Origin of the sequence: Allobosea spartocytisi (assembly GCF_014764685.1) — a bacterium.
GTDB classification, from domain to species: Bacteria; Pseudomonadota; Alphaproteobacteria; order Rhizobiales; family Beijerinckiaceae; genus Allobosea; species Allobosea spartocytisi.
In genome coordinates this window covers 1-53,789 of the sequence record NZ_JACXWY010000009.1, presented here as the reverse complement: position 1 = coordinate 53,789, position 53,789 = coordinate 1, and the positions used below count along the sequence as shown (strand labels likewise).

The window sequence follows — 53,789 nt, the reverse complement described above, 5'->3', positions numbered from 1 at the left end:
TGATACAAGAAGTCGTTGGCATCGGCATCGAACGGCGCCTTGAGCCGCCCGTCGAGGAGCTTGTCGGCTGCCTCGCGGGTCGGCGCCATCTGCTGGTAGGCGAGCGTGCCGCCGCTGGTGGCGATGCCGAAGAAGACGTTGGCGACGCGGAAGGCCGTGGGCTGCGTGCTATAGTCGCCGCCTTTCCACTCCGGGTCGTTGCGAACGGCATCGATGATCATCCGCCGCATCATCCAGTTGCGGCTGGACATCTCGGTAGGCTGCGAGGCCATCGGCACGATCGCGTCCATGAAGCCGGGATATTTGACGCCCCAGAGCCAGCCATGCATGCCGCCCATCGAATTGCCGAGCACGAGCCGCAGATGGCGCAGGCCGAGCCCTTCCGTGACGAGCCGATACTGCGCCTCGACCAGATCCTCGTAGTTATAGCGCGGGAACTTGGCCCTGAGGCCGTCCGATGGTTTCGACGATTGCCCCACGCCGAGCGAATCCGGCAGGATGATGAAATATTTGCTCGCGTCGAGCGCCTGGCCGGGGCCGAACAGCTCGCCCGCAAACGCCGGGCTCAGCATGCTGGCGGCAGAACCATAGGTGCCATGCAGGATCAGCACGGGCTCGCCGGACGGGTCGCCCACCGTGACATAGCCGAGCTTGATCTCCGGCAAACTCTCGCCCGTGCTGAAGCGGAAATCCTTCGCGACGAAAACCCCCTGTTTCGGCGCCGGGTAGTCGGCAGCGGCCGTGGCGATGGGCAGGCAGACGGCAAGAAGCAAGAAGGCCGCGCGCAGCGACCGGCTGACCATGTCCATGATGGCATTTCCTCAGATGCGACCGGCATGGTCTCGAGGCCGTGCCGTGATCGATACGACCGAGGATCGCGCGCCATCGGCCGGGATGCAAGCCGCTCCAGGCGGCCGCTCACTCGCGAAACGGCTCGATCACCATCTCCATGCGCTCGCCGGCGAAGACACTCGCGACGAGATGGATCGGCGTCAGGTCCGGCAGCGCGTCGACCGCCGTCGAGATCATCACCGCCGCTTCCGGCGCGATCTGAAGCAGCTCCGCCTCCGCCTCATCCGCCAGCCTTGCGGTGAGCCGCGTCGACAGGCGCACATAATCCTCGATGCCATAGGCCTTGAAGGCAGCCGTGATCGAGCCGGCGGCCTCGCGATAGACCCGGTCGAAATCCGGAAAGCGCGCGACCGAGAGCCAGTGCGTGCCGGTCCCCATCGGCACGCCGTCACCGAGGCTGACGCCCCGGACCCGCCAGAGCCGCGTCCCGGCCGCAAGCCCCAGCGCCGCACAGGGCTCCGCCTCCCCCTCCACCATCTCGGCCGAGAGCATGCGGCTCGTGCCGACGATGCCGAGCTTGCCGAAATTGGTCCGCATGCTGACGCGCCGGCCGATCGGATAGGGCACGCGCCGCGCGCTGACCTGCGTGCCGCGCCCGCGCGACACCGTCACCAGCCCGAGATCCGCAAGGTGGCGGAACGCCTGCCGCACGGTGTGGCGATGCACGCCATAGCGCTCCGCCAGCGCGACCGAGGCCGGCAGCGTGTCGCCCGGCCGGTACTCCTCGCGCTCGATCGCGGCCGCCAGCTCGTCGGCGATGCGCCGCCAGACCGTGCCGCCCTCGCCCTCCGGCAGCGCACCTTGCGCCGTCTCTTGCACCACGTCCTGCGTCATCAAAAATTCATCCAAAAAGTATAGACATTCACCATCGTCAGAGGCATTATAGTCTAGACCTTTGAAGCTGACCAGCGAGCCGGCGGATGAATGCAAGAACCCCTCGACAACATTGGATGGCGACCCTGTCGCGCGCTTCCCGCGACGAGATCGCGGGCCTGCTCGGCGCCTTGCCGGAGCATGAGGTGCTGAAGGCGCCGGAGACCGGGACCGTGATGGTCGAAGGCCGGGCCGGCGGCGCCGGACGGCGCTTCAACCTCGGCGAGGCCACCGTGACCCGCTGCGTCGTGCGCCTCGCCAATGGCCGGATGGGCTTTTCCTATGCGCTGGGCCGCGACCACCGGAAGGCGCGGCTCGCAGCCCTGCTCGATGCCCGCCTTCAGGACGAGACCCAAGACGGTCGGTATGAAGGCGGCCTGCATGACGGCATCGCCGCGCTGGCTGCGCAGCAGGACGCGGCCCGCGAGCTCGCCTCGCGCAAGGCGGCGGCGACCAAGGTCGATTTCTTCACGCTGGTCAGGGGCGAGTGATGGCGATCCAGGACATCATCTCGCCGGGCTTCTCCGATCCGGTCTTCCAGTCGCAGGCGGCCTTCCGCGCCCTGCTCACCGCGCTCTCCGAGCCCGGCACGCTGCAAAGCGTCGCGGCCGACATCACGCCGCCGGAAGGCCTCGCCGCCGCGACGGCGACCGCCTTGCTGGCGCTGGCCGACTACGAGACGCCGGTCTGGCTGCCCGAGACACTGCGTGACGGCCCGGCCGCCGCCTGGCTGCGTTTCCACTGCGGCGTGGCGCTGGTCGACGATCCCGCCAAAGCCGCCTTCGCCGTGATCGACGGCGCTGCGAGCGAACCCAAGCTTGCCGCCTTCAACCCCGGCAACGACCAGTTCCCGGATCGCTCGACCACCGTGATCGTGCAGGTCTCAGGCCTGGATGGCGGCGCAGGCCTCACCCTCTCCGGCCCCGGCATTGCCGATACCCGGACGATCGCGCCGCAGGGCCTGCGCCCCGGCTTCGCCGACGAGCTACGCCAGAACGGCGCGCTCTACCCGCTCGGCGTCGATGTCGTGCTCGCCTCCGGCGAAGGCATGATCGGCCTGCCGCGCTCGACGCAAGTTGAGGAGGCCGTCTGATGTACGTTGCCGTCAAAGGCGGCGAGGCCGCCATCCTCGCCACGCATGATCTCGTCGCGCAGGCCCGCCGCGGCGACCCGGCCGTGCCGGAGATCACCGTCGCCCAGATCCGCGAGCAGCAGGCGCTGGCCTGCGCCCGCGTGATGAACGAGGGCTCGCTCTACGACAAGGATCTCGCGGCGCTCGCGCTGAAGCAGTCGCAGGGCGACGTGATCGAGGCCGCCTTCCTGATGCGCGCCTATCGCACGACGCTGCCGCGCTTCGGCTCCTCCGAGCCCCTCGACACCGCCGCCATGGCGATCCGCCGCCGGGTGTCGGCGACCTACAAGGATCTGCCCGGCGGGCAGGTGCTCGGCCCGACCTACGACTACACCCACCGGCTGTTCGATTTCGCGCTGATGGAAGAAGGCGGGGAGGCCGAGCCTCGCAAGGCCTCCGCCCCGCTCGACGCGACCATGCCGCGCGTGCCCGACATCCTCGGCGCCGAAGGGCTGATGGAGGCGGAGGAACCGCCGGTGGGCGATCCGCGCCCCTTCGACCTGACGCGCGATCCGGTTTCCTTCCCGGCCGATCGGGACGTGCGCCTGCAATCGATGGCGCGCGGCGACGAGGGCTTCCTGCTCGGCCTCGGCTATTCCGTGCAGCGCGGCTTCGGCGGCTCGCATCCCTTCGTCGGCGAGGTCCGCGTCGGCGAGGTCGCGGTGGAGTTCGTGCCGGAGGAGCTCGGCTTCGCGGTCGATCTCGGCGAGGTCACCCTGACCGAATGCCAGATGGTCAACCAGTTCCAGGGCTCGAAGGACGTGCCGCCGCAATTCACCCGCGGCTATGGCCTCGTCTTCGGCCATAGCGAGCGCAAGGCGATGTCGATGTCGCTGGTCGACCGTGCCCTGAAATCCCGCGATTTCGGCGAGGCCACGAACTACCCGGCGCAGCAGGACGAGTTCGTCCTCTACCACGCCGACAATGTCGAGGCGGCCGGCTTCGTCGAGCACCTCAAGCTGCCGCATTATGTCGATTTCCAGGGCGAGCTCGAACTGATCCGCCGCATCCGCCGGGAGCGCGAGGAGCGGCTGGCTCGCGAACAGGATACCATGCCGGAGGCTGCGGAATGACGGTTCATCAGATGCCGGCGGACAATACAAAGCCGGCTTACAACTACGCCTATCTCGACGAGCAGACCAAGCGGATGATCCGCCGCGCTTTGCTCAAGGCCGTCGCGGTTCCCGGCTATCAGGTGCCCTTCGGATCGCGCGAGATGCCCTTGGCACGCGGCTGGGGCACCGGCGGCATCCAGATCACCGCCGCGCTCATCGGCCCGGCCGACACGCTCAAGGTGATCGACCAGGGCGCCGACGACACCACCAACGCCGTCTCGATCCGCAAGTTCTTCGAGCGCACGGCCGATGCCCGCACCAGCGAGGCGACGGAGGAGGCGACGATCATCCAGACCCGCCACCGTATCCCGGAGGCGCCGCTGAAGAGCGGGCAGGTCATGGTCTATCAGGTGCCGATGCCGGAGCCGCTACGCAAGCTCGAGCCGCGCGAGGCCGAGACCCGCAAGATGCACGCCTGGGCCGAATACGGGCTGATGCAGGTCAAGCTCTACGAGAGCATTGCCCGCTTCGGCGAGGTGACGACGACCTATGACTATCCGGTCATGGTCAACGGTCGCTATGTGATGTCCCCCTCGCCCATCCCGAAATTCGACAACCCGAAGATGCACATGTCGCCCGCGCTCCAGTTGTTCGGCGCCGGCCGCGAGAAGCGCATCTACGCGCTGCCGCCCTATACCAGCGTGAAGAGCCTCGATTTCGAGGACCACCCCTTCCGCATCCAGAGCTGGTCGCAGCCCTGCGGCCTCTGCGGCGCCGCCGACAGCTATCTCGACGAGGTCGTCATCGACGATCGCGGCGGGCGCATGTTCGTCTGCTCCGACAGCCATTATTGCGAGACGCGCCGGGCCGAAGGGCACCGCGGCGCCATGCTGGGCGACGCTACCGCGAGCGGCCTGGTCGAGGAGACCAACCCATGACCCTCCACGTCGCACCGGCCGCGCTCGACCTCGAACCCGCCCCCCTGCTCTCGGTCGCCAATGTCAGCCGCTTCTATGGCGAGCGCATCGGCTGCGCCGATGTCTCCTTCGATCTCTGGCCGGGCGAGGTGCTCGGCATCGTCGGCGAATCCGGCTCGGGCAAATCGACCCTGCTGCGCTGCCTCGCCGGCATCGACAAGCCCGATGCGGGCGAGGTGCTGTTCCGGGGCGGCCCCGCACCGCTCGATATCTACTCGGTCTCCGAGCAGGAGCGCCGCCGCCTGATGCGCACGGCCTGGGGCATCGTTCACCAGAACCCGCGCGACGGCCTGCGCATGGACGTTACCGCCGGCGGCAATGTCGGCGAACGCCTGATGGATCGCGGCGACCGGCATTACGGCGAGATCCGCGAGCGAGCGCTGGACTGGCTCCAGCGCGTCGAGATCGCGGGCTCGCGCATCGACGATCGGCCGCGTCAGTTCTCCGGCGGCATGCAGCAGCGCCTGCAGATCGCCCGCGTGCTGGTCTCCGAACCGCGCCTCGTCTTCATGGACGAGCCGACCGGCGGCCTCGACGTTTCCGTGCAGGCCCGCCTGCTCGACCTGCTGCGCGTCCTGGTCCGCGATCTCGGGCTGGCCGCGATCATCGTCACCCACGACCTCGCCGTCGCCCGCCTCCTCACCGACCGATTGATGGTGATGAAGGACGGGAAGGTCGTCGAGCAGGGCCTCACCGACCAGGTCCTCGACGACCCCCATCACGCCTACACGCAACTCCTGACCTCGGCGGTGCTGAGTGTGTGAGGGACGGAACGTCATGCTCGGGCTTGCCCCGAGCATCTCAGGAGGGAAGAGCGCCTCTTCCGGCGAGAGATTCTCGGGTCTGCGCTTCGCTCCGCTCGAGAATGACGTTCTGCGCCCGTCACATCCTCGTCACCGCGAATCGGCAAGGCACTGACACCATGACCACGATGATTCAGGTCGAGAACGTCGCCAAGACCTTCACCCTGCACAACCAGGGCGGAGCGCGTCTGCCCGTCTTCGACAACGTCAATTTCCATGTCGAGGCCGGCGAGGCGCTGGTGCTGGCGGGCGCGTCCGGCGCCGGCAAGTCGAGCCTGCTGCGCATCCTCTATGGCAACTACAGGCCGACCTCCGGGACGATCCACGTCACCCATGCCGGCCGCCCGGTCGACATCGTCGCCGCCGTGCCGCGCACCGTGCTCGACATCCGCCGCCGCACGCTCGGCTTCGTCTCGCAGTTCCTGCGCGTGATCCCGCGCGTCTCGACGCTCGATATCGTGCGCGACCCGCTGCTGGCGCGCGGCGCCTCACCGGAAACCGCGACCGAGCGCGCCAAGGCCATGCTCGCCCGGCTGAACCTGCCCGAGCGGCTCTGGAACCTCGCGCCCGCCACCTTCTCCGGCGGCGAGCAGCAGCGCGTCAACATCGCCCGCTCCTTCGTCGACCCCTCGGCGATCATGCTGATCGACGAGCCGACCGCCTCGCTCGATGCCGCCAATCGCGACGTCGTCGTCGAGCTCATCGCCGAGGCTCGCGCCGCCGGCTCCGCGATCGTCGGCATTTTCCATGACGAGGCGGTTCGCGAACGCGTCGCGACGCGCTATCTCGACATCACCGCTTTCCGGAAGGCCTGACGATGCAAACCGTTCTCACCAACGCCAAACTCATTCTCGAGAACGAGGTCGTCACCGGCACCATCGCCTTCGATGCGAACGGCATCACGGCGGTCGACCAGGGCAAATCGTCCTTGCCGGGTGCCATCGATGTCGGCGGCGACTATGTAGCGCCCGGCCTCGTCGAGATGCACACCGACAACATGGAAAAGCATTTCATGCCGCGCCCGAAGGTCTTCTGGCCGAACGGGCTCGCGGCAGCGCTCGTCCATGACGCGCAGATGGCCGCGGCCGGCGTCACCACCGTCTACGACGCCGTCTGCGCCGGCACTCCCTTCTCGGCCAAGGACTACCGCAAGGACATCTTCGCCGACGTGATGAAGTCGCTCGCCTATGGCAAGCGCGAGAACGTCTTCCGCATCGACCACCGCATCCATATGCGCTGCGAACTGACGAGCCCGGACCTTCTCAAGGACATCGAGCCTTATCAGGACGACGAGCTCGTCCAGCTGGTGTCGCTGATGGACCACACGCCGGGCCAGCGCCAGTGGCGCAACCTCGAGCATCTCAAGACCTATGCCGTCGGCAACGGCAAGACGGTCGCGGAGTTCGAGGAAGACGTCGAGGTCCGGCAGCGCGAGGGCGCCGCCAACGTCGCCAAGAACTGGCAGGCGGTCGTCGACATCTTCCGCGCGCGCGGCATCCCGCTCGCCACCCATGACGACACCATTCCGGAGCATGTCGAGGAAGGCATCGCGTCGGGCGCCGTGATCTCGGAATTCCCGACCACGATCGAGGCAGCGGCCGCCGCCAAGCAGGCCGGCCTCGCCACGGTGGCGGGCGCGCCGAACGTCGTGCGCGGCGGCTCGCATTCGGGCGGCGTCTCGGTTTCGGAATTGGCCGAGAAGGGGCTGCTCGACGGCCTCTCCTCAGATTACGTGCCGGCGAGCCTGCTGCAGGCGGTCGTCAAGCTCAATGCCGGCCACGGCATCGCGCTGCCGGAAGCGATGGGCATGGTGACCTGGAAGGTCGCCGACATCCTCGGCCTCAGGGATCGCGGCCACCTCAAGACCGGCCTGCGCGCCGATCTCGTGCGCTTCAAGGTGCTCGGCGACACGCCGGTCCTCGCCGCCGTCTGGTCGCAGGGCGAGCGCGCATTTTGAGCAAGCCTCGCTACGCCGTCTACTATGCTCCGGCCGCCGACAGCGCCCTCTGGCGCTTCGGCTCGTCGGTGCTGGGCTATGACGCGCTGACGGGCGAGGATATCCCTTTCGCCGTTCCCCCGGGTTGCGACCCCGGGGAATGGCCGGCCTTGACCGAGGAGCCGCGCCGCTACGGCTTCCACGCCACGCTGAAGGCGCCCTTCGAACTGGCCGGCGGCCGGACCGAGGAACATCTGCGCGCCTTCGCCCGCAACTATGCCGCGGGCCTCGACGGCGTGCCGCTCGCGGGCTTGAACGTCAATGCGCTCGGCTCCTTCATCGCGCTGACGCCCGAGCCGAACGAGGCCTTGCAGCGTTTCGCCTTCGCGCTGGTGCAAGCTTTCGAGCCCTTTCGCGCGCCGCTGAGCGAGGCCGACCGTGCCCGGCGCCTTAAGAGCCCGATGACGCCGGCCCAGAGCGCCTATCTCGAAGCCTATGGCTATCCTTATGTCGGCGACGCCTTCCGCTTCCACATGACGCTGACCGGCTCGCTGCCGCCGGAGAAGACGGCGCCGGTGAAATCCGCGCTGAAGGACGCCTATGCCGCCGCTGTCGCCGGCCCGGTCGCGCTCGACCGCTTCGCCCTGTTCAGGCAGGACCATCGCGACGCCCGCTTCCGCCTGCTCGATTCCTACCGGTTGGGGTAGCGGTCCTTGCGTCGAAACCGCCTCGTCATTCTCGGGCGAAGCGAAGCGCAGACCCGAGAATCTCCCGCCAGAGATGTTCGGGTCGAGCCTGAGCATGGCGGCGGCGGGAGACGCGGTATTTCGAGCTCAGCCCCGCCGCGGCCCGAGCGCGCGCAGGACCGCCAGCAGTTCGGCGCTCGCCTCGGCGATGCTGCGGTCGTTCATGATGGTGACGGTCTGGGCACGCTGCGTCTTGAGCGGCGCCTCGCGCGCGAGCCGCGCCGCGATATCCGCCTCGCTCTCGCGCCCGCGCGCCGCCAGGCGCTTCGCCAGCACCGCGACCGGCGCGGTGATGTTGATCGCCAGCACCCGCTCGGCCAGCCTCTCCGCCGCGGGAATGGCCCCGCGCGAGATGTTCGCGATGACGACGTCGCCCTTTGCGAGCCCCGCAAGCTCGGCTGCCGGAATGCCGTAGCTCAAGCCATGGGCGCGCCAGCTCAAGGCGAGGTCGCCCTTCGCCTCGGCCGCCGCGAAGGCGGCCTCGTCGCAGGAATCATGGTCCTCGGCACCGGCCATGGCGGGGCGGGTGATCAATCGCCGCGCGAAATGGAAGGCCTCGTCCCCGGCGAGCTCGGCCCGCGCCGCATCCATCAGCGTGTCCTTGCCGGCCCCCGAAGGCCCGACGACCAGAACCAGCGCTCCGGCAAGCGGAGCGGAAACAGCGACATCAGGAAAGGATAAGGACATGGCCGGAAAGAAGCTCGGACTGGAACCTGTGATCGACCCGACCGCCCAGGTCAGGCAGGCGACGCTCGGACGCTACACCGAAATCGGCGCCCGCACCGTCTTCGCCGAGTCGACGATGGGTGATTACTCCTATGTCGTGAACGACGCGAATGTCATTTACACGACGATCGGAAAATTCTGCTCGATCGCCGCAATGACGCGGATCAATCCCGGCAACCATCCGATGCACCGGGCGAGCCAGTCGCACTTCACCTATCGCGCTTCCGCCTATTTCGAGGATGCGCAGGACGATGCCGCCTTCTTCGACTGGCGCCGGGCGCATGCCGTCACCATCGGCCACGATGTCTGGATCGGCCATGGCGCGATCGTGCTCGCCGGCCGCAGCATCGGCACCGGCGCGGTCGTCGCCGGCGGCGCCGTCGTCACCAAGGATGTGCCGGCCTACACCATCGTCGCCGGCAATCCGGCCCGCCCGATCCGGCGGCGCTTTTCCGAGGATGTCGCCGAGCGGCTGCAGGAGCTGGCCTGGTGGGACTGGGAGCATGCCCGCCTGCGCGTGGCGCTGGACGACTTCCGCCATCTGCCCGTCGAGGCGTTCCTGGAGAAGCATGGCGGCTGATCCCGGCCGTCATTGCGAGCGCAGCGAAGCCATGCAGGGGACGGTAGCGCACGACGATACCGGATCGCTTCGCAGCGTGGCTCCGAGGGCCTGCCTTCGGCAAGACCCGTTCAGCTCTTCAACCGCCAGACCGAGCTGCGCTTGATCTCGGCATCTTCCAGCGCGCGCGTCACCGGCACCTCGTAGCTGGCGATGGACTCGAGCCGGTCTTTCGGCAGATAGGAGCGGCCGGGATCGCCGATCAGCACCGTCGCCCCCCGCTGCACCAGCGCGCCGAGCCAGCCGATCACGGCTTCCGCCATGGCGCGCTCATAGCAGACGTCGCCGGCGCAGATCACCTCCCAGCCCTCGTCATGGGCGATCAGATCTTCGAGCCGTGCCGTCACCGCGACGCCGTTCGCCTGCGCATTGAGACCAATCGCAGTCGCCGCGAAGGCGTCGATGTCGCAGGCTTCGACGCTGGCCGCGCCCGCCTTCATCGCCGCGATGGCGACGAGCCCCGAGCCCGAGGCGAAATCGAGCATGCGCCGGCCGGCGACGATCTCCCGATGGTCGAGCAGATAGCGCGCCAGCGCCTGCCCGCCGGCCCAGGCGAAGGCCCAGAACGGCGGCGGCAGGCCGATCACGGCGAGCTCATCCTCGGTCTTCTGCCAGAGTTCGGTCGCTTCCTCGGCGACATGCAGCGCGATCTCCGGCGCATAGGGCACCGGCAGGAGCCGCGTATGGGCACGGATGAAGGCGGTGCGATCCGGCTCGCTCGCCAGCGCGTTCATGCCGCCACATCCGTCGTGGGCTGCACCAGCAGGCCGCGATAGAGCGCCTTCACCGCATTCATCACGTCGCGCTCGGTATGGCCGTCGAGCAGGCGCGCGCGCGCATTGGCGCCCATCCGCTCCGCCACCCCCGGCGCCCGGGCGAAGACGAGAAGCGCCTTGGCCAGCGCTGCGGCATCGTCCGGCGGCACGACCATGCCGTCCCGCCCCTCGCGCACGAAGCTGCGGCAGCCCGGCACGTCGGTCGTCAGGATCGGGCGGCCGCAGGCGGCGGCCTCCAGGATGGTGCGCGGCAGGCCCTCGCCGCCGCGCGACGGCATGATGCAGAGATGATGCGCCTTCCAGACGCCTTCGATGTCGCGCGTCGGCCCGGCCCAGACGATGCCCGGCCGCGCCGTCCATTCCTTCAGCGTCGCCTCGGGGATCGCCTTCGGGTTCGAGGGGTCGGGCGCGCCATGGATGGTAAGCGTGACCTTCACCCCCTCCGCCCGCGCCAGCCTGATCGCCTCGACCGCGAGATCGACGCCCTTCGACCACAGCATCCGGGCCACGATCGCGACCTTGAAGGGCGGCGTCGCCGGCATCGGCGACGGCATCAGGATCAGCGGATCGACGCCGGCCCCGCCGACGATCGCGACCTTGGCGGCATCCTGCGGATCAAGCCCGAGCGTGACGGGGTCGTCCGGATTCTCGAACAGGAAGCGCACCTGCCTGCCGTCGATCGCGCCGCGCAGCCAGCTCACCGCGGCAAACCGCGCCAGCGCCGCGAGCAGGCCCTGCTTCGCGCCGAGGAAGCCGAGCCCGGTCAGCGCATAGACGCGTCGCTCGATGCCGGCGAGCTTGCCGGCAAGGCCGGCCAGCGCGATCGGCTTCAATGCAATGCAGTGCAGGATGTCCGGCTTCTCGGCCGCGATGATCCGCTTCAGCGCCGTGACCTGCCTGAACAGCGCGCGCGGATCGAGGCTGCGCCGCTCCGCTTCCAGCGCGATCAATCGCGCCCCTGCCGCCTCGATCACGCGCCGGTGGTTGCGCTCGCGGGCGATGACCGCGACGTCGAGGCCCATCTCGCGCGCCGCTCGCGCCATCGGCAGGAAATGCGAGGCGAAGAACCAGTCCTCGGTGGCAACGAAAAGAAGTTTCGGGCGCGGCATCGCGCCATCAGGCCGATGCGGCGGCCAAGGTCAAGAGCGCGGGCCGCTCAGGGCCTCGCGGTCGCGACCGGCAGAACCCGCGCCACGGCCGCCTCGGCATCGATCCGGCCGGCGCCGAAGAGGGGGTCGCGCCCCTTCGCGCCGAGGTCGACGGCGCTGTCGGCAAGGATCTTGCGGGCGCTGGCGAGGTCGAGATCGGGCTGCTTCTCGACCAGCAGAGCGACGAGCCCGGAGACATGCGCCGTCGCGATCGAGGTGCCCGAGGAGAAGACGTAGCGCCCGCCGGGCTCCGCCGTCAGCACGTCGACGCCGGGCGCGGCCACGGCGATGTAGCCTCCGCGATTGGCATCGGGAAACAGCTTGTCGTCGGCATCGGTCGCCGTCACCGCGATGACGTTCGGGTCGGCGCCGGGATAGAGCGGGCCGGATTTCGGCCCGCCATTGCCGGCTGCGGCCACCACGATCAGCCCGCGCTCCTTCGCGCCGACCAGCGCCTGGGACAGCAGCCGGTCCTGCGGGCCGGCGAAGGAGAGATTGATGATCTTGGCCCGCTGCTGCGCCACCCAGTCGAGCGCGGTCAGGATCTGGAACGACTTGCCATTGGCCGAATTCGTCTGCGGGCCGCCGAAGGCCCGCCCGACGAGCAGCCGCGCCGCCGGCGCCATGCCTTCCAGCTCGCCATGCGCGACCATGGCCGTCGCCATCGAGGTGCCATGGGCATGCGGCGTCGCCAGCCCGTCGACCGCGTCGAGATAGCCGGCGACCGAGCCGCGCAGTTCCGGATGGTCCATGTCGACGCCGGAATCGATCAGCGCGACGCGCACGCCACGGCCCAGCGCCAGCTTATGCGCCTCGGAGAGATGCAGCTTGCCGATGACATATTGCGGCGGCAGCACCCGGCGCATCGTCCCCGGCGCACGGGCCGCGGGCGTGGGATCGGAAAGCCGCAGCGTCGGCAGGGTCGACTGGCCGCGCGCATCGCTGGAGGCGGTGCTCGCCCCGGTCGGAAGGCCGGAGAGCGGCTTGGGCGCATCCTCCTGCAGCTCGAACAGGAAGTTCGGCTGCGCTCCGGCGATGGCGTCGTCATCGCCCATCTGCGTCAGCACGGCGCGCAGGTCGCGCCCCGCCTCGAGCCTGGCGCGGATGATCGTCACGCCCGCCAGCTCGAAGCGCTGCCGGGCGATCACCGTCGCGCCGTAGCGATGCAGCACCGTATCGGCATCGGCATTGGGCGCGAGCTCGAACAGCACCTCGTCGGGCACGAAGCGGTTCTCGTCCTGCGCCGGAACCAGGCTGCGCGCCTGGCGCGGCTGAGCCCACAGGCCGGGCGGCACCTGCATCGAGCGGCTGGGCGAGGTCGCGGACGAAGGCGGCTGGCCGCCCGGCGCCACGGCGCGCCGTGTCGTCTCGCCCTGCGGCCGGGACGGGCCGGACGACGGCGACTGGGCCAGGGCAAGCGCCGGCAAGAGGGCGAACGCGAAAAGCCCCGCGCCCGCGAGGCGTCGCAGGCGCCGGAAACGTCGCGTGGGAAGGGTCGGGAGCATGGCCTGATCCTCCTGCCTCACCCGAGGGAACCGCGGCATGCCGCCGCCGCGCCGGAAGCCTTCGTCACGGTGTCGCCGCCACGAAGCTGACGATACCACTCTCCGCCTTCATCCGCGCGGCAATCGCATCGACCTGGGCGGGCGAAAGCGAGGCGTCGCCGACCCGCACCTTGAAGAAGCCGTTGGCGCGCGGCCCATCGACCACCGAGGCATCGAAGCGCTTGAAGAAGGAGGCGATGTCGCCGGCTTTCGCATCGGGCGCGAAGCTCAGCAGCACATAGCGCTCCGAAGCCCGCGTGCCGGGGGCGGAGGCGGTCTGGAACCCGGCGCCGGCGTCGCGCAGCGCCAGCCCGCCGATGGCGACGGCCTGGATCGCGATCAGCGCGATGGCCGCAGCGCTGGCATAGGCCAGCCGGCGCGGCGGCTGGGACGCCAGCAGGCTGCCGAGCCAGCCGAGGAAGCCGCCCTTGGCACGGGTCAGAAGCGGCATCTGCCGGGGCTCGGCCTCGATGCCGGCCATCAGCGTCTCCAGGACCCGCGGCGACGGCGCGCCGAGATGCTCGTTGAGCAGCACGGTCTCGGCCATGTCGTCGCGGATGATCTCGAGCCGGGCGGCGAGCTCGGCGTCGGTCGCGAGCGCCGCCTCGATGCGGGCCTTGTCCGCCGCGGCAATGCGGCCATTGGCGTAGAAGGGCAGCAGCTCTTCGAGCTCGCGGCGCTTCGGATCGCTTGCGATGCTGTCGGTCATAACGCCACTCCTGCAGCGGCCTTGCCGCACTTCACCAATCGCTTCGTGTCACGGCCAGCCACGGTCGATGCCGGCGGCCTTGAGCATTTCGCCCAGCTTCTTGCGGGCATGGAACAGCCGGGTCTTGACCGTGTTCTCGGGGATCCCGACGATCCGCGCGACCTCCTCGACGGAAGTCTCGTGATAATAGACGAGGTCGACGACCTCGCGATGCTCGGCCGAGAGCCGTTGGAGGCAGGCGCGGATGGCGAGACCCTTGTCCTGCTTCTGCAGGACGACCTCGGGGCCGTCGGATTCGTCCTCGATCGTGTTGGCGTAATCCTCGTCGAGCTCGGCGTCGCGGCGCTTGCGCAGGAGCGACCAGGCCTTGTTGCGGGCAATGGCGAGCAGCCAGGTCGCGACCGAGGCGCGAGCCTCGAAGCGATCCGCCTGTCGCCAGAGATCCATGAACACGTCACTGATCACATCCTCGGCAAGCGTCTCGTCGCGGACGAGCCGCAGCACGAAACGGTAGACCCGCACCTGATGCCGCGAAAACAGCACCTTCATTGCGAGCCGGTCGCCGGAAGCGATCCGCTTGACGAGATCCTCGTCCGATTCCGTATGCATTGCCCCTCGAAGGCCAGGCATCCCGGCTCGCATCCATTCGTCGCGGCGAGCGGGAGGAAGGTTCAAAACGCCAGCAGATTAATCCGCACGGCCGGTTTTGCCGATAGCACGCCGAACGGCTTCGGTCACCTTTTGGCCATGATCGCAGAGGGAATGCGGGGCGGCCTTCGGACGAGGTAACGCAGACATGAAAAGGGGCGCCCGCGGCGCCCCAGATCCTCTCGCTCGCTCCATGTCCCGTCGGGACATGTGCGGCGACCTGCTCGATGTCTCAGCGGCGCTTGCCGGCCGAGCGCATCTGCATGTACTGCACGGCTTCGAGCAGCACCTTGCGGGGACGCTCTGCATCGCGCTTGGCCTGCTCCGCCTTGCGGGCGGCCTCGCGGGCGATTTCCTGCTGGCGCTTCTCTTCCGCGATGCGCTCGCGCTCGATCGCCTCCAGCCGCTCCTTCTCGGCGCGAAGCCTGGCCTTCTCCGCCTCGCGCTCGGCGCGGGCCTGCGCGATGGCTTCCCGCTCTTCGCGTCGCTGCATCATGACCGGGTCATCGGCCTTTGGCCGCGCCTTGAAACGCTCGAGGAGCGCCTGCTTGGCTTTGGCGGAGTTGGCCTGACGGTCAGTGAAGCTGCGGTCGTTCGGGTTCTTCAAGGGTGGTCTTCTCTCGGGTTGTCACGGGCTATCTGCAGCCTGCGCGGGCGCAATAATCCAGATTGCGGTGAATTGGTATCGAAATCAGCGCGGAGCGGGTGCGCTTCCAGCGCGGACCGGACGCGGTTTGGGCTTCGGCGCGGCGATCAGACCCTCGCGCTGGGCCTGCTTGCGGGCGAGCTTGCGGGCGCGGCGGATGGCGTCGGCCTTCTCGCGCACGCGCCGCTCGGAGGGCTTCTCGTAAGCGGAACGGCGCTTCATCTCGCGGAAAACGCCCTCGCGCTGCATCTTCTTCTTCAGTACGCGCAGGGCCTGATCGACATTGTTGTCCCGGACGAGAACTTGCATTGCGGCCTCCTGTTGGGAATGGACGCGATGTGCCGTCGCGAAAGGCGGCGGCCAGAAGCAGTCCGGAGTGACGGAAAAGTCGCAGAGGCGCTGAAAACGCGGCGAGTGCAACCGAAGCGAGCCCCGATATGGGTGCGCTGGCCCTCATTGTCAACTTCGGCGGCCGCCGATGCGTCCCTCGCCTGCCCGTCCTCACGGCGCCAACGCTTTACATCCGCGCGGTTTTCCCCAAACAGGCATGAACGTCGCCGCAATCGGTTCCGCACCCGTGAACACGCCCACTCTCGCCCAATTTCGCCGCATCGTCGTGAAGGTCGGCTCCAGCCTGCTGGTCGACCGGAGCCGCGGCCGGCTGCGCCATGCCTGGCTGGCCGCGCTCGCCGAGGACCTCGCCGATCTCCACCAGCGCGGCGCCGACATCCTCGTCGTCTCCTCCGGCGCGATCGCGCTCGGCCGCACCGTGCTCGGCCTGCCCTCCGGCCCCTTGCGGCTGGAGGAGAGCCAGGCGGCGGCGGCAGTCGGGCAGATCGCCCTCGCCCGCAATTGGGCCGAGGCGCTCGGCGCCCATGGCCTGACCGCCGGTCAGATCCTGCTGACGCTGGCCGACACCGAGCAGCGCCGCCGCTATCTCAACGCGCGCGCGACGCTCGGGCGCCTGCTCGACCTGCGCGCCATTCCCGTCATCAACGAGAACGACACCGTCGCCACCACCGAGATCCGCTACGGCGACAATGACCGGCTCGCGGCGCGGGTCGCGACCATGGCCGGCGCCGACCTGCTCGTGCTGTTCTCCGACATCGACGGGCTCTACACCGCCCCGCCCGCCAAGGACCCCGAGGCGCGGCACATCCCAGTGGTCGAGCGCATCACGCCCGAGATCGACGCCATGGCCGGCGGCGCGGCATCCGAGCTCTCGCGCGGCGGCATGCGCACCAAGATCGAGGCCGGCAAGATCGCAGCCGCTGGCGGCACGCATATGCTGATCGCCGACGGGCGGGCCAAGAATCCGCTCGCCGCCATCGCCGCCGGGGGGCGCTGCACCTGGTTCCTGACCGCCTCCACGCCCGCGACCGCGCGCAAGACCTGGATCGCCGGCTCGCTCGAGCCGCGCGGCACGCTGCATGTCGATGCCGGCGCAGCCCGGGCTCTGCGCGGCGGGGCGAGCCTGCTGCCGGTCGGCGTCAGCCGCATCGAGGGCGAATTCTCGCGCGGCGACGCCGTGCTGATCCGCGACCCTGCCGGCCAGGTGCTCGGCCGCGGCCTCGTCGCCTATGATGCGTCGGAAGCCGCGCTCGTGCTCGGCAAGGCCTCGCGCGACATCGAGACGGTGCTGGGCTATCCCGGTCGGGCCGAGATGATCCACCGGGACGACATGGCGCTCGGTCTGAGCTAAATACAAAGCCGGATGCGTATTTTGGGCGGGACAGGATGACGAGCGACAGCGCGCTGCGCATCATCGCGACGAGCGAGGCCGACAGGCAAGTCGGCCAAGTCGTACAGCAAGTCATGCAGGAGGTCGGGCGGCGCGCCCGCGCCGCCGCGCGCAAGGTCGCGCTCAGCTCCGCCGACCGGCGCAACGCCGCCCTCCTCGGCATGGCCGAGGCGCTGCGCGCCCGCAGCGCCCGCATCCTGGCCGCCAATGCGCAGGACCTGGCCGACGGCAAGGCGGCCGGCCTGAGCGCCAGCTTCATGGATCGCCTCGCCCTCGACGAGAAGCGGCTCGCAGCCATCGCCGACGCCGTCGCCGAGGTCGCCGGGCTGGCCGATCCGCTCGGCCGCGTGCTGGCGGAATGGACGCAGCCGAACGGCCTGCGCTTCGAGCGCGTCGCGACCCCGCTCGGCGTCATCGCCGTGATCTTCGAGAGCCGCCCCAACGTCACCGCCGATGCGGGCGCGCTCTGCCTGAAGAGCGGCAATGCCGCGATCCTGCGCGCCGGCTCCGATTCCTTCCGCTCCTCCACCGAGATCGCCGCCGCCATGCGCGAAGGGCTGGAGGCGACCGGCCTGCCCGCCGACGCCATCCAGCTCGTGCCGACGCGCGACCGCGCCGCCGTCGGCGAAATCCTCTCGGGGCTCAGCGGCACTGTCGATGTCGTCGTCCCGCGCGGGGGGAAAAGCCTCGTCGCCCGCGTGCAGAGCGAGGCGCGCGTGCCGGTCTTCGCCCATCTCGACGGCAACTGCCATGTCTATGTCCATGCCGCCGCAGACCTCGCCATGGCGCGCGACATCCTGCTCAACGCCAAATTGCGCCGCACCGGCGTCTGCGGCGCGGCCGAGACCTTGCTGGTCGACGAAGCCTGCGCCGCGACCCATCTCGCGCCGCTTGTCGCCGCCCTGCTCGATGCCGGCTGCGCGGTGCGCGGCGACGCGGCGACGCAAGGCCTCGATGCCCGCGTCACCGCCGCGACGGAGGAGGATTGGGCGACCGAGTATCTCGACCGCATCATCGCGGTGAAACGTGTCCCCGGCCTCGACGCGGCGATCGACCATATCGAGCGCTACGGCTCGCACCACACCGACGCCATCGTCACGGCCGATGCGGAGGCGGCCGCCCGCTTCCTCGCCGAGGTCGATTCCGCCATCGTAATCCACAACGCCTCGACCCAATTCGCCGATGGCGGCGAATTCGGCTTCGGCGCCGAGATCGGCATCGCGACGGGGCGGATGCATGCGCGCGGACCGGTTGGCGTCGAGCAGCTCTGCTCCTTCAAATACCGCGTCCATGGCTGCGGCCAGACCCGGCCTTGACGCAAGCGCTCTCGTGACATCCCAGCCGATCGCCACAATGGAACATCTGCGGCTGCCGCCCTTCGCGCCGGGCCTGCGCATCGGCCTGTTCGGCGGCACCTTCAACCCCGCCCATGACGGCCATCGCATGGCCAGCGTGACAGCGCTGCAGCGGCTCCAGCTCGACCGGATCTGGTGGCTCGTCACCCCCGGCAACCCGCTGAAGAACAACAGCAACCTCCCCTCGCTGGCCGAGCGCATCCGCTTCGGCCGCAAGCTCGCCGACCATGCCCGCATCCATGTCACCGGCATCGAGGCACGGCTGCGCACCCGCTACACCGCCGACACGCTGCGCGCCCTGAAGCGGCGCTGCCCCGGCGTCCGCTTCGTCTGGATCATGGGCTCCGACAATCTCGCCAGCTTCCACCGCTGGAACGAGTGGCGCGCCATCGCCCGGATGATGCCGATCGCCGTGGTCGACCGGCCGGGCTCGACCCACAGCGCCATCGCCTCGCCGGCCGCCAACTGGATGTCGCGCTGGCGCATTCCCGAAAGCGAGGGCGCGGCGCTGGCACGGATACACCCGCCCGCTTGGGTGTTCCTGCATGGCCGCCGTTCGGACCTGTCCTCGACCAAGCTGCGCCGACAGGCCGGACGCGATTGAACTCCGGACCTATCCGGCTTATTTTACCTGCGTCGCGCCGAGAGCGCGTCGAGATCGAGAGGATACGTCACTGAACCGTCAAACCCTTGGTGAAGCCGAGCCGAAGCCGCTTCCCCAGGCTGCTGTTGCGGACAACCCCTCCGCCGATAGCATCGCCCTTGCGCAACGTGTCCTCGAAGACATGAAGGCCGAGGACATCACGGTGATCGACCTCGTTGGTAAGACGTCGCTGGCCGACGCGATGATTATCGCCTCGGGCAACGTCAATCGCCATGTCGCCGCCATCAGCGAGGCCCTGATCGAAGCCCTCAAGGGCTCCGGACTGCCCACGCCGAAGGTCGAGGGCATGCCGGCTTGCGACTGGGTGCTGATCGATACCGGCGATATCATCGTCCATGTCTTCCGGCCGGAAGTGCGCCAGTTCTACAATCTCGAGAAGATGTGGGGCACCGATCGCCCGAACGAACGTCTCGTGAGCTGATCGCAGCATAGGGTCGAAACCCTCATGCGGCTCGCGCTTATTGCGGTCGGCCGGCTCAAGGACGGGCCGGAACGCGAGCTCTGCGAGCGCTACCGCGAGCGCGCGGTGGCGCTCGGCCGGACCATCGGCTTCAGCGGTCCCGAGATCGTCGAATTGCCGGAAAGCCGGGGCCGCCGGCCGGAAGAGCGCAAGCGCGACGAGGGCGAGGCGATCCTCGCCAGGCTCCCGTCGCCCGGGCTGATCGTCGCGCTCGACGAGCGCGGGAAGAATCTCGGCAGCGAAGCCTTCGCCAGCCGCCTCGCTGCCGCGCGCGATGGCGGCATCGCCCATGCCAGCTTCGTCATCGGCGGCGCCGACGGCTTGAACGAGGCGATCCGCGACCGCGCCGACATCACGCTCGCCTTCGGAGCGCTCACCCTGCCGCACCAGATCGTGCGCGCGCTCGTGCTGGAGCAGGTCTACCGGGCGATGACGATCCTCGCCGGGCACCCCTATCATCGCGTATGACTCGCGCTTAGCCGATGATTCGCACCGCGCTCCCCCGTCTGGGCCTAGCTGCCGCCCTGCTCCTCGGCACGGCATCGCCGTTGCGCGCCCAGAGCGCCCCGCCCGATCCGGACGCCTTTCAGCGCGAGGCGATGCAGAAGCTCGTCGAGAAGCAGGCGCGCGAGGCCGAGCTGAAGGCCATCGAGCAGCGCCTCGACGGCAACATCGAAGTCCGCCGCAAGCTCGAAGGCGAGATCGCCGCGATCCGCGCCGACCGCGCCGCGCTCAACAAGGCCCTGCTCGACACGACGGCCCGCACCCAGGCCGGCGAAGAGAAGCTCGGCGACCTCGAGAAGCGGCTCGCTCTGTCGCAATCCAGCGAGGCGGCGATCCGCCGCTCGCTCGAGAGCCGGCGCGGGCTGATCGCCGAGGTATTGGCGGCGCTCCAGCGCATCGGCCGGCGCCCGCCGCCGGCCGTGCTGGTCAGGCCCGAGGATATTCTCGAGGCGGTCAGGGCCTCGATGCTGCTCGGCGCCGTGGTGCCGGACCTGCGGCAGGAGGTCGAGATTCTCGGCACCGACCTCGCCGAGCTGGTGCGGCTGCGCGACAACATCGCCGCGGAGAAGACCCGGATCGGCGCGGAGATGGAGCAGCTCGCGGCCGAGCGCCAGCGCCTGGCATCGCTGATCGAGGCAAGGCGCGAGCGCGAGGCCAGCGCGGCCAAGGATGTCGATGCGCAGAAGGCGCTGGGCGACCAGCTCGCCGGCCAGGCGCGTTCGATGCGCGACTTCGTCGAGAAGATCGAGAAGGAGATCTCCGTCGCGAGCAAGGCGGCGGAAGCGGCCCGCCAGGCGATCGAGCAGGAAACCCGCGAGCAGCGCGAACGCATGACCGCGCTCGCCTTCAAGGACCCGGCCCGGCTCGCCCCCAAGATCGCCTTCGCCGACGCCCGCGGCCTGCTCTCGCTGCCCGCCGCGGGTTCACGATTGCGTGGTTTTGGCGATGCGGACGGCGCCGGCGGCACCACGCGCGGGATTTCACTGGAAACCCGTTCCGGCGCCCTAGTTTCGGCGCCTTCTGACGCTTGGGTGGTTTATGCGGGTCCGTTCCGTTCCTTCGGGCAGCTCTTGATCCTGAATGCCGGCGGCGGATACTACATATTGCTGGCAGGAATGCAGCGCATCGATGTCGCCCTCAACCAGTTCGTGCTCGCCGGCGAGCCGGTTGCGGTGATGGGCGAAACATCGGAAGCTGCGGCGACGACAGTAGGAGTGGGAACCGGCCAGCCGGTCCTGTATATAGAATTCAGAAAAGACGGTGTTTCGGTCGATCCGACGCCGTGGTGGACGAAATCGCAAGGCGAAAAGGTTCGCGGATGATGCGCAAGGTTTCTCTCGTTCTCGCCGGCGCCATCATGGGCGCGGGCCTGACCGGACTGGCTACCCAGACGCGGTTGTTGAGTTCGACCAGCGCCGTCGCCGCCTCGGCCGAGGTCTATCGCAGCCTCAACCTATTCGGCGACATCTTCGAGAAGATCCGCACCGATTATGTCGACAAGCCCGACGAGCAGAAGCTGATCGAGGCCGCCATCAACGGCATGGTCTCCTCGCTCGACCCGCATTCCTCCTATCTCGACGCCAAGTCCTTCCGCGAGATGGACACCGACATGCGCGGCCAGTTCGGCGGCCTCGGCATCGAGGTGACCATGGAGGACGGCGTCCTCAAGGTCGCCAAGCCGATCAAGGACACGCCTGCCTCCAAAGCCGGCATCCTCGCCAACGACATCATCCGCCAGATCGACGGCACCGAGGTGAAGGGGCTCTCCCTCACCCAGGCGGTCGACAAGATGCGCGGCCTGATCAACACCCAGGTGACGCTGAAGGTCGAGCGCCCCGGCAAGACGGAGCCGCTGGACTTCACCCTGACCCGCCAGACCATCGTCGTTCCGGCGGTTGAGGAGCGCGTCGAGGGCGACATCGCCTATATCCGCATCGGCACCTTCTCCGAGCAGACCTATGACGGCCTGCGCAAGGCGATCGACAAGACCACCAGCGAGATCGGCGCCGACAAGCTCAAGGGCTACATCATCGACCTGCGCAACAACCGCGGCGGGCGCCTCGACCAGTCCGTGCTGGTCTCCGACGCCTTCCTCGAGCGCGGCCGCATCGTCTCGACCCGCGGCCGCAACGCCGAGGAGACGCAGGTCTTCAACGCCAAGTCGGGCGACCTCACCAAGGGCAAGCCGGTCGTCGTGCTGATCAACGGCTCGTCCGCCTCGGCGGCCGAGATCGTCGCCGGCGCCTTGCAGGACCACAAGCGCGCCACGCTGATCGGCACGCGTTCCTTCGGCAAGGGCTCGGTGCAGACCGTGATCCCGCTCGGCTCGAATGGCGGCCTGCGCCTGACCACGGCGCGCTACTACACCCCGTCGGGCAATTCGATCCAGGCCAAGGGCATCACGCCGGACATCGAGGTGCTGCAGGACATCCCGGCCGAGCTCAAGGACAAGCTCGTCGACAACAAGGGCGAAGCCGCACTCAAGGGCCATCTCAAGGCCGGCGAGGGCGAGGAACAGTCCGGCTCGAGCTCCTATGTCCCGAACGATCCCAAGAAGGACACGCAGCTCATCGCGGCGATCGACCTGCTTCACGGCGTGAAGAAGGATGCCGCCGCGCTCGCCCAGAAGCCGGCCGAGACCCCGGCCGCAACGCCCGCTCCCGCTCCGGCCGCCCCCGCGGCGCCGGCCACGCCGGAAGCGCCCAAGCCCTGACGAGCGGCCCCGAGCGCGCCTCGGGGCTCGACTGCGGGCGGCTAAGACGACAAGACTAGCGCGCGGACCACTGATTCGGGTCCGCGTCGCAATCTGTTAGGACGGCTGACCTTTGGCCGGAATGCCGCTCACGGACCTCAACCGGCCGCTCGGCCACGACAAGCCTGCGCGCGCGAACAGGCCGTGGGGGCGCTGGCTTGCGACCGCCGCGGCCGGCTTCGTCGGCACCGTGCTTCTCGGCCTCCTCCTCGTCGTCGCCCTGCGTCGCGACCCCGATGGCGGCGAACCCATGGCCGTCGCGAGCATCGAGAAGCGCGCCGCACCGCCGGTCGCCGTCTCGGCCGGCCCGGACCCCGTGACCAATCCCGGTCCGCGCGGCCCCGCCAGCGCCGCGCAGCTCGAGAGCAATGCGGGCGTCACCGTCTACCGCCCGGATTCGGACGCACCCGGCGCCATCGTCATCACCGTTCCCGACGACGCCGGCCCGATCAAGCTCGCCCCCGCCCCCGATAACCGCCTCGTCGAGCGCACGCGCTACGGCCTGCTGCCGAAGACCGCACCGGACGGCGCCACCCCGGCGCAGATATACGCCCGCCCGCTCGGCCCGGCCCCCGCGACCAAGCCGGCCGGACGGGTGGCGCTGATCGTCGGCGGCCTCGGCATCAGCCAGAGCGGCACGTCGGATGCGATCACGCGGCTGCCGCCGCAGGTCTCGCTCGCCTTCGCGCCCTATGGCACCGAGCTGGAGCGCACCGTCCAGCGTGCCCGCGGCGAGGGGCACGAGGTCCTGCTCCAGCTCCCGATGGAGCCCTTCGACTATCCCGACAACGATCCCGGCCCGCATACGCTGCTGACCGGCCCGAAGGCCTCCGACAATCTCGACAAGCTGCACTGGTCGCTCGGCCGCTTCACCGGCTATGTCGGCATCATCAACTTCCTCGGCGGCCGGCTGACGGCGGATGAAGGCGCCCTCTCGCCGATCCTGCGCGATCTCGCCGGGCGCGGGCTCCTGGTCGTCGATGACGGCTCCTCGGCGCGCAGCCAGCTCGCGCCGGCAGCCAGCCGCGCCCAGATCCCGGCGCTCAGGATCGACCGGACCATCGACACGGTGGCGCGCGCCGACGCCATCGACAAGGAGCTCGCCAATCTGGAAGCGATGGCGCGCGACCAGGGCATCGTCGTCGCGGCGGCGAGCGCCCTGCCCGTCTCGATCGAGCGGATCGCGCAATGGGCGCAATCCCTCGAAGCCAAGAAGATCGCGATCGTGCCGGTGAGCGCCGCGCGGGGTTTCCGCAACCCCAAGAGCACAGGCTCGCTCGGCCCAGGCTCGCGCCCCGCAGGCTCTCTCCCGACCGGATCTCCGCGATGACCGACGCCGCCCCCGAAGGCTACCGCCCCTGCGTGGGTCTCGCCCTGTTCAATGCCGAAGGCCTCGTCTTCATCGGCCGGCGCGCCGACAAGACCAAGCGCGAGCATGTCGCCCCCGGCCATGCCTGGCAGATGCCGCAAGGCGGCATCGACAAGGGCGAGACGCCGCTGGAAGCCGCCCGGCGCGAATTGCAGGAGGAGACCAACATCACCTCCGTCGAGCTCCTGGCCGAGGCGCCGGGCTGGCTGAGCTACGATCTGCCGGTCGATATCGGCCAGGAGGCCTGGAAAGGCCGCTGGCGCGGCCAGGCGCAGCGCTGGTTCGCCTTCCGCTTCACCGGCTCCGACAGCGAAATCGACATCCTCACGCCCGCCGGCGGCCACAAGGCCGAGTTCGACGCCTGGCGCTGGGCCCCGCTTGCCGAGACGCCGGAGCTGATCATCCCATTCAAGCAGGGCGTCTACCGTCAGGTCGTCCGCCATTTCGCCCCCTTCGCGAAGGCCGGAACCGCAACCGCCTGATCGCCCGGCCGCTGCCCCGCATCTTCGAACTGTTCCAATTTTCCATATGGAACAAAGAGTTGAGCGGAATTCCCGGCGCGCCTAGATTGCCCGGATCCGGCGCTGCCGTGATGCGTGCCCTTCCGGAGACGACATGATGACCGAACGTTTCAGCGAGACCTTGCGGCAGGCGAGCGAGCCGCTCTGGTCGCAGGCGACGGAGCATCGCTTCGTACGCGAGCTGCTCTCCGGAACGGTCCCCGACGCCGTGATGGCGCGCTACCTGATCCAGGATCACCGCTTTCTCGACGCCTTCCTCACCTTGCTCGGCGCGGCCGTCGCCACCACCGACAGCTTCGAGGCGCGGCTGCGCTTCGGCCGTTTCATCGGCATGGTCTCAGGCGAGGAGAACACCTATTTCCTGCGCGCCTTCGAGGCGCTCGGCGTGACCGCCGCCGAGCGCGAGCAGCGCCCGGACACGCAGGCCACGGCCGGCTTCAAGGCGATCATGCGGGACGCCGCCGCGACCCGCTCCTACGCCGCCGCCCTGGCCGTCCTGAACGTGGCGGAGTGGCTCTATCTCGACTGGGCGACGAAGGCGACGGCGCCGCTGCCGCAAAACTTCGTCCATGCCGAATGGATCACCCTGCACGACAATCCCGACTTCCGCGATTTCGTCGCCTTCCTGCGCGCCGAACTCGACCGCGTCGGCCCGGCCGAGGCGGCGTTGAGCCGCGATTTCTTCCTGCGCTCGGTCGCGCTTGAGCTGGCCTTTTTCGACTCCGCCTATGAGCACTGAGATGGATCTCTTCGCGCGATTGAAGGCCGCAGCCAGCAGCGACTGGCAATCTTACGTCGATCACGACTTCGTCCGCCGGATGGGCGCAGGCACCCTGCCGCAGGAGGCCTTCCGCGACTACCTCGTCCAGGATTATCTCTTCCTGATCCAGTTCGCGCGCGCCTATGCGCTGGCGATCTACAAGGGCCGCAGCCTCGCCGATATGCGCGCCGCCAAGGCGGGCCTCGACGCCATCCTCGATGTCGAGATGGATCTGCATGTCCGGCTCTGCGGGCGCTGGGGCCTCTCGCCCGAGGCGATCGAAGCCGCGCCGGAGCATCAGGCCACCATCGCCTATACCCGCTTCGTGCTCGATTGCGGCATGGCGGGCGACCTGCTCGACCTGCATGTCGCGCTTGCCCCTTGCGTCATCGGCTATGCCGAGATCGGCCGCAATCTGGCACCGGACGGCGCCGGGGCGCTTGCCAACCATCCCTATCGCGACTGGATCGGCGAATATGCCGGGGAGACCTATCAGCAGGTCGCCGCAGAAGCCCGCCGCCATCTCGACGATCTCGCCGCGCGCGCGATGACCGAGCGCCGCTTCGCCGAGCTCACCGCCCTCTTCGCCAAGGCCTCGCGGCTGGAGGCCGATTTCTGGCAGATGGCGCTGACCGAGACCGGAAGCTGAATCCTATCCGTGCATGGCGGAGAGGAGGCGGATGATCCAGTAGAACTGATAGACGAGGTGGGTGATGGCGATCGCGATCTGCAGGCGGCGATCCGCCCAGATGCTGCCGACGACGCAGAAGGCCAGCCCGATCGGCACCTGCAGCAGATAATCGCCGCTGAGCTGGCTCCAATGGTCGAGCCCCTTGATCAGCGTGTCGACGACGTCGAGCAGGAAGGCGACGGCGAGCAGCCCGAAGAACCAGCGCCGCCGCTTGATGAAGAAATCCTCGTAGCCGGCATATTCCGCAATCGAATCCGGGAAGAGCAGGGCCGCGAGCAGATACAGCACGACGGCATAGCCGATCAGGAACAGGAAGACGCCGAAGCTCCAGCTCGGGATCCGCGACAGCGCGAACTCCCACCACCAGAACAGTGCCAGCTCGAGCAGGATCGAGCCGACCCAGAGCATGTGCAGCAGCGAGACGCGATTGCGGCCGGGATGCTGGATGAAGCCGGCAATGCCCAGGAGCATGCGGGTGATGCCGAGGCCGATCACCATGCCCATGACGATGCGGACATGGGAGAACAGCTCTTGCGGCGCGACGGTATCCATGCCCCCTGCATAGCTTGCCGGAAACCTGACGCCTAGATCGCCGCGCGTCCTCACGGGCGCGATAACGGCGATCGATCTGCCTGGTATCGCATCGGATTGTTCCGGAAAGACGGATTCCGCCGTCCGGCCCGATGCCAGGGCCGAGCCAATTTTCAGGTGGGGACGGAAAGCAAAATGGCGTCCCGGAAGGGACTGCAACGTTTGGCCGATTCCAACGACTTAGCTTGAGGTTCGCCACCGATTGAGCATCATCTGTTCCCGTGGTTCGCCGTTAGCCAGATCCGGACAACGTCAACTTGGGAAGCGGTGCTAAGCTGCCGCTGGACCTCTGCCGCGTTCCCCATCACCACATTCGGAAAGCGCGCAGGACCAGGGCGCCGGCGATGATCCAGGCTGCGGCGACGAGCGCCGCCTGCGCATGGCGGCCGAGTAAGCGCCGCCAGCGGGGCAGGGCGGTCCGCCGCGCCCGCTCCTCGGCATTGTCGCGGCCGATCTGCTGCCAATGGCCCATCAGAACAGATCATCCTTGAAGGGCTCGATCGTCCGCGGATCGTCGTCGCCCTCTCCGGCCTTGTTGACGCGCTTGGAGACGATCCATTCGCGCAGCTCGCGAGGCGGCTGCTTGAGAAGCTCCATGCCGCCCGAACCATCGAGCCAAGCGTCGAAGTCTCGCTGCAGCAGCATGCAGGGCATGCGGTCGTGATACTGCGCGGTCCAGGCATTGGCCTCGCGCACGATCATTGTGCAGGTCGTGATCTCTTCGCCGCTCTCCGGATCACGGAAACGCTCGTAGAGCCCAGCGAAGGCCAGCAGATCGCCATCGGCCGCGGAGAAGAAGTGTGGCACCCGGTCCTTCTTCTCACCCGTCCATTCGAAGAAGCCGCTGGCAGGGATGATGCAGCGCCGGCCCTTATAGGCATGCTTGAAAGTGCCGCTGGTATCGACTGTTTCGACCTTGGCGTTGAAGGTTGAGAGCTTGAAATCTTTGAGCCCGCCCTTGTGCCAGCCGGGGATCAGCCCCCAGCGCGCCTCGCGCAGCTCGCGGCCGCTCTCGCCCTTAACGATGATATGGATCATGGTCGTGGGAGCGATATTGTAGCGCGGCTGCAGATTGCCCTTCTCCGCCGGCAGCTTGTTCGTCAGCGGCTGGCTGAAGGCGACGATCTCGTCCCAGCTATAGGCCTGCGAAAATCGTCCGCACATGACGTTACTCCTCGCCACCGACGCGTCGGCGCCGTTCGGCCGGCGCCGCCTCGGCCGGGAGCATGTCGTCCTTGCCGCCAGCGATCAAGGTCAGCCCCGACATCGCGGGCGGAAGGTCGGGCGGGCGCGTGGTGCCGAGATCTGGGCAATAGCCGCCGCAGGGCATATCGCGGAGCGCCGCTCGTCCATTTCGCTTTCGGGGACGATGGGGGCAATTCGCGATGAAGATGCCGAGGAGATACTCGATCGTCGTAGGCGCACCGAATTCCTCGACCAAGAGTGCCAGGCGCTTGTCGCGAAAGGCGCGGCAAGCCCGGCAGGCGAAGCGCACGACGATCCACGGATAGAATTCCAGCGTCGTGTGTGGCCCGGGCGGCTCGCTCACGGCTCCTTTTCGCGGGCGGGCCGAGCCCCTTGCGAGAAAACACCGCGGAGGAAGCCGCGCGAGACCGAGCGATCAGCATCGGCTAGGAGCACGATGAAGTCGTGTGCAAGCGCCCGCAGGGCTGCCGCTTCGGAGCCGTGCTCCTCCATGAGATCAGCGATCAGGCCGCTGACTTCCGCGTCTACCGACGAGTCCTCGACCCGCTGATCCGCTGGCTGAGCTGACATGTTCCTGCCCTCCAATATGAGAACATTAAGAGAACAAACAGCCTTCGGGAGTCAAGCCGTTGCTGAAAGCGCGAGAGAGAGGCGAATAGCCCCTTAAAGCAGAGACGGCTGCCGTTCCGGTCGGAACACAAGCCCAGGCGGCGTGATGATCAGCTCTCGCGCCGGCGTCGTTGCTCCTTCGTGGATCGTATAAGTGAGCTCGACCTCCTGGAGCGCGAACGCCGCGAAGGTCTCGCGGATCTCCGGCGTGTCGTTGATCGACAGCACGAAGGCGCCCTTCAGGCCGGCCAGCCGATTCGCGAGACGACGGAAGGAGGCGCGGTCGAAGACACCGGCGCCGTAATCCCCCTCGCAGCCGTGATAGGGCGGGTCGAGGTAGAACAGGACGCCGGGCGCGTCATAGCGCTCGAGGAAAGTATCGAAGGGAAGGTTCTCGATGATGACGCCGGCGAGACGCTCGGCGATATCGGCCAGAAGTGGGGCGAGTTTCGTCACGTCGAAGCGCCCGGGCAACCCCGGCGAGACACCGAAGCTGCGGCCGACAACCTTGCCGCCAAAGGCAAGGCGCTGCAGGTAGAGGAAGCGCGCCGCGCGCTCGAGATCCGTCAGCGTCGAGGGATTGACCGCGAGCAAACGCTCGAAGTCGCGGCGGCTCGTGAGCTGGAAACGCAGCATGTCCATGAGCGCCACATAGTGCCGCTGCAGGATGCGGAAGAGCGTCGCGACGTCGGCCGACACGTCATTGATGATTTCGGCCTTCGGCACAGCCGTCCTGCGCAGGAATACCCCGCCCATGCCGACGAATGGCTCGGCATAGCTATGGTGAGGGATGCGCTCGATCAGCGCGGCGATGCGTGCTGCGAGCTGCTTCTTGCCGCCGATATAGGCCGCCGGCGGATGCACCGGCAGAACGGTGCGGAAGTCATCAGGAGGCATTGAGAACAATCCGGGAACATGCAACCGTATGCCTGCGCGCCGGCGCGCACGGCGGGTTGCCTTCACGGATGTGGTCAGGCTTCGCGGGACCTTCTGCCAGGTCGGGCCCGCGGCGAATCGGCATGACGGCCGATGAGCCCCGCCGGTTCAACCGGCGGGGCGAGCCGGGATTAATCCGCTGGCGTAAAGTCGAGGAAGTAGGCCTTCCCGACCGCGAACTGCTCGATCGCGCCGGGATTGGTCACGGTCATCTTGAGCTCGCCGGAGGGGGTGTATTTCGACCAGGTCTCATTGACCTTGCCGTCGCCATAGCTGCCGAACACCGGCGCCATGGCGATCTCGGCGACGGGATCACTCCCCGGCGTCCCCATGTGGCTGATCGACTTCACAAAGAACTTGGCACGGACCGTCATCGGTCTTCTCCTTTGGTGGTTGCCGGAAGCCGCCGGCACGGATCGGCACTTGCCGAATTCAGTTGCGCCGGCCCGGGCGGGGCTTGCGCTCGACCCGCTCGATCGTGTCGCGCAGGGAATCCATCTCGCGAGCGTGTCGGTCGGTCATCTCGCCGAGGCGGGCGTTGGTCTTGATCTGCTCGTCGTGCAGATCGTCCATCCGGGCGGCCATGCGCCGGACGCCCTCGGCGATGATGCTGACTTGCGCCAGGATCGAATTCGCCAGGACAACGAGGCCGAAAGGGTCATGGCCCTGCGGCGCGATATGCCCATCCTTCTTGTTATCCTTCGCGCCACGAAGGGTCATGAAGATCGCAAGGATGATAACCACGACGCCGCCGGCGAGCTGCAGCAGCGGGAAGGGTTTTAGAATCTCAGCGCCTGCGAAATCCGCCATCTCTCACCGCCCGGTAAACGGAGATCAGCTCTCCGAGTGTCAGCATTCCTAGGAGCGGCACGAAGATCGACACCTTGCCGGATAGCAGGCTGTCGTAGACCAGCGGCAGCATGAGCATCATCCAGACGAAGGCGCCGACGAAGGAGCCGGCATAGCGCATCAGCGGCCCGTAGACGGGCAGCTTGCCATTGGCGAAGAGGGCGACCGCACGCATCGAGCCGATGCAGCCCAGCGTCACCGCCATGGCTTCCTCGCTGGCGCCGTTCTCAGCGAGCAGCCGTAGCGTCCCCCGGTCGAGCGAGTCGCCCGGCAGCGCCAGGGTGAAGGCGATCAGCAGCAGCCCCCCGGCCATGATCCACTCGAATAGGCGGTTCGAGCTGTAGGGTCCGGCCGAAGGCCGGGCGCGCGCGATCATATCCCCGGCGTCCATCCGCAGAGCCGCTTGCCTACAGCGTTGTGCTGCTTCGCCTGGACAATCGTCTGGTCCGTGTCCGCATCATCCCAGCGGATCGGCCGGAATTGATCGCACAGCGCGGACTTAGTGGCGCTTCCACCCGTCGTCGTCACGCAACCGGCCAGGGTCAACAGCAGCGTCAGCGCGAGCGTCCGCGCCCTGCTTGCGGATGTCATTCGCATCGCGGAGATCCTTCGTTTCGGTCCTGGACTTCTGGTCTGAGCGGCCCTTGCCATAGGCCGTGAGCACCGCCAGAAGAGCGGCGCCGGCGGCGGCGAGGTAGGGCCATATGGCGCCGAGCAGAGCGATCACGACGCTCATGCGGCCACGCCTTCAGGGAGATCGAGCGCATCCGCCCGCGCCTTCGCCTTCCGGCTGACATAGGCGCGGTAGACGAAGCCGCCGATCGCCAGGACCGCGCCGGTGATGACCAGCACGGTCACGACATAGCCGATGACGGTGGATGTCGAGGCCAGCGGGTCGAGCTGCTGCCGCGCCGCCTCGAGCACGCCGCCGAGGCTGCCCGAGGTGACGCCCGCGCCGGTCGTGGCATCCGCGCCGGCTTTGGCCGGCAGCGGCTTCGCCTGGTCGATCGTCGCCTTGGCATTGCCGCCGGCGAAGAACACCGGCTGCGGCCCGACCGAACCCGTCGCCCAGGCCTGCCCGACCTGCTTGACCTGCGCCACGCGGCGCGACCAGCCGCCGCCGAACACCCGCCAGGTCTTCAGCGCCTGCAGGAAGGCGAGGCGCCGGCCGATCATCAGCGCGACAAGCTGGTCATGATCCGGATAGGCCTCGATCGCCGCCAGCGTCGCCTCTCCGATGACGCCGTCGACCTTGACCGACCCGAGCGCCCGCTGCAGCCACTTCACCGACTGCGCCGGGCCGGAATTCACCGCGCCGTCGAAGACGACGTAATCAACGCCTGCGGGCAGGCGGTCGCCCTTGACCGCATCCCAATACTGCTTGCGATAGATCGCCTGCAGCTCGGCCTCCTCGATCAGGCGCACCGAGCGAAGCGAGAGGCCGCGGCGCTTGCGCCAGGCGTCGTAGACGCGCTGCGTCACGCCCTTCATCGTGGCGCCACCTGGATCATCCTTGTGATCGGAAAAGCCGCCCTCATGCACCAGGGCGCGCGAAAGCGCCGGCGCGAAATTCTGCGCAGTCATGGATAATCTCCGGACATGAAAAAACCCGCCGAGGCGGGACGTTGAAACCACCTCTTGGAGTGGGATACGCACGGTGGTCAGGCGGACCATGCCAGCGGGTTGCGGTATTCGAGGAAATCACAGAGAAACAAGCCTTGGAAATTCGGCTGCAAGTAGCAAACCAGAGCGAGACAATGTTGAAAGAAATAGCTAGTTTACTACCACCGCTCAGGCGAATTAAGAACGAATTGCGCTTTTTGAGAGAAGAGAACTCTCGGCTTAAATCGACACTAAATTCAACAGCAGCTAGCACTATTAACAGAAAACCGCCCTCTCAAAGTGTTTTTTACTTTTATAACACTAATCTTGACGCTACCGATATCATACAATCGCACGCGGTAGATGGCCTTCAGCCAACGCCGGATTTCCTAACAAATTTTTTGGGTGTTCTGATTAGGCCTGAATACTTGCCTAACATTCTCGCAGAACGCGCCGGAACGGTTGAGGCTGTTCCAATCCCTGCGAATTGGCATGCTGATATAGCTGAGTGGGCGAGTGCTCTACGTGCGGTTGATCTGTCAGAGGACACTTTCACCGTTGTAGAACTGGGCTGCGGCTGGGGTTGCTGGATCAACAATACTGGCGTTGCCGCTCGCGCCGCCGGCCGGAAGGTAAATCTTATCGGCATCGAAGGGGATGAAGGCCACGTACGGTTTGCGAAGCAGTGCTGTGCCGACAACAAGTTCAGGGATGATCAAGTCACCATTGTCCATGGCATCGCCGCAGCAAATGCGGGGACAGCCCTCTTCCCAAGGCAGACGCAGGCGGGTGTGAATTGGGGACTGGAGCCCATCTTCAACGCGACCGCCGAACAGCGGCGAGAAGCGGTCTCGTCGGGAGCCTGTGACGAACTGTCGATGGTCCCCCTTGAGAGCCTCCCCGCAGGCAAGAGGATCGACCTGCTCCATATCGACATCCAGGGTGGCGAAGCCGATTTCGTGCGTGACGCAATCGGAACGATCAACAAGAAAGTTGCCTACTTGCTCATTGGCACTCATTCGCGAGAAATAGAGGGTCGGCTGTTCTCGACATTGAGGGAAGCCGGGTGGATATTGGAGATCGAGCGCCCTGCCATTCTAAGTGTTAATGGCGGCGTTCCGAATGTAACCGTGGACGGAGTTCAGGCTTGGCTGAACCCGAGACTTGCGAAGAAGATATGACGCGCCGCATTTTTTACTGGGTTGGGCTCACAGTTACTCAGCCGTTCAATACCGGTGTACAGCGGGTGGTGCGCTGCCTAGCCGCTTCACTCGTAAAAAGCGGAGTCGATTTGATCCCCGTGAAGTGGGACCCTGAAGCAGGAAGAATAGCTCTCATATCGCGGGCGGAAGCGGATCATCTCAGCAACTGGGATGGGCCGCAGATCACAATGCCCGCCAGCCTGCCGGCCTCGTTGAAAGGTGAGTGGCTGTTACTCCCTGAGATAACGCTGCCTGTCGTGCCGGCCGGGTCAAATGTCGCGAAACTCGGTGCGTCCCTCGGAATGCACGTCGCGGCGATCTTCTATGACCTCATCCCTCTCTACGAGAGGGAGCGATACCCCGCAGCAACGCTCGTGGCACTTGCCGAATATTGGGAGACATTCGCCGGCATCGATCTGGCGCTGCCTATCTCCGAAACAGTTGCTCCAGATATTCGACGCTGGCTCTACGACAGGAACCGCGCCTACCCGAAGTTGACCGTCCCGTGCCTGCTCTCGGGCGAAAGTCTCAGCACCGAGCGCGAGACGCACGCTGCGTCTTTCCCGAGCGATGACACACCGTTCCGTATCGTGGCAGTCGGGAGCTGTGAACCCCGCAAGAACTACCCCAGGATACTGCGCGCGCTGAAATCGGCTCGCCAAAGCACAGGTCGAGACATCCGCCTTACCATCATCGGGCGCAGGATGCCGGTCGAATACCCAGGGCTGCACGCCGAGATGGAAGGCTTGGCCTCGGATCTTGGTGCAGGTGTCGCGTCTTTTGTCGCTGGCGCGGACGACCAGCAGATGGGCGCATACTTCGCCAACGCCCACGCCACGATATTTGGATCATGGATTGAGGGATTTGGCCTCCCCGTGCTCGAAAGCCTTTGGAGGGGTAGACCCTGTCTTTGCCACAACGGTTCGGCGCTTGCTGAGATCGCGCCTGGAGGCGGGGCCTTGATGCTCGACATGCTCGACGAAGACGAAATCGCCCACGGGATCGAAAGCTTGGTGACAGATGCCGCCCTGTTCGATCGCCTGTCGGCAGAGGCCGTCTCTCGGCCTCTGAGTTCATGGGACGACTATGGGGATGACGTTCTCGCCGCACTCGAAAGGTTTGAACTTGTTGACCGTATGATGGGTCATGATTCCATTGGGTATAGCCGAGCCTCTTAAGGGGCTCGGCGTTAGATAAGTGTTCAGATAAACGCTTCCCACGAAAAGGATCGATCCGCCCCAACGGTGATGCCAAGATCGAGTGTGAACGAGTTCTGATCCAGGCTGGCGATACGAGGGAGGACTGTCCCGACGGCCTGAGCACCGGCGCCGAGCAGGGAAAAATGCACGCCTCTTGGGGTTACACCGAGACCGTGAATAACGGTTGCACCGTTTTGCCCGTTAAGAACGGTGGCGACGCCGGTGGTCTTGTGTCCGGTAATCTTTCCTCCCGCGTCTTCGTAAGTCAAGGGAGCCCCATCACCGCTACCGTTATCCGAAACTTCAGACAACCTTACAACCGCACCACTTGCCTGACATGCTATCGCTGGAAACCCCGTCTCGGAAAGATTAAAATTACCCGGCTGAAAACGACTGATATTAACGCGACTAGCAACCCCGCTGACAGAAACTGCAGACGCCTGCGTATTATTGCTGACCAACGTCCCGATATGGAGTCGCGCGTTCGGCCCGAGCACGGCGACCCCTGCCGCAAAGGCCGTCACTTCGGGCGCCTGCTCGCAGATAATCCTGTCGAAATGGGCGCTGACGCCATTCGCGGCCTCAGCCACGATTAGCGCGCTCTCCCCGAGATCGGCGTAGATGTTGCCGAAACTTGCATGATACGTGGTCCCAGCCGGATTATCCGGTCCATCGCCAGCGTAATTCCCAATCAGGAGAGAACGCTTGTATCGGATGCTGAAGAGGTTATCGACCATCATCCCATCGCTTCGGTTCGAAATTAGAGCGTGGGCATTGTCGCGAGTGTATTCACGAACCGGATCGGAGAGCGACCAGAAGGGCCAGAAATGGATGTCTTTGATTCGGATAACGTCATACGCGTTGACGATATCGATCCCGACATTGAGCGGCTGCCCCCGGATCAGCCCGATATTGAGTTGGCCCGACCTGGCGCGGCGCCACTGAAGCCCCATTGTCGGGTTCCATAGTGTCAGATCGTCGATATCCGCCGTACACTGCGTGAAGCGAAAATCGAAATCGAAATCTCCGGGTTCCCAATTAGATTCAGGCGTAGGCTGGTCACGCATCGTGCCAATGCCAAATATTCCGATGTGCGCGTTACCGACCAAATTTACGCCGTTCGAGCGCCCCTCGAAGTCAAAGCCGACACCCTCGTGGTCAAAGAAGAACCACGAACCCTTGCCGCGCGTGTTAATGCCATTCGTGGCGTAATTGTTGTTTTCTACGACTTCGACACCCGATCCGGCGATCTTCAGTGAGAGATTGCCGTGATTCTCCACCGGCTCGGTCAGGCGGATCACGATATCGTCTGGGATCAGCAGCTTGCGGCCATTGAGGCAGGCTTTCTCGATCGCCCTCTCGACGCCGGCCTGGTCGTTCGATGTGCCGTTACCCGTGATCTGATCGGTATCGGTGATCCACATCCAGCGCCGGTCGCGTGTGACCAGCGGCAGCGGGAACGGATCGATGCCATCCTGGTAGCGCAGCTTGTTGCCATCTATCAGCGCCGCGGGATCGGCCGGCGACGCCACCTTGGCATCCGTCACGCTCTCATCGAGCGGCTCCCGCATATCCGGAGAGATTGCCCACCAACCGCCATTAGCGAGATCAGTCTCGCCATCAGACAGAAAGCGATCGGCCGAGCGGAACTTCGTAACCGGCCCGGGATCGGCGTCTGTGCGCCGGAAAAAACGCCCACCAAGATCCCAGACCACGACCGTGCCAATGCTTGCGGGCACAACCGTCGTAGCAGCAGCAGCGGTCGAACGCACATCGAGTTTCGACCCTGGGCCGAACAGATGGGTAAGCGGGCGCTTTTCATTGTCGCCCGACACCTCCGCCCCAGCGAACTGTGTCGCGTAAGAGACGTCGTCGCCGCCATCGCCCATAGCGTCGATCAGGAACTCGGGCCCGGGTGCGCCGCGGATGTCCGCTGCATCGCCGATCGTCTCGGTTAGCGCCCCTGCGGCGGTCTTGTAGCCGATGGCGGGCTTCGTTCCCTCACCACCGGCCCAGTCATAGACCTCGGTTACCCTTCGGACGCCGTCCGACGCGATCCGCTCGAGCGGATACCAGCCGGCCGCGCCACGGATCAGGCCATTGTCCGGCCAGCCGGCCGCGGTCTTAGGGCCGAACAGCTTCTTGCTGACCGTGTCGATCCAGAAGTCGCCGATGCGCCCATCAGTGATCAGCGGCGCGCGCGCCTTGCTCAGGACGGAACGGCCGTCCAGTCCGCGCTCGGGGCCAGCCAAGCGGACAATGTTGGGGAGTCGGCTCATAGTCTTAGACCTCCGGGAAGGTGATGGCGTCGGTGATGGTCAGGTTGTGCCGCTCGGAGCGCGCACGGACTTCCGTCGTCTTGTTCGAGAACAGGACGTCGAAGACGAAGGGGCCGGGGCCGATTGCGTCGATCTCGGACCATGCGACATTCACCTCGAGGTGGCGCGCGACCGGATCGGTAATGATGAGCTTGCCGTTGGCAGTGCTAAGATCGAGCAGCACGGCTGCTCCGACCGAAGACCTCACTTGCAGCGCGATGTCATAATCGTCGAGACGCCAACGATCGGTCGGCGCGCCGAAGACAAGCCGCTGAATCCAGTCGGTTCCGTCCGACACGGTGAAAGCAGTCATGGCAATGTTCCCGGTGAAGGAGGTCAGGCGCCTTCGAGCGTCTCGATGCGGGCGAGCGCGTCATCCAGCCGTTGGCGCAGCCCGGCGATCTCGTTGCGGTAGAGCGTCAGGTCGGGCGAGTAGTCGGACGCGAGCGTCAGGTCGGTCAGCTCGATCGCTTCAACCTGCGTCGCGCCGAAGGAGAAGGTGCGGATGAAGGGCCTGACATAGATAGCACCGGCCGGCGCGGCGGCGTCGATGTTATCAGCCGAGACCGTCGCGAAATTGTAGCTGTGTTCGAGCCGGCCGTGGGCAACGCGCAGATCGAGAAGATCAGCGAGCACCGTAGTGGCAAGGCCGGCCTTGTCGTTTTTGAGCCAGCGCAAGCCCATGCGCACAGCGTCTCCCGCCGGATCCTCGGAATCGACCGAGCGGCGGAAGGCGAAGCGGACGCGGTACTGGTGCCCCGGCTCGACCCGAAAGGCGGCGATCGGCGCAAGCTGCCCAGCGCCGACGAGCTGCGCGACGCGGCCGTCGATACCGATCACCTTCAGCACATCGGCGATCGGCGTCACGGATGTCGGCTCGCCATCGAGCGTCGAAGTGAAGAAGCGGCCAGGCTCGCCCGGGCGCTGGCGCATCGGACCGACCTCCGAATATAGCGCGCGAGCGGCGTCACCAGCGCCCCGCGCCTCCACCTCGGCGGACAGTGCAGAATCGACGGAATCTATCTTTTCGAAGGCTGTGTTGGTCTTGGCGCGCGCAGCGATATCGCCCAGCTTGATCTTTGCGAGAGACGGCATTGGCGATGCTCCGAGGTCAGAAATCTTCGACGAGGGCGAGCGAGGGTGATCCGAGCCGACCGAGGTCGAGTTCGAGATCGCCGTCGGCCGCGTCGCGCAGGACGCAGCGCAGGACGAGGTTGGAGAGGCTCGCACCGGTTCCGGCGGCGGCCGCGGCGCGCAGCGGCGGCGTGATCGTCACCGTGTAGAGGGAGGTTCCCGCCACGGCATCGGCCCACGGAATGCGATCATCCCAGGGCGAATCTGTCGCGAGCTGATTGAGGAATGGCGGTGCCACGGGGCCGGACACCACTTCCTTCACCTGGTGCAGCCGCTCGCCAATACTGAAATAGTGACCGCCCATGAGTTCGGCACCGGTAACGTTGAGCGCGACCTGCGTTGCGCGCAGCGCCGCGGAAGCGGCCAAGCTGACGGCCGTGCTGCTGGACTTTGACCCCAGCGGCCGGTAGGCGTCGCAGACCTGCATGATCATCGGCTCGCCGTCGCGCAGCCGCGCGATCATCGCGCGATAGGCGAGCGCCTCTTCGGCCTTGCTGATCTTGATGCCGCTAACTGCGACCTCCCAATAAGACGCATCGCTGACAACGCGTTGCTCGATGCCGGAGAGGCTGCGGCCGCCGGAGCGGAAGCCGTTGCGCAAATGCGGGTCGCAGACGCGCGCCTTCAGCACGCCAGGCCAGGAGAAAACCATCAGGGCACGCTCTTGTAATCCGTGGCGGAAGCCCGCTCTTGCACCATGCCCCCGAAGACCTCGACCACGCCGGCCGCAGTGTCGGAGACGCCGCGCGAGGAGCGGTTATCGAGACCGAGCCAGAGGGCGGTAGCGCCGAGGCTGACCGTCACGGTCTTGCTGACGCGCTGCCAAGAACTGGTCAGCGTCACCTCGTTGGCATCGGTCGCGATGCCGGTTTCGGCGACGAGCGCAATCTTGTCCTTGCCGGAGGGCGCTCGAACATAGGCCGAAAGCGTGAAGGTGCGACCCGCGAGAGCCCCATCGACCACGGCCTGCCCATAAAGGTTCCCACTATCGGCGGCGAAGGTGACAGCGCGGCCGCGGGTGCCGCCGAGCGGGTCGGCAACAGGGCCCCCGAAACTGATCGCGCCGCTGACGCCTACCCAGGCCTGCGGATCGTCCGAATGGGGCAGCCAGTTCGCCATCGCCGGATCGGAGACAACCTCGACAGTCTTACTCGCTGTCCATGCGCTTATGCTCTGCGAGCTGGTCCCACCCCAGCCCGCCAGAGCGACCTGGAATTCATAGGTGACGTCGTTTTCGAGTGCGTCGCCGGTGATGACCTGCCAGGCGTCGTCTCCGGCGGTCATGTCCAGCCAGTTGGCGCTGCCGAGACGGCGGTAGCGGCCGATCGTGACCCAGGGCGCGCCGGTGATCGGATCGACCGTTGCCCGCACCCTGGTAGCCCAGGCGCCACTGCTGATCTGTGTCCGGACCAGCGCCAGCGCAAACCCGGTCGGGTCCGGCGGTGGCGCCGGGATCGAGGTGTCCTGCGGGACGGTCGGCGGCGCACCCTCCTCGGCCGTCGACCAGGCATAGGCCTCGGCCGAGAGCGAGGCGAGGGTGATCTCGCAGCCGCTCAGGTCGCCGACGATCTCAAACTTCTCGATCAGGAAATCGTCATCGAGCCCGAGCTCGTCGAGTACGACGTGAACGCAGCGCTCGCCGAGTGCGAGAATCCCGCCCAGATTCGTCTGCAACACCAGCCGGTGGCGCGGGTTGCCTTTGGCGGAGAAGATCTTGCCGAGCCGGCGGGCCTGCGTGAAGCTCGGCACCTGCTGCAAGGTCAGATCCTGCGCGAGGACGCCGACCTCGGCCTGACTGTCGAGATCTTCCCATGGATCGATTTCGACCGGTTGATAGTCGGCCCCGCGATGGGTGAAGGTCAGCTTGAGCCGGTTGAAGGCGGCGAGCTTGTCGTTGCCCTGCTCGTAACGGTAGGTGCGGATATGATCGGCCGTGAGGGTTACGCTCGGCGCCTGCCATTTGCCGCCGCGAATACCGACCTTGCCTTCAGCCGTCGGAAAGATCTCGGCATCGCAGCTCTGCAGCAATGTGCGCAGCACCTCGCGCGGCTCCTGCGTGAGCTCATAGCTGAAGGCGACCCGGTAGCGGGGCTCGGTTCCGCCCGCCCCAAGCGCCACTGCCTCGTCGCAAGTATTCGCGAAGGACGAGAAGCTCGCGGCATCGATCAGCGATGGGTCGATGCCGAAGCCGCGCGCATAGGTGAGATGGTCGCGGGTGCAGAGCCCCGGATTCTCCGAGAAGGCCGTCGCCCCGCTCCGCGGATCGAACACCTTTGCCGTCCGCGCCACCACGCGCAACGCCGGCGCCCCGTTCGGATAAACCTTGCCGAAGACTTTCTCCGGCACCCAGCCATACCTGATCACCGAGTAGGCAAGGCCACGCAGACGGTGATTGGGTGTCCAGATGCCGGGATAGGCCGCGGCCAGCATCGGAGATGCAGCCTGATCGGCGCCGCCGAGATGGCTTTCGATCGTGATGTTTGTTCCCCAGGGCAACACGGTAACCGCGCCGCCGGAGACGGCGGCATTCTTATCGTTCAGCCACCATTCCTCGATCGCGTCCCATTCGCCCTCGCCATGGATGACGAGCTGGTAGAGAGACCCAAGACTGGCCTCGAAGAAGCCGACCGCGCCGGCAACCTTGACCCGGCCATAGGAGCGAATACGCGGTGGCAGGGCCTGTTTGACGGTGACCTGCTGCGGATCGCCCTTCTGCTTCTTTGGCTGGCTGAGCAGGAGCGAGGCGCCGATCGTCGCGGCCGTCGTGACGGCATAGGCGATGATCGAGGCATAGGTGATCGTGGTGGCGCCGATCGTGATGCCGCCAGTGATGCCAGCCGCGGTGATCACAGGGATAAGGACGGCGGGCATTCAGACGCTCCAGGCACGCAGGCAGCGGAAGGGGGCCGCCGCAATGCCGCGCTCGGCCTTGGCGGCCCAGCCCAGCGGCGTCCGGATGGCGAGGGCGAGCCCGGCCGGCGTCTGCACCAGTCCGACATCGCCCGATTGCGGCTCAGACGTCTCGACGAGGCCAGCCGCCGCCATGGCCTTCGACACGACGTCGAGGAAGTCGCCGCCGGCGCGCCTGATCTGCCTGATGGCACCACGGGCGGTGCGGTAACGGCCGCGCCAGGGCTGGCTCGGATCGACGCCACGGCGCAGCATCACCCATGCGCAGGCCCAGCTGCAGCAATCGCAGGCGTCCCAAGCGAAGGGTCGAGCCGCGCCGTCACGCAGATAATCGGCGAGCGTCATCAGTATGACGGCCAAGTCGTGGACTTGTTCTGCATCGCTGCGATCTGCTCAAGTCCGCGATCGCCCGGGTACAAGCTCTTCTGATCGCGGTCGCTCAACATGCCGAAGGGTGGGATGGCACGGCGCGTGAACAGCCATTCCACCGTGACTTCGAGAGTGCGGGTGGCGACATCGGGCGCGGCAATGCTGATGCGGTCCATCACGCCGGTCATCAGCGCATAGGGATTGTCGAGCACCTGCCAGTTTTCGTCGAAGAACTGCATGGAAACGATGGCGGCGCGGCCCTTCACTTCGGCAGCGGCGTCGAGCGCCTTCGCCACCAGCTCGGGCTTGACGCCGGAGAGAGCCAGCGTGGTCACTGGCGCCGTGCCTCCGAGCGGCGTCTCGATTCCCGAAATCGAGCCGAGCTCGCCAAGCCCCGACCATTCTTGGCCGCCAGCGATCAACTTGCCCCGACCAAGCCAGAGGCGCATCGGCTGCGAGGTGAAGTCGAGGAAGACGAGATGCGCGACGCGCACCGTCCTGCCCGCCAGCGCCGCCGCCGCGGTTTCAGAGAAAAAGGGCATGCCTGGAACCTCAGAAACGTGCGCCAGCCGTCTGCAGCACAGAGGCTATGTTACGCCGGCTCTGCCGGTCATAGGCCGCCAGCGCCTGCGTCATCTGCTCGGGCGTGACGCCGTCGGCAGGTGTGATGTTGATCTGACGCTGATCGGCGTAGCTGATCGTCGACCCGCTGCCGCCGCCGCCCGGCATCACCGCATCCGGCACTCGGGGCACGATTCGGCCAGCACTGTTGGGAACGAACAGCTCTGGCCGCTTTTCGCCGACGACATAAGCCTTGCCCGGCGAAACAGGGCCGCCGCCGGCTCGGGCGCCGCCGAACGAGCCGAGCAGCCCGCCGAGCAATCCGCCCATTCCACCGCCGCTTCCGGCTTTGGTGCCGAACACGCCAGCCAGCGAGCCATCGCCAAGCAGCACAGCCTGCAGAGCGGCCTTGGCAAGCGAGACCGCGAGGCGCTTGGCGACGTCCTCCGCCTTTGCACCGTTGAAAATGAAATCCTCAAGCGCATCGATACCCGCATTGCCGAAGTAGCGGGCCGCATCGTTCACGCCCTGCTGCGCCATTTTCAGGCGCTCCAACGTCGTACGCTTCTGCTCGCTGAGCTCGATCTCGCGGGTCAGATTTGCGATTGTCTTCTGGCGCTCTGCCTCGTCAAGCTTCGCGAGATCGACGCCAGCCTTGGCGAGCTCGATCGCAGCGCGCTTTTCAGCATTGGACTTGCCGAAGGTGGCGATCTCGGCATCGAGCACGGCATTCTGCCGCGTCAACGTCTCGATGTAGCGTTCGAGCCGGTCTTGAGCCCGCTCCTCATCGCTCTTGCCGCCGCCGCCACCACCACCTCCGCCGCTGCCGCCGCCCTTCTTCGGAAGAACCGTGGCGTCGCCGGAGAAGAGCCGTGCCGGTCGCGACGGCGGCAGCGGCGCGTTATCGACCTGACGGTTGCGAAGATCGATCTCGCTTTGCCGAAAGGCCGCCATCTGGCGGCGCGACGCCGCCGACTGTTCAGCATCGACCGCATCCCGGCCACCAGCATTGGCAAGACCCATCTCGCGCGCCTGCTGGCGGCGCTGCGCCCGCAAATCGCGGTCAGCGGCGAATGCGGCCTTGTTGGCGGCATCGACTGAGGCGATGTACTGGCCGGCTTGGCCGATCAGGCTGGCGAGACCCTGCGCAGCGGAAACGACGGCTGCCTTCGCGTTCGCGCCAAAGACTGTCCAGGCGTTTGTCCAAGCCGTATCGAATTCCTTGGCACGGGCGATGACTTCGCTGTCCAGGATCGTTCCGGCTTCTGCCGCATTTCGGGCGAGCTGATTGAGCGCGGCAGCCCCGCCTTCGAGAAGCGGCAGGAAATCCGCCGGCAATCCGAAGCGCTCCGCAATAGCGATCTTGTCCTGCTCGGTAGCTGCCCGACTGATCAGATCGGCTGCAACGGCAAGCGCCTCGTTGGTCGAGATGACTTCGCCCTTGCGGTCCTTGTATTTGATACCGTTGGCGTCCAGCAGCTTGGCGAGATCATTCTCTTCCCGCCGCGCCTCATTAAGCGCTTTGGCCAGCCCCTGAACTCCGGAATCGAACGACTTACCCTCAATGCCGAGGCCACCAGCGGCAAGCCGCAACTCCTGAAAGCGCGCAACATCCAAACCGCTGCGCCGGGCCGTATCGCCAAACTTTGCGATCTCACGATTGGCGTCGACGATACCACTAACAACCTTCTCGAAAGAGATCGCCGCGATCGCGCCCTGGAGGGCGCCGACGCCAAACCGGGCGGCGAGGTCGATACGACCAAAGCGATCCTCCATCTCGGTCGCCGATCTGTCGACGAGCTGGACAGCCTGGCGCATGGCGCGCTCGAGGTCGCGGATCGATGCTCCGACCGGAATAACGAGAGGTTGGCCTACCATTGAGAGTTTCCGATGTTCAGCCTAGCCGCTTGACCATGTCGCGGAACTCGTCCGCGCTCATGGGTTCTGGCGGCGCGTCGGCGCTTTCGTGCGCCTGGTTCCAGCCCTCGACGAGCGCGATGTATCGCCAGAAGGAGAGGCGCCCGAGCGCGCCCGGGTCGATTCCGGTGATGGCGGCGAATCCGTAGAAGGCGACGATGGAAAGGCGTCCGTCGCCTCCGTCGTGTCCACCGTCGCGCCGCCTTTTCCCAGGATGGCAAGCGCCTTCGGCGCGTCCATAACGACCGCGAGCACATAGAAGGCGAGCGTTGCGCAGGCCTCCAGGCGACCGGGCACGCAATAGCGGTCAACCAATTCCTTCGCCGGGCGCAACTCCATGCCGGCGCCGACGAGGCCGAGACGCAGCGTCTCGCTGACGTCGGCGATCGACCAGCCCCCGCGCATCAGCCGATCATGCAAGAGCGCGAAACCACAATCGCGCTTCTGCTCAAGCGCAAAGAGCTGATCCATGCCGAGCCGGAACAGCCGCTCCTCCTCGCCGAAGGGCAGCACGACCGAACCGTCGAGCTGATCGATGTCGCCTATCACGGCAGCGGCTCCACCGGGCCGCTCGACTGAAGCGTGATCTCGACATTGACGAGCTCGTCCTCCGGCGCCCCGATGTTGAGCGCCGTGACGAGATAGGCGCCCTGATAGGTCCGCGGACCGACCGCATAGTCGAGCACGACCTGCACGTTGACCGGATCATCGGAGGCTAGGGCCGCCTCGTAAACATCGAGGGATTCCCTGGCGAGCAGGCCGGAACCGGTGATTTCCGAGGAGAGCGCCCGCTTGACTCGCTCGACCCAAGCGGGCTTGTCGGGGTCGGCGCAATCGCGGACATTGAATTCGTTCACTTCCGCCGAGCGGTTGAAGCTCTTCGTGGTGATCCCGCACGGGGCCGAGAACGTCTCGGGCGTATTGCCATCGCCGAGCTTGATCAGCAGCTTTGATTCACGGATCGTCGTCGGACGCGCCATCGTGGTTTCCTTTCAGGGATGCCCGGCTACGCCGCCGGTTGAAGAATGGCGCGGATCGAAATCCGCGCCCGCGAAACGATGCCATCGGACTCGCGCGAAATGTCCGTGCTTTCGACCACTGCCAGCGCGATCACGAAGCCCGTGGGCTGGAGCTGGTCATCCTCGACCAGCGAGACGATCGTCCCAGCAATCTGGCGGGCAGCGCCAAAACCAACGCTGTCCGTCCAGACGTCAACCTGCTGCGTAACTTCCTTGGCGCCAAGGCAGGACGCCCCGATCGGTACGACCTGGCTCGGTCCGATCACCACGCGCGGATACGCCGCTTTCGCCGGGACCTTGTCGAAGATATTGTCTCCGGCGGCCGTCCGGGCGGCCTTGCAGGCGCGAACAAGCGCATCTTGCAGCGCATAGTCGGGAGTGATCACGCTCAGGTCTCGAACGTCTTGCGAGCGGCCGCTTGGACAGCCCGGGCAATGCGATTCCGGATGGCTCGGCGAAGCATCCGATAGGTAGGCCAGAAGAATGGCTGCGCCGGGACATGCGCGTTTCCGAACTCCTGGCCGAGCGCATAATCGTAGGTCGTGCTAGCGCCCTCGCGCACTGGCCGCGTCGTCCTCTCGCCTCCAGCCTTCACATACCAGCGGTCGCCCGTGCCGCCGCTCTCGGTCCGGATCGATTCCTGCAACGCGCCGTCATCCCTCGGCGCCCGCGCCTTGATCGCCGAAGCCAACCCATCCGCTTCGCTTAGCGCTGTAGCTGAAGCTGCCTTGCGCACGTCGAGCGGAACCTTGGCAAGGCGCCTCTTCCACCGCTCAAGGCTGGCATTGCTGCTCATCGGAGGCCTTTAGGAGCTCGCCGGGCTGCTGGTCGCGGCACGACGACACCGCGCCCGGACGCAACCGCCGCGGCGGCGCAGCCGCGCGTGACGAACCAGGTCAGCCCGGACGGGAAGGAACGCGACCAGCGCCCATGCAGAGCCGCTGGCGTCCAGTCGAAGCGCTTGTCGAAGCGAACCCAAGGCATGATCAGCCGATGATGACGATGTCGTAATCGACAGCGGAGCCGGCGCCGAGATTGGTGACGGTCAAAAGGTCACCGGTTCCGGCAGTCACTGGCCAGCCAGCCGCCGGAGCCGTCACCAGGAACACGCCGCCGGGTTTGATCACCACGCGATCGGAGGCGTCGGCGAAGGGACCGAGAAAACCGTTGCTGGCAGCCGGCCCAACCGCGACATTGTTCACGTTCGTGGCACGGGCGCGGATAAGGATGGCCTTGACCGAGGCGAAATTCAGAACCACCCCAAAGATGGTCGTCAGCGCGCCGGCGAGATCGATATTCTCGCTACCGGAGGCGGCGAGCGTGCGACTGTCGCTGAAAGCGTTCGACGCCTGATTGGCACCACTGCCGCTTCCGAAGGCGTGACGCACCTCGAGCTCGATCGGCGCACGCCCTTGAGCGAGATCGAGGTTGCTGGTTTCAATCGCCTTAAGCGAAGCGACGATGACGGTTTCCAGAGACATGACTGCCCTTCCGCTGGCTAGACCGGCATGCCGGTTTGAATGGTGAAAGCGATCTCTCGGCTATCGGGCGTCGGAACGACCGCGCGGATATTGGCGATCTGGTCGCGATAGGGGCCGGCCAGGAAGACGACACGGCAGCCTTCGTCGACGCGGACTGTATCCGGCGAGCGCAATGCAGTGAGGACGCCAAGCATGCCGCCGATGACCGCGCCGGCGGTGAGACGATCCTTGACCGCTTGCGGCAAAAAGCCGGCCCAGACTTCGGCAATCAACGTCCAATCGCTTTCGATGTTACCAAGGTCGGCCGGCGCATCGGGATTGATCTCGATCCGCCGCTCAAATCGAACGCGATGCGGGCGCTTGCCGGCTTCGAGCATCGTCAGATCCAGACACGGCGTGGCGCCAGAAGACGGGCCGCGGTGGGATGCATCGGGCCATCCACCGCGCGACGCTCCCAAAAGTCCTCGACCATGATCAGCAAGGCCTGGATGACGGGCGTCGGGACCGCCTCCTGAACATGGCCTGACTCGTACCGGATTCGAGCTGCTGCAGGGCGGCAGATGGTCGAGGGCCACCTGCTGCCGCGCTTCACGAACAGGTCCTGTCCGAAAAGCTCGTGATCCGCGAAGGACTGCGAGCCGCCATCGCGGTCCGTATAGGACACTGACACGATCTGGAAGACCGGGCCGCAGGGCAGCATGATCGGAGAAGACCCGTCTGCCGGGAAGCTGTCGCCCTGCCATTCGAGAGTCTGGCGGCCGAGCGAGACGCCCAGCCAGCCATCGGGCCCGTCGATCTCCTCCGTCGCCGCTGCGATGTAGGTTTGCAGCAGGGCATCTTCCGCGCTGTGATCGATGCGCAGATGCTGCTTGACGAGGTCGAGCGGCAAGATCGATTCCGGCCGCACGACGACGATCACCTTCGGCACGGATCAGCCCTTCTTGCCGGGCTTCTTCGCGAGCTCGGCATCGGCCGCCGCGACCTGCTCGGCGAGGCCCTGGAGCTTCTTCTCGCTCTCGGTGACCTGGAGCATCACGGAAGTCAGGCGCTCCTCCTGGCTGGCGATGTCGCCGCCGAGCTGCGCCAGCCGATCGGCGTGAGCCTTCTCCGCCTGCGCGAGATCGGCCGCGATCTGCTGGAGGCGCTCGGCATGCTTGGCCTCGGCTTCATCGGCCGTGGCCAGGGCCTCGTCGCGTCGCTTCTCCGCCGCGGCGATCTCGTCCGAGATCCGCTGGGCCCGCTCGGTGTCCATCCGCGCCGCCTCCGCACGCTGGCGTTCGGCCGCCTCGGAAGCCTGACGCTGCCCCGCCTCGAGCTGCAGATACTCGGACCGGGCCCGCTTGCCCTCCGGCGAACTCTCCGGCGCCAGGCAATTGGCCTTCTGCAGCCGCTCGATCTGGACCTCGTCGGCCGAGGGCGGGAAATACTCGCCACGCGCCAGCGCGGCGCCCCCGGCCGAAGCCCGGCAGGGGGAGATCACGACATACTTCGTCATGGGATGATCCTCTCAAGAGGCGCCGGCGCCGCCTGCGCGCTATGGGCTGCGGGCGGGGCTCAGACCGGCGGGTTCGGGGTCGGCGCGTAGCGGGCGCTGGCGAGAATCGCGACGGCCGCGACGAAGGCGTTGCCGGCGTTGTTGGCGGGCGTGATCGTCAGCCGGGCGTAGCGCTTGGGGCCGACATAGCCGAGCTTCCGGACCTTGTCGTCATCGTCGAACTTGAAGCCGGCGAGCGCCTCGCTACCGGTCAGCTGCGAATCGGGCACGGCCGCCGCGTCGGACAGGTTGGCCTGGTCGCCATGCTCGAGCAGCACCGCGAAGGTGGCGTCCGCATCGGCGATCGCGCCAATAGCGATGCCGAAGACGAGCTGCTCGTAACCGAGCCGGTCGATGATCTGCGAGACGATGGGCGTGTTGTCGGCGACGGCCGCGGCCGGGCTGATCGCCCGCTTGAAATGCAGGGTGTTGGCGAGATCGCGCATTGCGAGCTCCTCCTCGATCGAGATTGCGGGAAAGGCAGGGACGCCGGGCGGACCCGGCGCCGGGCGCTATGACAGCGCGGGCGCCGGCCGATCAGGCCGGGATATCGAGGCCGACGAAGGGCGAGACCTCGTAGCCGTTCTCTTCCTTGATCGGCGCCTTCATCCAGGGCGCGCCGTCGACGTTGTAGAACAGCTTGATCACGGTCTTGTTGTTCAGGAACTCGACGTGCTCGGAGGCCGCGACGAACGGACCGGAGCCATCCTTGATGACGTAGTAGCTCCAGTCCGCGAGCAGGACGTCGCCCTTGACGCCGAGAGCCGGCGCCCGGTTGTTCCAGCGCACCGGATAGCCCATGAGCGTGCCGGCGAAGCCATCGCGGGCATTCTCCTTCCAGATGTAGTGCCCGGCAGGGTCGACCATCGTCGCGATCTTGGTCAGGGCCTGCTGCGGCATCGACCAGACCGGCTGACCGCCGCGCATCAGGAACACCGCCACCATGTTGACGATATCGATATAGGTGATGGTGTTCGCGTTGGCGCGGGGCACCCACTTCGTCGCCGGCGCGTTGAGCGCGCCGAGAGGCTGCGTCACACCGTTGCCGCGCTGGAAGACGTAGTCCTCGAGGCCGGCCAGCGCGAGGGTGAACTGCTGGCGGATCAAGCCGTCGGCGGCCGGCCAATTGCGCAGCAGCTTGTCGGTGATCTTCATGTGGCCGGCGACTTCATGCGGCGTCAGGGTGAATTCGCCGAGGCCGAGATTGGTCTCCGGCTTGGCGCCGCCCTCTTCGATCCACGCGAACTGCACGCCGCCGAACATATTGGCCGGCGCGGAGCCTCCCTGGTCGAGCACCGGCATGGACAGGCCGGCATCCGGCGCATTGCCCGCCGGGATGATGGTCGCCCGCGGGCGAACCAGTGCATCCTGCGGCGCGATGCTCATGATCTGCGAGCGGAACTGCTGCGGTACCATGAAGCCGCCCTGGGTGTCGTTGTCCATGCGCATTTCGGCGCGCAGGTCGCTGCCCTCTCCCTGCTCGGCACCGACATTCTCGACGAAGGTGAGGCGCTGATCGTTCGACCGGAAGCGCACCGCATGCATGAACTCGCCGAAGCTTTCGAACTGCGTCGCGGCCTCGTTCGGCCGGCGGGCCGGCGGCTGGACCTGTCCGCCGCGGCCGGCAGCCGGAATGACCTCGTCGAGCGCCGCTTCGGCGGCGCGCTGCTCGGTCAGGCGGTCGATCCGGGTCGCAAGACCATCACGCTCGGCCTTGAGCTCGTCGAAACGGGTCTGCTCTTCCGCCGTCAGATCGCGATCCCCCTCCTCCGCCTTCTGCAGGAGGGCCGTCATCTCGGCGACGAGCTTGCCGTGCTTCTCGCGCAGACCCTTCAGGCTCGTGTCGATTGCGGCCAGCGCCAGCGGCGCCGCCATGATGAGATGGCTCGACTTCGCGGCCAGGATTTGCAGCGACGGGTCGAGGGCATAGGCGGCAGCCGCAACGACGGCCACCGCGAAACAAGCCGCCGCGATGAGACGGGCGGCGCGGCTGAATTTTCCCATGGGGATGTCTCTCGCGCGTTACCGGGACAAAAGAACTCCGCCGCCCGCGCCGGTCCGCGTGCGTGAAGATCCGCTGATGGGCGGAAGGGTTAAAGCTGCAGGGCTCGCCTGCTGCGCTCCGGCGCCGGCGTGCGGCTGGCGGGCGGCGTCGTCACGTTGCCGTAAAGCGAGGCGCCGAAGCGCTGCAGGGTTTCCTCGAGCGTGGCGACGCGATCGGCCATGCCTTCGGCGACAGCGGCCTCGGCATCGACCATGTCGCCCTGGCCGAAACCATCGCGGACGCGCTTGACGGCGACATTGCGGTTACGCGCGACCGCGGCGACGAAGCGCTCGTATGAGGCGTCCACCTTCGCCTGGATGCGCGCCCGGGTGTCGTCGTCGAGCGGCGCGTAGGGGCTGGCCGCCGTCTTGAACTTTCCGGCCGAGATCAGCGTCTTCTTCACGCCGGCCTTTTCCATCGCCGCGCTGACATCGTCATGGACGCCGAGAATGCCGATCGAGCCGACCGAACCCGATGGCGTCACCACGATCTCGTCAGCCGACGAGATCGACCAGTATGCGGCGCTCGCCGCGGTGGCGTTCACATGCGCCACGATCGGTTTGATCCCGCGCGCAGCGTGGATCATGCTGGACAGCTCATCGGTTCCGCTGACCATGCCGCCGGGCGAATCGACGTCAAAGACGACGGCCTTGACGTCAGGGTCGCGCATGGCCGCCTGGAAGGAGCCAGCCAGCGCTTCATTCGAGACGCCGCCCGAGATGTCGCCCATCAGGCTCATACGGTTGGCGATGACGCCGCGGACGGGAATCAGGGCGACCCGGCCGACCTTGCGGGCGACCTCGCGTTCGGCCTTCTGCGGGATGCGCGCGGCAACCTCGTCGACCGAGAATTTCTCGCCGGCGGCCTGCCGGGACAGGAAGTCCAGGATCGCCTGCAGCTTGGCTTCCTGCAGGGCCCAGCGCTCCTCCCAGACCGCCATCAGGATATGGGCGTATTTCATTCGCCGGTCTCCTCGTCGGCCGGGGCCGATTCTTCTTTCAGGGGTGGGCCGCCGTTGTGGCCCATGGGCGGCGGCTCGGGCGGATTGATCGCGCGGTCGATCGACTGGACGTTTTGTGAAACGAAATGCACGTCGCCATCGGGGCCGAGGCCGTCCATTTCCTCGAGCGCGGCGATCATGTTCGGCGAGAGCACGCCGAGCTCGAACAGAATCTTGTAGAAGGCGCCCCTGCCCGCCATGTCGCCGCGCAGCAGGGCGTTGAGGTTGAACTTGACGTAGTAGCCCTGCTCTCGCTCTTCCTCATTGAAGAGCTTCCAGTTGAGCTCCTGCTCCCAGGCGTCGATCCACGGCTGAATCGTCTGCCTAACGAAGCCGATCATCAGCTGCTCGATGCCGGAGCCCCAGCTCGTCGATTTCTCATGGCTCTGCAGCAGCACAAGCGGAACGTCGTAGATGCGGGCGATCTCGGCGATCTGGAATTCGCGCGACCCGAGGAACTGGGCATCCTCGGGCGGAATCGTCGTCGAGATGTATTTCATGCCCTCTTCGAGGACCTTGACCCGATGCGCGTTCTCCAGACCGCCCTGCTTCTCCAGCGTGGCGCCAGAATCGGTCCGGCGATCGGAGCCGCCGGCAGGCACGTTCGGCACGCTGCCCTTGCGCGCGGCCAGGTTGCCCTGCGCATTCGACGACAGCCGGCCCGGGTGCATCAGGAAGCCGCCGGACTTGGCGTCGTTCGCGAAGAACTTCGCGCCGAACTCCTCCATGGCCAGCCCCATGCCGACCGCCTGCCGCGCCAGCGCGATCTGCGAATGGCCCCGGAACCCATCCTGCGACAGGTCCATGAGGTGGATCACATCACCATGCGGCAGCTCGTAGCGTCGGCCATCGACAATCGTGTCGTAGACCAGCGAGCCGCCGGAGCGTCGCGGCGCCGTAACGTCCGGCATCAGGGGCCAGAAGTTGACGCCCTGGCCGCGCCCGTTGCGCTCTATCTCGGCATAGCCGTTACCCCACAAGAGCGCATGGCCCTGCAGGGTCTTTCGCAGCGTGCGCGACGACATGAAGTCGTTCGGCCGCAGCCGAAGGCGCTGCGACATCGGGTGATCGTCGACCCGGATTGCCTCCCCCTTATCCCCCTTCCGGAAGATGCCGACCGGGACATGGGCGACGGGGTTGCCGATGCGGTTCACGCAGGCATAGACCACCGGCAGGTGTAGCGCCGTCAGCTCCGAGACCGTGACGCCGGCCTTGGTCTTCGCGCCGAGCAGGCGAACAAACCAGCCATCCTGCCGGCCGACCTCGTGCGCCGGACCGTAACGATCGGCCGCCGCCGACAGGCCGGAGCCGAAGCCGACCGCGGCGCGCAGATGCTGCCAGCGGGACAGGCCGGCTTCAGTCATGGCGCATAGCTCTCGACCTCGATTTCAACGATTCCACGATCCTCGTAGACGGACGGGCCCTCGCCGGGCTCTTCCATCGTGAGGTAGGTCGCCATGACGGAGGCGATCACGCCGTCGATCTTGTCCTTCGAACCGGCCTTGTCCGGGACGTAATTGAGATTTTGATCGAAGCGCACCCCGCAGTGCCGCACCATCCAGTCCAGGACCGGGTGGCCGCCATGGTCGAGCAGCTTCTGGAATACGCGCCGTTCAAACTCCACCGTCGGCGCCGCGAGCGTGCGGTGGCCCTGCCGCAAATTGACGAGGAAGGGTTCCTCGTCGATCTCGACCGGGACTCCGTCGTCCTGCAGCATGATCTGCAGCTGGCTGACGCCCCAGGCGTCGAACCCCAGGCGAGCCACATCAAACATCGTCATGCCCTCGAGCACGGCGTCGGCGACGTAGCGCAGGTCGATCACATCGCCTGGAATCTTGCGGAGCGCGCCTTGCGCGACCCAGTCCTTCCAGTTGACCCGCTTGTCCTGCTCCTGACGCTCGTCGAGCGTCGTCTCCGGAATCCAGAATAGCGGCAGGACTTCCCAAGGCCTGCGCTCCTCGAGCGGCTCGAAGAGCCAGACCAGCGCCGTCAGATCTCGAACTGCCGAGACGTCAATCGCGCCGACGCAGCGCCGGCCGCGGAAGCGCTCGGCACCCTGCCGCCACGCCTCTCGGTCCCGAGCCGCTGCCCGCCAGACCTTGGCCGGAATCCAGCTTGAGACGTGATCCACCCACTGGTTGAGGTGGTAGCACTTGAACTTAGCTTCCAGGGCCGGCTTGCCCCGGGCCTTGGCCGCCTCGATCCGCATGTAATCCCAGGTCGGCGTCATACCGATCGAGGGATTGGCCTTCCGCCAGGTCGCCTCGTCCTGCCAGTCGTCTTCCTGGTCGGCGCCGAAAAACACGATCAGCGCGAAGGGATCATCCTTCACGCCGTCGAGGATCTCCATGCTCTCCTCGAACCAATCGTAGCCGACCTTCGCCGTCTTCACGCCGGCGGTCGAGGCGTAAAGCTCGATCGGCTGCAGGCGGGTGCCCGTGCCTTCGCGCAGCGTGTCCGCGAGATCGCGCGAAAGCCATTCGTGAATCTCGTCGCCGACGATCACGGTCGGCGAGCGGCCGTGCTTGCCGTCCGGCTTGCCCGAGAGCAGCTCGCAAAGGCCGCCAGTCTCCGGAACGAAGATCGATTTCGCCTGGTTGACGACGCGGCGCGAGCCGTCCGGCCCAACCATCAAGCCCTTCGAGACCTCGATGATTGCCTTCATCTTCTTGAACGGGATGCGACCCTGATTCTCGTCGCGCCCGAAGACAAAAGCCTGCGCGCCGTGCACCTTCTCAAGCACGAAGAACAGTACGCCGAGGCCGGCGAGGAACTCGGATTTCCCATTCTTGCGGGGAATCCAAAGGTCGAGTCGCCGAAAGATCCGGACCCAGGCGATCCGCGGCTCGGCCGTCGTCTCGTCCAGGATCTCGACCGGCTTCTTCCAGCCGACCAGCAGCCGCAATGTGATCCCCTGCCACAAAAGCAGGTTGAACGGCTTCCCGTGGAAACGGTCCTCCGTGAGCCGGAAGATCGTCGGCCACGCGGCGACGATCTTTTCGGCCTTGGCCGCATCGAACCAGGCGCCCGGTACCGAGGCGGCCCTCCGCCATCCCGATATGGCCCAGCGATAGGCCGGATTGTCCTCGACGGCGAGGAGCCAATCCGGAAGTGGATGCAGAGCCTCCGGAGCGCCGACGGCGATCGCGGCGGCCGAGGCAGCGGCTTCCACGGCCTAGGCTCAGGACTCATTGATCAGAGCCAGAAGATGACGGTGGCTGCGATGCAGATGGCCGAGAAGAAGGTGTGGGAACACCGGTCATAGCGGGTGGCGATGCGCCGCCAATCCTTGAGTTTGGCG

At 66.6% G+C, this 53,789-nt stretch carries 64 protein-coding genes and 1 pseudogene (1 of these 65 running past the window's edge); 22 read left to right on the top strand and 43 right to left on the bottom strand.

Features of this window, described 5'->3' with window-relative positions:
- Nucleotides 1-809: the 5' portion of an alpha/beta fold hydrolase gene (locus IED13_RS15740; RefSeq protein WP_191124720.1), read on the bottom strand. 274 nt of this gene lie to the left of the window's left edge; only the first 809 of its 1,083 coding nucleotides appear in the window; its start codon is at nucleotides 807-809; the stop codon falls past the left edge of the window.
- A 109-nt stretch (nucleotides 810-918) separates the two neighbouring features.
- Nucleotides 919-1,686: a phosphonate metabolism transcriptional regulator PhnF gene (gene phnF, locus IED13_RS15735; protein WP_142023065.1), complete on the bottom strand. Its 768-nt coding sequence runs from the start codon at nucleotides 1,684-1,686 to the stop codon at nucleotides 919-921.
- 86 nt (nucleotides 1,687-1,772) lie between these two features.
- Between phnF and phnG the strand changes: the two genes are divergently transcribed.
- From phnG to IED13_RS15695, 8 genes are all read left to right on the top strand, one after another.
- On the top strand, nucleotides 1,773-2,216 hold the full coding sequence (gene phnG, locus IED13_RS15730; RefSeq protein WP_038363101.1) for a phosphonate C-P lyase system protein PhnG: 444 nt from the start codon (nucleotides 1,773-1,775) through the stop codon (nucleotides 2,214-2,216).
- Nucleotides 2,216-2,818, top strand: a complete 603-nt coding sequence (gene phnH, locus IED13_RS15725; RefSeq protein ID WP_191124719.1) for a phosphonate C-P lyase system protein PhnH — start codon at nucleotides 2,216-2,218, stop codon at nucleotides 2,816-2,818. The genes phnG and phnH overlap by 1 nt, the downstream gene beginning before the upstream one ends.
- Nucleotides 2,818-3,930 (top strand): carbon-phosphorus lyase complex subunit, encoded by a 1,113-nt coding sequence (locus IED13_RS15720; protein ID WP_191124718.1) that lies wholly within the window; start codon nucleotides 2,818-2,820, stop codon nucleotides 3,928-3,930. Before phnH ends, IED13_RS15720 begins: the two co-directional genes overlap by 1 nt.
- Nucleotides 3,927-4,850, top strand: a complete 924-nt coding sequence (locus IED13_RS15715; protein ID WP_248312607.1) for an alpha-D-ribose 1-methylphosphonate 5-phosphate C-P-lyase PhnJ — start codon at nucleotides 3,927-3,929, stop codon at nucleotides 4,848-4,850. The genes IED13_RS15720 and IED13_RS15715 overlap by 4 nt, the downstream gene beginning before the upstream one ends.
- Complete coding sequence (gene phnK, locus IED13_RS15710) at nucleotides 4,847-5,653, top strand: phosphonate C-P lyase system protein PhnK (RefSeq protein ID WP_112763094.1); 807 nt, start codon at nucleotides 4,847-4,849, stop codon at nucleotides 5,651-5,653. Before IED13_RS15715 ends, phnK begins: the two co-directional genes overlap by 4 nt.
- 158 nt (nucleotides 5,654-5,811) lie before the next feature.
- Nucleotides 5,812-6,507, top strand: a complete 696-nt coding sequence (gene phnL, locus IED13_RS15705) for a phosphonate C-P lyase system protein PhnL (protein WP_133565451.1) — start codon at nucleotides 5,812-5,814, stop codon at nucleotides 6,505-6,507.
- A gap of 2 nt (nucleotides 6,508-6,509) precedes the next feature.
- On the top strand, nucleotides 6,510-7,649 hold the full coding sequence (locus IED13_RS15700; RefSeq protein WP_191124717.1) for an alpha-D-ribose 1-methylphosphonate 5-triphosphate diphosphatase: 1,140 nt from the start codon (nucleotides 6,510-6,512) through the stop codon (nucleotides 7,647-7,649).
- Complete coding sequence (locus tag IED13_RS15695; protein WP_248312606.1) at nucleotides 7,646-8,335, top strand: DUF1045 domain-containing protein; 690 nt, start codon at nucleotides 7,646-7,648, stop codon at nucleotides 8,333-8,335. Before IED13_RS15700 ends, IED13_RS15695 begins: the two co-directional genes overlap by 4 nt.
- 126 nt (nucleotides 8,336-8,461) lie before the next feature.
- On the opposite strand, the gene phnN is transcribed toward IED13_RS15695, so the two are convergent.
- On the bottom strand, nucleotides 8,462-9,061 hold the full coding sequence (phnN, locus tag IED13_RS15690; protein ID WP_051987983.1) for a phosphonate metabolism protein/1,5-bisphosphokinase (PRPP-forming) PhnN: 600 nt from the start codon (nucleotides 9,059-9,061) through the stop codon (nucleotides 8,462-8,464).
- On the opposite strand from phnN, the gene IED13_RS15685 reads away from it, so the two are divergent.
- Nucleotides 9,060-9,680: an LbetaH domain-containing protein gene (locus IED13_RS15685; RefSeq protein ID WP_142023059.1), complete on the top strand. Its 621-nt coding sequence runs from the start codon at nucleotides 9,060-9,062 to the stop codon at nucleotides 9,678-9,680. The two genes, phnN and IED13_RS15685, sit on opposite strands and share 2 nt — an antisense overlap.
- 110 nt (nucleotides 9,681-9,790) lie before the next feature.
- On the opposite strand, the gene IED13_RS15680 is transcribed toward IED13_RS15685, so the two are convergent.
- The 7 genes from IED13_RS15680 to rpsU all read right to left on the bottom strand — a co-directional run bounded on the left by IED13_RS15680 (nucleotide 9,791) and on the right by rpsU (nucleotide 15,499).
- Nucleotides 9,791-10,453 (bottom strand): class I SAM-dependent methyltransferase, encoded by a 663-nt coding sequence (locus IED13_RS15680; RefSeq protein ID WP_191124716.1) that lies wholly within the window; start codon nucleotides 10,451-10,453, stop codon nucleotides 9,791-9,793.
- The gene (locus tag IED13_RS15675; RefSeq protein WP_191124715.1) at nucleotides 10,450-11,604 is read right to left on the bottom strand and encodes a glycosyltransferase family 4 protein; all 1,155 of its coding nucleotides are present in this window, start codon (nucleotides 11,602-11,604) and stop codon (nucleotides 10,450-10,452) included. Before IED13_RS15675 ends, IED13_RS15680 begins: the two co-directional genes overlap by 4 nt.
- Before the next feature lie 47 nt (nucleotides 11,605-11,651).
- Nucleotides 11,652-13,148 carry a S8 family serine peptidase gene (locus tag IED13_RS15670; protein ID WP_191124714.1) on the bottom strand — a complete coding sequence of 499 codons (1,497 nt, stop codon included), beginning with the start codon at nucleotides 13,146-13,148 and terminating at the stop codon, nucleotides 11,652-11,654.
- 64 nt (nucleotides 13,149-13,212) lie between these two features.
- Entirely contained in the window at nucleotides 13,213-13,896 is a 684-nt protein-coding gene (locus IED13_RS15665; RefSeq protein ID WP_133565445.1) for an anti-sigma factor family protein, read from the bottom strand.
- A gap of 48 nt (nucleotides 13,897-13,944) precedes the next feature.
- Complete coding sequence (locus IED13_RS15660) at nucleotides 13,945-14,505, bottom strand: sigma-70 family RNA polymerase sigma factor (RefSeq protein ID WP_133565444.1); 561 nt, start codon at nucleotides 14,503-14,505, stop codon at nucleotides 13,945-13,947.
- A gap of 271 nt (nucleotides 14,506-14,776) precedes the next feature.
- Nucleotides 14,777-15,151, bottom strand: coding sequence for a DUF6481 family protein (locus IED13_RS15655; RefSeq protein ID WP_185748039.1), 375 nt, complete (start codon nucleotides 15,149-15,151; stop codon nucleotides 14,777-14,779).
- 84 nt (nucleotides 15,152-15,235) lie between these two features.
- Nucleotides 15,236-15,499, bottom strand: coding sequence for a 30S ribosomal protein S21 (gene rpsU / locus IED13_RS15650; RefSeq protein ID WP_038363081.1), 264 nt, complete (start codon nucleotides 15,497-15,499; stop codon nucleotides 15,236-15,238).
- Nucleotides 15,500-15,767: 268 nt separating this feature from the next.
- Here rpsU and proB point away from each other — a divergent pair, with 268 nt between their 5' ends.
- The 11 genes from proB (at nucleotide 15,768) to tenA (ending at nucleotide 25,965) form a co-directional block, all read left to right on the top strand.
- Complete coding sequence (gene proB / locus IED13_RS15645; RefSeq protein WP_038364123.1) at nucleotides 15,768-16,892, top strand: glutamate 5-kinase; 1,125 nt, start codon at nucleotides 15,768-15,770, stop codon at nucleotides 16,890-16,892.
- 113 nt (nucleotides 16,893-17,005) lie between these two features.
- Nucleotides 17,006-18,247 (top strand): glutamate-5-semialdehyde dehydrogenase, encoded by a 1,242-nt coding sequence (locus IED13_RS15640; RefSeq protein WP_191124798.1) that lies wholly within the window; start codon nucleotides 17,006-17,008, stop codon nucleotides 18,245-18,247.
- A gap of 37 nt (nucleotides 18,248-18,284) precedes the next feature.
- Entirely contained in the window at nucleotides 18,285-18,890 is a 606-nt protein-coding gene (locus IED13_RS15635) for a nicotinate-nucleotide adenylyltransferase (protein ID WP_038363075.1), read from the top strand.
- A complete protein-coding gene (gene rsfS / locus IED13_RS29345; protein ID WP_081925377.1) occupies nucleotides 18,832-19,371 on the top strand; it encodes a ribosome silencing factor in 540 nt (179 codons plus the stop codon). The genes IED13_RS15635 and rsfS overlap by 59 nt, the downstream gene beginning before the upstream one ends.
- A gap of 24 nt (nucleotides 19,372-19,395) precedes the next feature.
- Nucleotides 19,396-19,878 (top strand): 23S rRNA (pseudouridine(1915)-N(3))-methyltransferase RlmH, encoded by a 483-nt coding sequence (gene rlmH, locus IED13_RS15625; RefSeq protein ID WP_191124713.1) that lies wholly within the window; start codon nucleotides 19,396-19,398, stop codon nucleotides 19,876-19,878.
- A 14-nt stretch (nucleotides 19,879-19,892) separates the two neighbouring features.
- On the top strand, nucleotides 19,893-21,236 hold the full coding sequence (locus IED13_RS15620) for a murein hydrolase activator EnvC family protein (protein ID WP_038363068.1): 1,344 nt from the start codon (nucleotides 19,893-19,895) through the stop codon (nucleotides 21,234-21,236).
- Nucleotides 21,236-22,627 (top strand): S41 family peptidase, encoded by a 1,392-nt coding sequence (locus tag IED13_RS15615; protein WP_112763119.1) that lies wholly within the window; start codon nucleotides 21,236-21,238, stop codon nucleotides 22,625-22,627. The genes IED13_RS15620 and IED13_RS15615 overlap by 1 nt, the downstream gene beginning before the upstream one ends.
- 121 nt (nucleotides 22,628-22,748) lie before the next feature.
- On the top strand, nucleotides 22,749-23,996 hold the full coding sequence (locus tag IED13_RS15610) for a divergent polysaccharide deacetylase family protein (protein ID WP_191124712.1): 1,248 nt from the start codon (nucleotides 22,749-22,751) through the stop codon (nucleotides 23,994-23,996).
- Nucleotides 23,993-24,517 (top strand): RNA pyrophosphohydrolase, encoded by a 525-nt coding sequence (locus IED13_RS15605; RefSeq protein ID WP_191124711.1) that lies wholly within the window; start codon nucleotides 23,993-23,995, stop codon nucleotides 24,515-24,517. The genes IED13_RS15610 and IED13_RS15605 overlap by 4 nt, the downstream gene beginning before the upstream one ends.
- Nucleotides 24,518-24,650: 133 nt before the next feature.
- Nucleotides 24,651-25,295 carry a TenA family protein gene (locus tag IED13_RS15600; RefSeq protein WP_318652265.1) on the top strand — a complete coding sequence of 215 codons (645 nt, stop codon included), beginning with the start codon at nucleotides 24,651-24,653 and terminating at the stop codon, nucleotides 25,293-25,295.
- Between the two features lies 1 nt (nucleotide 25,296).
- Complete coding sequence (tenA, locus tag IED13_RS15595; protein WP_113251932.1) at nucleotides 25,297-25,965, top strand: thiaminase II; 669 nt, start codon at nucleotides 25,297-25,299, stop codon at nucleotides 25,963-25,965.
- A gap of 3 nt (nucleotides 25,966-25,968) precedes the next feature.
- On the opposite strand, the gene IED13_RS15590 is transcribed toward tenA, so the two are convergent.
- From IED13_RS15590 to IED13_RS15540, 11 genes are all read right to left on the bottom strand, one after another.
- Complete coding sequence (locus IED13_RS15590; protein WP_248312605.1) at nucleotides 25,969-26,559, bottom strand: hypothetical protein; 591 nt, start codon at nucleotides 26,557-26,559, stop codon at nucleotides 25,969-25,971.
- A gap of 343 nt (nucleotides 26,560-26,902) precedes the next feature.
- Nucleotides 26,903-27,070: a hypothetical protein gene (locus tag IED13_RS15585; RefSeq protein WP_191124709.1), complete on the bottom strand. Its 168-nt coding sequence runs from the start codon at nucleotides 27,068-27,070 to the stop codon at nucleotides 26,903-26,905.
- Nucleotides 27,070-27,762, bottom strand: coding sequence for an SOS response-associated peptidase (locus tag IED13_RS15580; protein ID WP_191124708.1), 693 nt, complete (start codon nucleotides 27,760-27,762; stop codon nucleotides 27,070-27,072). Before IED13_RS15580 ends, IED13_RS15585 begins: the two co-directional genes overlap by 1 nt.
- 4 nt (nucleotides 27,763-27,766) lie before the next feature.
- The gene (locus IED13_RS15575; RefSeq protein ID WP_191124707.1) at nucleotides 27,767-28,147 is read right to left on the bottom strand and encodes a hypothetical protein; all 381 of its coding nucleotides are present in this window, start codon (nucleotides 28,145-28,147) and stop codon (nucleotides 27,767-27,769) included.
- Nucleotides 28,144-28,374, bottom strand: a complete 231-nt coding sequence (locus IED13_RS15570; RefSeq protein WP_191124706.1) for a hypothetical protein — start codon at nucleotides 28,372-28,374, stop codon at nucleotides 28,144-28,146. The genes IED13_RS15575 and IED13_RS15570 overlap by 4 nt, the downstream gene beginning before the upstream one ends.
- A gap of 93 nt (nucleotides 28,375-28,467) precedes the next feature.
- The gene (locus IED13_RS15565) at nucleotides 28,468-29,310 is read right to left on the bottom strand and encodes a DNA adenine methylase (protein WP_191124705.1); all 843 of its coding nucleotides are present in this window, start codon (nucleotides 29,308-29,310) and stop codon (nucleotides 28,468-28,470) included.
- 170 nt (nucleotides 29,311-29,480) lie between these two features.
- Complete coding sequence (locus IED13_RS15560) at nucleotides 29,481-29,723, bottom strand: hypothetical protein (RefSeq protein WP_191124704.1); 243 nt, start codon at nucleotides 29,721-29,723, stop codon at nucleotides 29,481-29,483.
- A 58-nt stretch (nucleotides 29,724-29,781) separates the two neighbouring features.
- Nucleotides 29,782-30,159, bottom strand: coding sequence for a hypothetical protein (locus IED13_RS15555; protein ID WP_191124703.1), 378 nt, complete (start codon nucleotides 30,157-30,159; stop codon nucleotides 29,782-29,784).
- The gene (locus tag IED13_RS15550) at nucleotides 30,137-30,511 is read right to left on the bottom strand and encodes a hypothetical protein (RefSeq protein ID WP_191124702.1); all 375 of its coding nucleotides are present in this window, start codon (nucleotides 30,509-30,511) and stop codon (nucleotides 30,137-30,139) included. The genes IED13_RS15555 and IED13_RS15550 overlap by 23 nt, the downstream gene beginning before the upstream one ends.
- A gap of 186 nt (nucleotides 30,512-30,697) precedes the next feature.
- Nucleotides 30,698-30,934: a hypothetical protein gene (locus IED13_RS15545; RefSeq protein WP_191124701.1), complete on the bottom strand. Its 237-nt coding sequence runs from the start codon at nucleotides 30,932-30,934 to the stop codon at nucleotides 30,698-30,700.
- Nucleotides 30,931-31,782 carry a glycoside hydrolase family 108 protein gene (locus IED13_RS15540; RefSeq protein WP_191124700.1) on the bottom strand — a complete coding sequence of 284 codons (852 nt, stop codon included), beginning with the start codon at nucleotides 31,780-31,782 and terminating at the stop codon, nucleotides 30,931-30,933. The genes IED13_RS15545 and IED13_RS15540 overlap by 4 nt, the downstream gene beginning before the upstream one ends.
- A gap of 134 nt (nucleotides 31,783-31,916) precedes the next feature.
- On the opposite strand from IED13_RS15540, the gene IED13_RS15535 reads away from it, so the two are divergent.
- Entirely contained in the window at nucleotides 31,917-32,981 is a 1,065-nt protein-coding gene (locus IED13_RS15535; protein ID WP_248312604.1) for a class I SAM-dependent methyltransferase, read from the top strand.
- Nucleotides 32,948-34,180 carry a glycosyltransferase gene (locus IED13_RS15530; RefSeq protein ID WP_191124699.1) on the top strand — a complete coding sequence of 411 codons (1,233 nt, stop codon included), beginning with the start codon at nucleotides 32,948-32,950 and terminating at the stop codon, nucleotides 34,178-34,180. Before IED13_RS15535 ends, IED13_RS15530 begins: the two co-directional genes overlap by 34 nt.
- 23 nt (nucleotides 34,181-34,203) lie before the next feature.
- On the opposite strand, the gene IED13_RS15525 is transcribed toward IED13_RS15530, so the two are convergent.
- The 22 genes and pseudogenes from IED13_RS15525 to IED13_RS15420 all read right to left on the bottom strand — a co-directional run.
- Nucleotides 34,204-36,480 (bottom strand): hypothetical protein, encoded by a 2,277-nt coding sequence (locus tag IED13_RS15525; protein ID WP_191124698.1) that lies wholly within the window; start codon nucleotides 36,478-36,480, stop codon nucleotides 34,204-34,206.
- A gap of 4 nt (nucleotides 36,481-36,484) precedes the next feature.
- Nucleotides 36,485-36,832, bottom strand: coding sequence for a hypothetical protein (locus IED13_RS15520; protein WP_191124697.1), 348 nt, complete (start codon nucleotides 36,830-36,832; stop codon nucleotides 36,485-36,487).
- A 23-nt stretch (nucleotides 36,833-36,855) separates the two neighbouring features.
- On the bottom strand, nucleotides 36,856-37,452 hold the full coding sequence (locus IED13_RS15515) for a hypothetical protein (RefSeq protein ID WP_191124696.1): 597 nt from the start codon (nucleotides 37,450-37,452) through the stop codon (nucleotides 36,856-36,858).
- 178 nt (nucleotides 37,453-37,630) lie between these two features.
- Complete coding sequence (locus IED13_RS15510) at nucleotides 37,631-38,284, bottom strand: hypothetical protein (protein WP_191124695.1); 654 nt, start codon at nucleotides 38,282-38,284, stop codon at nucleotides 37,631-37,633.
- Nucleotides 38,285-38,304: 20 nt separating this feature from the next.
- Entirely contained in the window at nucleotides 38,305-40,524 is a 2,220-nt protein-coding gene (locus IED13_RS15505; protein WP_191124694.1) for a phage tail protein, read from the bottom strand.
- Entirely contained in the window at nucleotides 40,525-40,923 is a 399-nt protein-coding gene (locus tag IED13_RS15500; protein WP_248312603.1) for a DUF6950 family protein, read from the bottom strand.
- The gene (locus IED13_RS15495; protein ID WP_191124693.1) at nucleotides 40,908-41,474 is read right to left on the bottom strand and encodes a hypothetical protein; all 567 of its coding nucleotides are present in this window, start codon (nucleotides 41,472-41,474) and stop codon (nucleotides 40,908-40,910) included. The genes IED13_RS15500 and IED13_RS15495 overlap by 16 nt, the downstream gene beginning before the upstream one ends.
- A 10-nt stretch (nucleotides 41,475-41,484) precedes the next feature.
- Nucleotides 41,485-43,371: a hypothetical protein gene (locus IED13_RS15490; RefSeq protein WP_210323629.1), complete on the bottom strand. Its 1,887-nt coding sequence runs from the start codon at nucleotides 43,369-43,371 to the stop codon at nucleotides 41,485-41,487.
- Between the two features lie 57 nt (nucleotides 43,372-43,428).
- Nucleotides 43,429-43,959: a gene transfer agent family protein gene (locus tag IED13_RS15485; protein ID WP_191124691.1), complete on the bottom strand. Its 531-nt coding sequence runs from the start codon at nucleotides 43,957-43,959 to the stop codon at nucleotides 43,429-43,431.
- Nucleotides 43,956-44,390, bottom strand: a complete 435-nt coding sequence (locus IED13_RS15480; RefSeq protein WP_191124690.1) for a phage tail tube protein — start codon at nucleotides 44,388-44,390, stop codon at nucleotides 43,956-43,958. The genes IED13_RS15485 and IED13_RS15480 overlap by 4 nt, the downstream gene beginning before the upstream one ends.
- 26 nt (nucleotides 44,391-44,416) lie before the next feature.
- Entirely contained in the window at nucleotides 44,417-44,815 is a 399-nt protein-coding gene (locus IED13_RS15475; protein ID WP_191124689.1) for a DUF3168 domain-containing protein, read from the bottom strand.
- 2 nt (nucleotides 44,816-44,817) lie between these two features.
- A complete protein-coding gene (locus IED13_RS15470; protein WP_191124688.1) occupies nucleotides 44,818-45,225 on the bottom strand; it encodes an HK97-gp10 family putative phage morphogenesis protein in 408 nt (135 codons plus the stop codon).
- Nucleotides 45,226-45,415: 190 nt separating this feature from the next.
- Nucleotides 45,416-45,910 carry a hypothetical protein gene (locus IED13_RS15465; protein ID WP_191124687.1) on the bottom strand — a complete coding sequence of 165 codons (495 nt, stop codon included), beginning with the start codon at nucleotides 45,908-45,910 and terminating at the stop codon, nucleotides 45,416-45,418.
- Between the two features lie 17 nt (nucleotides 45,911-45,927).
- A complete protein-coding gene (locus IED13_RS15460; protein ID WP_191124686.1) occupies nucleotides 45,928-46,287 on the bottom strand; it encodes a head-tail adaptor protein in 360 nt (119 codons plus the stop codon).
- A 2-nt stretch (nucleotides 46,288-46,289) separates the two neighbouring features.
- A complete protein-coding gene (locus IED13_RS15455) occupies nucleotides 46,290-46,838 on the bottom strand; it encodes a head-tail connector protein (RefSeq protein ID WP_191124685.1) in 549 nt (182 codons plus the stop codon).
- Nucleotides 46,839-46,841: 3 nt separating this feature from the next.
- On the bottom strand, nucleotides 46,842-47,405 hold the full coding sequence (locus IED13_RS15450) for a hypothetical protein (protein ID WP_191124684.1): 564 nt from the start codon (nucleotides 47,403-47,405) through the stop codon (nucleotides 46,842-46,844).
- Between the two features lie 59 nt (nucleotides 47,406-47,464).
- Nucleotides 47,465-47,890, bottom strand: coding sequence for a hypothetical protein (locus IED13_RS15445; protein WP_191124683.1), 426 nt, complete (start codon nucleotides 47,888-47,890; stop codon nucleotides 47,465-47,467).
- A 91-nt stretch (nucleotides 47,891-47,981) separates the two neighbouring features.
- Nucleotides 47,982-49,448: a phage major capsid protein gene (locus IED13_RS15440; protein ID WP_248312602.1), complete on the bottom strand. Its 1,467-nt coding sequence runs from the start codon at nucleotides 49,446-49,448 to the stop codon at nucleotides 47,982-47,984.
- 89 nt (nucleotides 49,449-49,537) lie between these two features.
- Entirely contained in the window at nucleotides 49,538-50,449 is a 912-nt protein-coding gene (locus IED13_RS15435; protein ID WP_191124682.1) for a S49 family peptidase, read from the bottom strand.
- Entirely contained in the window at nucleotides 50,446-51,852 is a 1,407-nt protein-coding gene (locus IED13_RS15430) for a phage portal protein (RefSeq protein WP_191124681.1), read from the bottom strand. The genes IED13_RS15435 and IED13_RS15430 overlap by 4 nt, the downstream gene beginning before the upstream one ends.
- Entirely contained in the window at nucleotides 51,849-53,660 is a 1,812-nt protein-coding gene (locus IED13_RS15425; RefSeq protein WP_260368436.1) for a terminase large subunit, read from the bottom strand. Before IED13_RS15425 ends, IED13_RS15430 begins: the two co-directional genes overlap by 4 nt.
- Nucleotides 53,661-53,683: 23 nt before the next feature.
- Nucleotides 53,684-53,789: pseudogene (locus IED13_RS15420) on the bottom strand (IS5/IS1182 family transposase); the annotation flags it as partial.

What these genes read in the sequence shown, in the direction of transcription:
- phnF (WP_142023065.1), bottom strand. Translation starts at nt 1,686, where the DNA reads ATGACGCAGGACGTGGTGCAAGAGACGGCGCAAGGTGCGCTGCCGGAG.
- phnG (WP_038363101.1), top strand. Translation starts at nt 1,773, where the DNA reads ATGAATGCAAGAACCCCTCGACAACATTGGATGGCGACCCTGTCGCGC.
- phnH (WP_191124719.1), top strand. Translation starts at nt 2,216, where the DNA reads ATGGCGATCCAGGACATCATCTCGCCGGGCTTCTCCGATCCGGTCTTC.
- IED13_RS15720 (WP_191124718.1), top strand. Translation starts at nt 2,818, where the DNA reads ATGTACGTTGCCGTCAAAGGCGGCGAGGCCGCCATCCTCGCCACGCAT.
- IED13_RS15715 (WP_248312607.1), top strand. Translation starts at nt 3,927, where the DNA reads ATGACGGTTCATCAGATGCCGGCGGACAATACAAAGCCGGCTTACAAC.
- phnK (WP_112763094.1), top strand. Translation starts at nt 4,847, where the DNA reads ATGACCCTCCACGTCGCACCGGCCGCGCTCGACCTCGAACCCGCCCCC.
- phnL (WP_133565451.1), top strand. Translation starts at nt 5,812, where the DNA reads ATGACCACGATGATTCAGGTCGAGAACGTCGCCAAGACCTTCACCCTG.
- IED13_RS15700 (WP_191124717.1), top strand. Translation starts at nt 6,510, where the DNA reads ATGCAAACCGTTCTCACCAACGCCAAACTCATTCTCGAGAACGAGGTC.
- IED13_RS15685 (WP_142023059.1), top strand. Translation starts at nt 9,060, where the DNA reads ATGGCCGGAAAGAAGCTCGGACTGGAACCTGTGATCGACCCGACCGCC.
- phnN (WP_051987983.1), bottom strand. Translation starts at nt 9,061, where the DNA reads ATGTCCTTATCCTTTCCTGATGTCGCTGTTTCCGCTCCGCTTGCCGGA.
- IED13_RS15680 (WP_191124716.1), bottom strand. Translation starts at nt 10,453, where the DNA reads ATGAACGCGCTGGCGAGCGAGCCGGATCGCACCGCCTTCATCCGTGCC.
- IED13_RS15675 (WP_191124715.1), bottom strand. Translation starts at nt 11,604, where the DNA reads ATGCCGCGCCCGAAACTTCTTTTCGTTGCCACCGAGGACTGGTTCTTC.
- IED13_RS15670 (WP_191124714.1), bottom strand. Translation starts at nt 13,148, where the DNA reads ATGCTCCCGACCCTTCCCACGCGACGTTTCCGGCGCCTGCGACGCCTC.
- IED13_RS15665 (WP_133565445.1), bottom strand. Translation starts at nt 13,896, where the DNA reads ATGACCGACAGCATCGCAAGCGATCCGAAGCGCCGCGAGCTCGAAGAG.
- IED13_RS15660 (WP_133565444.1), bottom strand. Translation starts at nt 14,505, where the DNA reads ATGCATACGGAATCGGACGAGGATCTCGTCAAGCGGATCGCTTCCGGC.
- rpsU (WP_038363081.1), bottom strand. Translation starts at nt 15,499, where the DNA reads ATGCAAGTTCTCGTCCGGGACAACAATGTCGATCAGGCCCTGCGCGTA.
- IED13_RS15640 (WP_191124798.1), top strand. Translation starts at nt 17,006, where the DNA reads ATGCAGGAGGTCGGGCGGCGCGCCCGCGCCGCCGCGCGCAAGGTCGCG.
- IED13_RS15635 (WP_038363075.1), top strand. Translation starts at nt 18,285, where the DNA reads ATGGAACATCTGCGGCTGCCGCCCTTCGCGCCGGGCCTGCGCATCGGC.
- rsfS (WP_081925377.1), top strand. Translation starts at nt 18,832, where the DNA reads ATGGCCGCCGTTCGGACCTGTCCTCGACCAAGCTGCGCCGACAGGCCG.
- rlmH (WP_191124713.1), top strand. Translation starts at nt 19,396, where the DNA reads ATGCGGCTCGCGCTTATTGCGGTCGGCCGGCTCAAGGACGGGCCGGAA.
- IED13_RS15620 (WP_038363068.1), top strand. Translation starts at nt 19,893, where the DNA reads ATGATTCGCACCGCGCTCCCCCGTCTGGGCCTAGCTGCCGCCCTGCTC.
- IED13_RS15615 (WP_112763119.1), top strand. Translation starts at nt 21,236, where the DNA reads ATGCGCAAGGTTTCTCTCGTTCTCGCCGGCGCCATCATGGGCGCGGGC.
- IED13_RS15610 (WP_191124712.1), top strand. Translation starts at nt 22,749, where the DNA reads ATGCCGCTCACGGACCTCAACCGGCCGCTCGGCCACGACAAGCCTGCG.
- IED13_RS15605 (WP_191124711.1), top strand. Translation starts at nt 23,993, where the DNA reads ATGACCGACGCCGCCCCCGAAGGCTACCGCCCCTGCGTGGGTCTCGCC.
- IED13_RS15600 (WP_318652265.1), top strand. Translation starts at nt 24,651, where the DNA reads ATGATGACCGAACGTTTCAGCGAGACCTTGCGGCAGGCGAGCGAGCCG.
- tenA (WP_113251932.1), top strand. Translation starts at nt 25,297, where the DNA reads ATGGATCTCTTCGCGCGATTGAAGGCCGCAGCCAGCAGCGACTGGCAA.
- IED13_RS15590 (WP_248312605.1), bottom strand. Translation starts at nt 26,559, where the DNA reads ATGGATACCGTCGCGCCGCAAGAGCTGTTCTCCCATGTCCGCATCGTC.
- IED13_RS15585 (WP_191124709.1), bottom strand. Translation starts at nt 27,070, where the DNA reads ATGGGCCATTGGCAGCAGATCGGCCGCGACAATGCCGAGGAGCGGGCG.
- IED13_RS15580 (WP_191124708.1), bottom strand. Translation starts at nt 27,762, where the DNA reads ATGTGCGGACGATTTTCGCAGGCCTATAGCTGGGACGAGATCGTCGCC.
- IED13_RS15570 (WP_191124706.1), bottom strand. Translation starts at nt 28,374, where the DNA reads ATGTCAGCTCAGCCAGCGGATCAGCGGGTCGAGGACTCGTCGGTAGAC.
- IED13_RS15565 (WP_191124705.1), bottom strand. Translation starts at nt 29,310, where the DNA reads ATGCCTCCTGATGACTTCCGCACCGTTCTGCCGGTGCATCCGCCGGCG.
- IED13_RS15560 (WP_191124704.1), bottom strand. Translation starts at nt 29,723, where the DNA reads ATGACGGTCCGTGCCAAGTTCTTTGTGAAGTCGATCAGCCACATGGGG.
- IED13_RS15555 (WP_191124703.1), bottom strand. Translation starts at nt 30,159, where the DNA reads ATGGCGGATTTCGCAGGCGCTGAGATTCTAAAACCCTTCCCGCTGCTG.
- IED13_RS15550 (WP_191124702.1), bottom strand. Translation starts at nt 30,511, where the DNA reads ATGGCCGGGGGGCTGCTGCTGATCGCCTTCACCCTGGCGCTGCCGGGC.
- IED13_RS15545 (WP_191124701.1), bottom strand. Translation starts at nt 30,934, where the DNA reads ATGAGCGTCGTGATCGCTCTGCTCGGCGCCATATGGCCCTACCTCGCC.
- IED13_RS15540 (WP_191124700.1), bottom strand. Translation starts at nt 31,782, where the DNA reads ATGACTGCGCAGAATTTCGCGCCGGCGCTTTCGCGCGCCCTGGTGCAT.
- IED13_RS15525 (WP_191124698.1), bottom strand. Translation starts at nt 36,480, where the DNA reads ATGAGCCGACTCCCCAACATTGTCCGCTTGGCTGGCCCCGAGCGCGGA.
- IED13_RS15520 (WP_191124697.1), bottom strand. Translation starts at nt 36,832, where the DNA reads ATGACTGCTTTCACCGTGTCGGACGGAACCGACTGGATTCAGCGGCTT.
- IED13_RS15515 (WP_191124696.1), bottom strand. Translation starts at nt 37,452, where the DNA reads ATGCGCCAGCGCCCGGGCGAGCCTGGCCGCTTCTTCACTTCGACGCTC.
- IED13_RS15505 (WP_191124694.1), bottom strand. Translation starts at nt 40,524, where the DNA reads ATGCCCGCCGTCCTTATCCCTGTGATCACCGCGGCTGGCATCACTGGC.
- IED13_RS15495 (WP_191124693.1), bottom strand. Translation starts at nt 41,474, where the DNA reads ATGCCCTTTTTCTCTGAAACCGCGGCGGCGGCGCTGGCGGGCAGGACG.
- IED13_RS15490 (WP_210323629.1), bottom strand. Translation starts at nt 43,371, where the DNA reads ATGGTAGGCCAACCTCTCGTTATTCCGGTCGGAGCATCGATCCGCGAC.
- IED13_RS15480 (WP_191124690.1), bottom strand. Translation starts at nt 44,390, where the DNA reads ATGGCGCGTCCGACGACGATCCGTGAATCAAAGCTGCTGATCAAGCTC.
- IED13_RS15470 (WP_191124688.1), bottom strand. Translation starts at nt 45,225, where the DNA reads ATGAGCAGCAATGCCAGCCTTGAGCGGTGGAAGAGGCGCCTTGCCAAG.
- IED13_RS15465 (WP_191124687.1), bottom strand. Translation starts at nt 45,910, where the DNA reads ATGTCTCTGGAAACCGTCATCGTCGCTTCGCTTAAGGCGATTGAAACC.
- IED13_RS15460 (WP_191124686.1), bottom strand. Translation starts at nt 46,287, where the DNA reads ATGCTCGAAGCCGGCAAGCGCCCGCATCGCGTTCGATTTGAGCGGCGG.
- IED13_RS15450 (WP_191124684.1), bottom strand. Translation starts at nt 47,405, where the DNA reads ATGACGAAGTATGTCGTGATCTCCCCCTGCCGGGCTTCGGCCGGGGGC.
- IED13_RS15445 (WP_191124683.1), bottom strand. Translation starts at nt 47,890, where the DNA reads ATGCGCGATCTCGCCAACACCCTGCATTTCAAGCGGGCGATCAGCCCG.
- IED13_RS15440 (WP_248312602.1), bottom strand. Translation starts at nt 49,448, where the DNA reads ATGGGAAAATTCAGCCGCGCCGCCCGTCTCATCGCGGCGGCTTGTTTC.
- IED13_RS15435 (WP_191124682.1), bottom strand. Translation starts at nt 50,449, where the DNA reads ATGAAATACGCCCATATCCTGATGGCGGTCTGGGAGGAGCGCTGGGCC.
- IED13_RS15430 (WP_191124681.1), bottom strand. Translation starts at nt 51,852, where the DNA reads ATGACTGAAGCCGGCCTGTCCCGCTGGCAGCATCTGCGCGCCGCGGTC.